Below are 55,460 nucleotides of genomic sequence, written 5' to 3'. Positions count from 1 at the left end.
AAGTCTGTCGACGGGCCTGAGCACGACGAACAGCAATGTGGGAAGTCTGTCGACGGGCCTGAGCACCACCAACAGCAATGTCGGCAGCCTGTCGACGGGCCTGAGCACCACCAACAGCAACGTCGGCAGCCTGTCGACCGGCCTGAGCACTACCAACAGCAACGTCGGCAGCCTGTCGACGGGCTTGAGCACGACCAACAGCAATGTCGGCAGCTTGTCGACCGGCTTGAGCACCACGAACAGCAACGTGGGAAGTCTGTCGACCGGCTTGAGCACGACCAACAGCAATGTCGGCAGCCTGTCGACGGGATTGAGCACCACCAACAGCAATGTCGGCAGCTTGTCGACCGGCTTGAGCACCACGAACAGCAACGTGGGAAGTCTGTCGACCGGCTTGAGCACGACCAACAGCAATGTCGGCAGCCTGTCGACGGGATTGAGCACCACCAACAGCAATGTCGGCAGCTTGTCGACCGGCTTGAGCACCACGAACAGCAACGTGGGAAGTCTGTCGACCGGCTTGAGCACGACCAACAGCAATGTCGGCAGCCTGTCGACGGGATTGAGCACCACCAACAGCAATGTCGGCAGCCTGTCGACGGGCCTGAGCACCACCAACAGCAATGTTGGCAGCCTGTCGACCGGCTTGAGCACGACCAACAGCAATGTCGGCAGCCTCTCCACCGGGCTGAGCACCGCCACGAGCGGCATCTCCAGCTTGTCTACAGGCCTGAGCACGACGAACAGCAACGTGGGCAGCCTGTCGACGGCGGTGAGCACCACCACCAGCGGCATCTCGAGCCTCTCGACGGGGCTGAGCACGGCGACCAGCGGCATCTCCAGCCTGTCCACCGGCGTGAGCACGACCAACAGCAACGTCGGCAGTCTGTCCAGCGGACTCAGCACCACCAACAGCGGCCTCAGCAGCCTCTCCACCAGCGTGATCGGCGCGACGACCGGGTTCAACAGCCTGTCGACCGGATTGAGCACGGCCAACAGCAATGTCGGCAACCTCAGCACCAGCATCACCAACATCAACAACACGGGCACCAAGTACTTCCACGCCAATTCGGCCGCGGGCGACGCGTCGGCCACCGGGCAGGAGGCGGTGGCGATCGGGCCGCAGGCGGTGGCCAGCGGGGCCAATGCCTTCGCCGCGGGCAACGGCGCGAAGGCCACGGCGGACGGTGCCGTGGCGGTGGGCTTCGGCGCGCAGGCGACCGGCGCCAACGCGATCGCCATCGGCTCGGGCGCACTGGCCACGGGCTCGCAGGCCATCGGCGCCAATGCGCGAGCGGGCGGCGGCGGCGTGGCGGTGGGCGACAACGCGGACGCGGGCGGCACGCCGCTGAGCAAGGCGGCGGGCATTGCGCAGGGCACGGCCATCGGGTTCGGCGCGGTGGTGCAACAGACCGGCGGCGTGGCGCTGGGCGCGAACTCGGTGGCATCGACCGCGGCGGGCGTGGCGGCCTATGTGCCGGCCAGCGCCACGCCGCAGCAGGCCGCGGCCATCCGGGCGACCAACAGCACGCAGGCCGCGGTGTCGGTGGGCGACCCGGCAAGCGGGCAGTTCCGCCAGATCACCGGCGTGGCGGGGGGCACGGCCGACAGCGACGCCGCCAACATCTCGCAGCTGAAGGCCACGGCCAACGCGGTGGCCGCGGGCGGCGTGCAGTACGCCACCAACCCCGACGGTTCCATCAACTACAACCAGGTCACGCTGGGCAACGGCCAGGCGCCCAATGGCACGCGCATCGGCAACGTGGCGCCGGGCATCCTGCCGAACGACGCCGCCACCGTCGGCCAGGTGCAGGGCATCCAGAACCGCTTGCAGGGCCAGATCGGCGACGTGGCGCGCATCGCGTACTCGGGCGTGGCAATGGCCACCGCCATGAGCTCGCTGCCGCAATCGATGACGCCCGGCAAGAGCCTGATGTCGGTGGGCGTGGGCTACTACTCGGGCTACAGCGCACTGGCCATCGGGTTCTCGCAGCGCTCGGAAAACGGCAAGTGGGTCTACAAGCTGAACGGTGGTGTCAGCGCGCAGCGCTTCAACCTCGGGCTGGGGGTCGGCTACGAGTTCTGAGCCTGGGGCTACATCACACGGCTGCCACCGGCAGCCGGTGCAGCGTGGCGATGCGCGAGGCGAAGATGATCGCGGCCTGCAGCACGAAGCCGGCCAGCGCCAGCAGCAGGCAGGCCGGCTCGCCCCATGCCGCGCCCACCACGCCGCCCAGCGCCGCGCCGATGGGCCGTGCACCCGCGTTGATCGTGAGGAACACGGCCGACACGCGGCCCAGCATGGTCGCGGCCGTCACGCTCTGGCGCAATGTGGTCGAGGTGATGACCCAGACCATCGGCCCGGCGCCGAACAGGAAGAACGACAGCGCGGCCAGCCACGCGGCCGGCACGGCGAGCGTGGCCGCCATCGCCACCGCGGCAAGCACCGCAACCGCCGGCCCGACCTGGATCGCGCGGCCGAACGGCAGGCGCGCCACCACGCGCGGGGTCAGCAGCGCGCCGACCACCATGCCCGCGCCGTACATCGCCAGCGTCATGCCGACCGCCTGCGCGCCAAGGCCCAGCACACGCACCGCATACGGCACGTACCCGGCCTGCAGCACGAACCACGAGATGTTGAAGACCGCGCCGGTCATCAGCATCGGGCGCAGCAGCTCGCTTTGCCAGACGAAGCGCGCGCCGTCGCGCACCTCCAGCAACGGGTGCCTGCCGGAGGCCGGCGCGCGCGGTGTCTCTGTCAGCCGCAGCAGCAGGCCCACGGCCGCGGCCGACAGCACGGCGGCCAGCACGAACGCCGCCGACGCGCCCGCCCATGCGACCAGCGCGCCCGCCAGTGCGGGGCCGGCGGTGAAGGCCGCGCTGCGTGCGAGTTCGAGCCGGCCGTTGGCTTGGGCCAATGCCTCGCGCGGCACCAGCGACGGCACCAGTGCGGGCGCCGCCACGCTGAAGCCCACGGTGCCGACGGCGCCCAGAAAGCCCAGCACCGCGAGCCACGCGATGCCCAGCTTCGACGCCAGCAGCAGGCCGAGCAGCGCGAGCAGCGACACGGCCCGCAACGCTTCGGACCCCACCATCAGGCGCCGGCGCGACATGCGATCAGCCAGCAGGCCCATGGGCATCGACACGAGCAGGAAGGGCAGCGTTTGCACCGCCGCGAGAAAGCCGATCTCGCCCGGGCCGGCGCCGAGCGCGAGCACTGCGATCAGCGGCACGGCCGCGAGGCTCAGCTGTTCGGCGGACTGGGCGGCGAGGTTGGACCAGGCCAGGTTCAGGAAGGGGCGGGGCAGGGGGGCGGACATACGGAGGGACGGATGAGCAGATGGGCGGATGGGCTTCAGGCGAAAACCTCATCGTGCGGGCGCACGCGCTTCGGCGCTGGCCGTTTCCGGACGCGCAAGCGACCGCAACTGCGCCGTCAGCGCCGTCAGCGCCGTGGCTTCGACTTTGCGGCGGGAGCGGGAGAAGGGGCGGGAACAGGGGCCGGTGCAGGGGCGGGAGCGACGACCTCCCTCACGAAGTCGATGAACGCGCGCACCTTCGCGGCCGGCAGGTGCCGCGATGGATAGAGCGCATACAGCGGAATCCGCTCGCCGGGCCAGTCCGGAAAAAGATCCATCAGCGCGCCGCGGTCGAGCAACGGCTGGATGCCCACCGCCTTGATCTGCGCCACGCAGATGCCCGCCAGCGTGGTCTCGAGAATGGTGCCGGGGTCGCTCAACAGCAGCCGCCCCGCGGTGGGCACCTTGAGCAGCTTGCGCCCGCGCTGGAACTCCCAGCCGAAGGGCTGGCCCGTGACGGGGTTGCGCACCTGCAGGCAGGCATGGCCGGCAAGGTCGGCCGGTTTCGCGGGCCGCCCGTGCCGCGCGACATAGGCAGGCGTGGCCACGGTGACCACGCGCGAGTCCATCAGCTTGCGTGCCACCAGCGACGACGACGGCGGCTCGCCGAAGCGCACGGCAATGTCGAAGCCCTCGGCCACCAGGTCGCCGAGCTGTTCGCGCGCAATCAGCTCGAGCGTGAGCTCGGGGTGCTGCGCAAGAAAGCGCGGCAGGTGCCGTGCCAGCAGCAAGCGTGACGTGAAGGCGTCGGTGTTCACGCGCAACCGGCCGCGCACCGCGCCGGACGAGCCCGAGGCGATGGTCACCGCGTCCTCGATGCCGAGCACCAGCGGGTTGATGTTGGCGTAGAGCAGCCGGCCTTCGTCGGTGAGGTTGAGCGAACGCGTCGTGCGGTCGAACAGCCTCACGCCGATGCGGCCCTCGAGCCGTGCGATGGCGCGGCTCACGCCGGAAGGTGTGAGGCCGAGCGCGGTGGCGGCGCTGGCGAAGCTGCCGCCTTCGACCACGGCGGCCAGCACGCTGACGTTGGAGAGAAGGCGTCCGTCGAGTGTCATTTCCTGTTCTTCACCCATTCGTGATCAGGTGTCATGAATGATATGCCTTGGGGTCGCTTTACTCAAAGATGAGGCGTTCCTACGATTCGCTCCCTTCAAGTGAACAAAGGAAAAAACCTCATGTACGCCATCACCGGAATCACAGGCCAGGTCGGAGGCGCCGTTGCGCGCGTCTTGCTGTCGGCGGGCCAGGCCGTTCGCGCGGTCGTTCGCGACGCGGACAAGGGCCGGGCCTGGGCCGAACGCGGCTGCGAAGTCGCCCTGGCCGAGATGAACGACGCGCAGGCACTGGCGCGTGCCTTCGCTGGCACGAAGGGCGTCTTCGTGCTGCCGCCGCCGAACTTCGATCCGGAGCCCGGCTTCCCAGAGGCGCGGGCCGAGAACGCCGCGGTGCGCCAGGCGCTCGATGCGGCGCGTCCGCCGCGCGTGGTGTGCATGTCGACCGTCGGCGCGCAGGCGGCGCAGCCCAACCTGCTGAGCCAGCGCACGCTGATGGAAGAGGCGTTGCGCACGCTGCCGTTCCCGGTCAGCTTCCTGCGGCCCGCGTGGTTCCTCGAGAACCTGCGCTGGGACATCGCGCAGGCGCGGACGCAGGGCGTGCTGTCGAGCTACCTGCAGCCGCTCGATCGCGCCGTTCCGATGGTTGCGACGGCCGATGTGGGGCGGGTCGCCGCCGAGCTGCTGGTGCAGCCGGGCGAGGTGCCGCGAGTCGTCGAGCTCGAAGGGCCCGAGCGGCTCACGCAACATGCGGTGGCCGATGCGCTCGCGCAGGTGCTGGGCCGGCCGGTGCGCGCCGAGGCGGTGCCGCGCGAGACCTGGGGCGCCATCTTTCGCGCGCAGGGCATGCGCGACCCGGTGCCGCGCATCCAGATGCTCGACGGGTTCAACGAAGGGTGGATCCGCTTCGAGAGCGCCGATGCGAGCGTGCGCAAGGGCAGGGTGGGCGTGGCGGAGGTGATCCGGTCGCTGCTCGATTGAGCGGCGGGTCGCTCTTCAAACGCTCTCTGCACGCATCTGCTCGAACCACTCCGCCACGTACGCGGCCTCCGGGGCGGCGCTAGGCGCCAGGCCGTAGTAGTAGCGATCGAGCGCCATGCGCAGCGTGGGCAGCGGCGACTGCAGGCGGCCCGAAGCCAGGTCGTGCGCCACCAGCGAGGTCGGCGCCAGCGCGATGCCCAGCCCGTCGACCGCTGCCTGCAGCACGAAATGCAGGTGGTCGAACTGCAGACGGCCGGCGGGCCGGGTGCGCGGCGCGCCGAACTGCTTCTTCCACGCGTCCCAGTCGTCCTTGCGCGTCCGGGCCGACAGCAGCACGTGCGAGGCGAGCGCGCGAAGGTCCGCGAGCGGGTGCGTCCTGAAGAGCGCCGGCGCGCCGACCACGAGCACTTCGTCTTTCAGGAATGGCCGCACCTTGATGGAAGGCGGCCAGCCGTCGAGCCCGCGGCGCACCGCGATGTCGAAGCTGTCGAAGCCGCCGATAGCCTGCTCGGGCATCACGGTGCTGGTGACCACCTGCGGCTCGATGTCCGGAAAGCGCTCGACGAAGGAGGGCAGGCGCGGAATGAGCCAGCGCACCGCGAACGAAGGCCGCACGTTGATCCGCACCGCGGGGGCCGGCCCCTGTGCCTGAAGCGCCTGCGCCGCCGCGTTGATCTGCGAAAGCGCCGGCTCCACTTCGGCGAAGAACTGCTGCCCCTCGGCCGTCAGCGAGACCTGCCGCACGCGCCGCTCGAACAGCGCCACGCCCAGGAACTCTTCGAGGCTCTTGATCTGCCGGCTCACCGCGCTGTGCGTCACATGCAACTCGAGCGCGGCGCGCGTGAAGCTCAGGTGGCGGGCCGCGGCGGCAAAGGCACGCACGGCGTTCAGGGGCGGTTCTCTGGACGGCATGCGTGCAATTTTCTCACGCATGACGCACGTTAATGTCGTTTGTCGGCGGGGCAGGGCGCGGCGCACCATCGGCGCTCGATGTCACGCACCTCTTCCCCTCCGGCCGCCTCGGCGGCCAATCTCACCAATCTCGCAGATCGCACCGACCTGAATTCCCGCCACGCGGCGATGGCCCTCGGCCTCTCGCTGCCGGCCGACGTGGTGCTCTACCTGCTGTTGCCGATGTACGCGAGCCAGTTCGGCGTGACGCTGGCCGAGGCCGGCATGCTGCTCGCGGCCAACCGGCTGGTGCGCATTGCGGGCTACGGCCATGTGGCGCGTTTCTACGCACGCCATGGCGACCGGCTGACCTGCACGATCGCCGTGCTGGCGGCGGCCGCCTGCGGTCTCGGCTATGCCACGCTCTCCGGTTTCTGGGCGCTGCTGCCGCTGCGGCTCACATGGGGCCTGTGCTTCGCGGCGCTGAACCTGTCGACGCAGGCACTGGCCACGGCCGACCCCGTGGGCGCCGCGCGGCGCAACGGACGCTCGCGCGCCTTCATCGCGATGGGGCCGGTGCTGGCGCTGCCGCTGGGCGCGCTGCTGGCGCACTGGAGCGGGCCGCGCGCCATCTTCGGCATCCTCGCGGTGTTCTCGCTGCTCGCGTGGTTCGTCACGCGGCGCCTGCCCGCGGCGCCGCACCCGGTGGGCAAGCCCACGCGGCGTTTCAAGTGGCCCAACAGCCTGGACAGCTGGTCGTTCATGGAAGGGCTGGCGCTCGACGGGCTCTTCATCGTCGGCCTGTCGTACCTGGGCAAGGACCTGATGCCCGGCGGCGCGGTGATCGTGGCCGGCGTGCTGATGGCGCTGCGCTACCTCGCGGAGATCCTGCTGAGCCCGGCCGGCGGGCACATGGCGGAGCGCTTCGGCGCGGAGCGGCTGCTGGTGGGCCTGTCGCTGGTCACGGCCGTCGCGCTGGTGGGCTTCGGCCTTGGCTGGCTGTGGAGCTGCGCGGCGCTGATCGTGGTGCTGCGCGCCTTGCAGCTGCCCTTGCTGCCGCCCATCGTGGCGCGCCGCACGCCCGGCCCCGAGCGGGTGCAGGCGCTGGCCGCGCGCTCGGTGTGGCGCGACATCGGCGCGGGCACCGGGCCGTTGATGGCCGGCCTGTTGCTGCCCGTGGCCTCGCCGCCGTGGATCTACGGCGTGGCCGCGCTGCTGCTGGCCGCGAGCGCGCTGGCCTGCGGCTGGAATGCGGCGCCCGCCACGGACGCGCCGCGCACGGCCAACTGACCTTCAGACTGACCCGCCGACTACATTCCCATCGCCATCCAGAAGCCACCGCCACCGCTGCCACCACCATGACCACGCCTTACGCCATCGACACCGTCGCCCAGCTCGAAGCCCTGTTCGGCCAGCCCGGCGACGCTTCGCTGAAGAAGGAAGTGCCGTACCTGCACCCGTCGTACCAGGCGCTGATTGCCGCGTCGCCCTTCGCGGCGCTGGCCACGCTCGGCCCCGGCGGGCTCGACGTGTCTCCGCGCGGCGACCCGCCGGGCTTCGTCGCGGTGCAGGACGAGAAGACGCTGCTGATGCCCGAGCGCCGCGGCAACAACCGCATCGACAGCCTGCGCAACATCATGGCCGACCCGCGCGTGGCGCTGCTGTTCCTGATCCCGGGCGTGGGCGAAACCTTGCGTGTGAACGGCAGGGCGCGGATCACCGCAGAGCCGGAGTTGCTGGCGCGCTTCGCGATGGACGGCAAGCCGCCGCAGTGCGTGATCCGCATCGAGGTGGAGACGGTGTTCTTCCAGTGTGCCCGCGCGATCCAGCGTTCCAAGCTGTGGGCGCCGCTGCCGGTGGACGCGAAGCGCGAGGTGCCGACGCCGGGGGCGATCCTGTCCGCGCTGACCGAATCGGCCTTCGACGGAACCACTTACGACCGCGAACTGGCCGCGCGCCAGCGCGCGACCCTGTATTGAAAAAGCCCGCTGGCGCGGGCTTTGTGGTGGTGGCTGCCGGGGCGATCAACGCACCCAGTGGCACACGCGGTGGTGGTGGCGCGCGTCCCACTTGCACACCTTGTGCGAACGGTGGTTGGGCGCTGCCGAGGCAATGCTGGGGGCCAGCACGGCGAGGCCGGCGAAAGCGAGAACGGTCGAGAGGATGAGCTGCTTGGTCTTCATGTGATTCTTTCTAAGCAATGGCATCGAGGTTGAGGAGTGCGTCTTTCAACGGGCGCCCTCGTAAAACGAGCCTGGGACACATTCAGATGACGACTGCTTACGCTTTTCGCGTGAAATAGTTCACAGGCTTCGAGACGGCAAAGAATTTCCTCCCGGCCGCCCCAAGTTATCTGCCTGGCGCCCGCGGCGGGCCGCCTCGGTCATGGCGGCCTCTTCGCTTCCAGCCCCGGATTCCCATGTTCTCGCTCGCAGGAAAAACCACCCTCGTCACCGCTGGCCGAGCCGTCCCGGGGCGGGCTGGACATCTTCTTGGCCAATGCCGGCACTGCCTTCGGCACGCCGGCGGACAGGGGCAGGTTCACTGCCGGAACGCGCGGCTCGAGATGGCCACCGGGTTCCCGTCCGGATCCTTCGCATTGGCGAACGCATAGCCGTTGGCCTGGTGCGTGGGCCCGAACGCCAGCCCCTGCGCCGCGGCCTTCTGCCTGAAGCCTTCGATGTCCTGGACGTCGAACATCAGCTTCACGCCGACCTGGCCGAGCTTCACGCTCTTGGCGGCCTGGTGGATCAGCAGGTGGGTGCCGCCGCCCGTCGGCTCGAGCTCGATCAGGCCCTCGACCACCTCCAGGCTCGACATGAAACCGAAGTGCGCGCAATAGAACTCGGCGGTGGCGCGCATGTCGCGCGCGTAGAGGATGAGCGTGTGCAGCGCCTGGGGCATCGGGGAGGGCGGATTTTTCTCTTGAGTCAACGCGGGGGTTCTCTAATCGGAAGACGCATCGTCGGGCGCGGCCGGCGGTTGCCGTTGCTGCGCCCGCATGATCTGGTGGCGCTGCCAGTAGTGCCCGGCGGCGGCCTTGAAGTTCTCCTTCTGCTTGCCGAGGCCCGCGAGCTTCACCTTGGTGGTGCGCGCGCCCAGCATGCCCTTGTCGTGGTGGGTCACGACGAGGGTGTCGCCGAAGCTGCTGTCCTTGTAGGCCAGGCCCTTGACCTCGTCCCAGGCAATGGTCGAGCTGCCGTCCGCGCTCGGGTGCAGCCCGGCGTAGCTCACGTCGATGCGGTTGCCGTTCTTCAGTGCGAAGCCGACCGGCGGGAAGTGCCGCAGCACCACCGCGCGCTCTTCCTCGGTGGCCGGCTCGTAGCGGTAGGCCAGGCTCAGCTCGTGGTTCTGCACGAAGCGCTGCTCGTAGTCGCTCCACAGGCGGCCTTCGATGGCGCGGGCGGTCTCGATTTCGTCGGCCCACGAAGCCTGCGGCGCGGTCGCGACGATGGTGCCGTAGCCGCTCTCGGCCACATGGTGGCCGACGTTGCGCATGCGCTCCAGCAGCGGCGGGTGGGTGTCGTAAGGGTGCGGCACGTCGGCGGTCTTCATGGCCTCGATGAACGCCGCGGAGCGCGCATAGGGCGGCAGGCCGTCGGCCACGAAACCGGCGATGCCGAGCGCGCCGTCGTGCTCGCGGTTCTGTGCGAACAGCTGGCGCTCCACGTCGTTGCGGTAGCTGGCATAGGCCGAGATCTTGATGAGCGACTGCACGATGGCATGCGGCGCGGTGAGGCCGGCGGCCACGCGGTCGGCCTTGTATTCGCGCTCGCGGCTGTCGCGCGCCAGCGCGAAGGCGAAGATCATGCGGTACAGCCGCAGCAGGTAATGCGCGACGATGGTGAGGCCGCCGCCGCGCATCTTCCAGGTGTACTGGTCGAACTGCAGCAGCTTGGGGCCGAGCGCCGCGCTGCTGCGCGTGTCGCCGCCGCCCAGGTGGGCCAGCTCGTGCGCGAGCACCGCGTCGGCCTCGGTCTGGTCGAGCACGCGCAGCAGCGGAATGCTCACGAACAGCGTGCGGCCGTGCAGCGCCTGGCCGCGCACCTCGCACGGGGCCTCGGTCACGAAGAAGTTGGTGTCGATGCCGGCCACGATCTGGTCGGGCGGCGCGGTCTTCACGCGGCCGGCCAGCTGGCGGATGCGTTCCCACAGGCGCGGCGCGTCGGCCTGCGCGATGAGCTCGCCCTCGATCTCGTTGCCCGAGGGCAGCTTCTTGAACAGCGTGTAGATGGCGTAGAACACCGCCGCGCCGGCCGCGATGCCGGCCAGCGCGATGAGCTTGATGTAGTAGCTGTGCCAGAAGAACGCGGTGAGCCAGAACGACAGCCACACCAGCATCGCGCTCTGCAAAACGACCTCGACCGCGCTCGATACGGTCATGAGCCGCCAGCCGGCCACGAAGCTGGCGTAGCGCAGGCCGCGGTTGGCAAAGGCCAGCGCGCCCAGCACCAGCGCCGCCGCGAGCAGCGCCGCGCCGAGGCCAATGGTCCAGATCGCGGCGCGGTCGGCCCAGTGGAACTGCCACTGCATCGCGTACGGGCTGCACACCTTGTCGTGGAAGTCCCTGTCTTCCGGCGCGGTGGCGTCGCAGGCCTTGGAGAGCGGGTGGCCGCGGTAGAACTCGAGCGTGCCGGCCTTGTCTTCGGCCGACATGCGGGTGTTGGCGGCAATGCGCTTTTCCACCGATTGCAGGAAGCCCGCGTCCTGAGAACGCAATGCGTATTCGGTGAAGGCGAGCGTGGCCGCCGGAATGGCGAACAGCGAGACGAGCGTGAGAACGAAGACGCGCAAGAGGTCGCGATGGACCGTGGTGCGGGCGATGGCCATGAAGTGCTTCTCCTGGAAAGCGGCTGCTGTGTGTTGTTGTCGGGCGGTCCGGGAAGGCGATAGCGTAGCGCGGGTGGCGCGCGGCGAGTGGAGCGGATTGGAGTGAAGCGCGCCGCGGCGTCAAGCGGCGCCGGGCACCGACCTGCGCCGAATAAGGTTATCGCTTTCGCGCAGTTCCGCCGCGCGGGGCGCAGGTATAGCCTTCGTATTCAACTCAAGGAGCTGTCTTGACCGTGAGCGCATTGCAGGGAATCTCGAGGGGGCGCGCCGCATGAGCGCCGGATCGAATGGCCACATGCTGGCCGCGACGCTGCCGTCCGTGGAGGCGGAGCTCAACTACCTGAAGCCGGGGCAGGGCAGGCCGGTGAGCTACACCTTCGAGCCGCCGCCGGGCACGCCCTGGGTCACGGGCGAACTCGAGGCGCGCCGCGTGACCATCCGCGACGGGCGCCCGCTGGTGGCGCTGAACGAGCTGACGCTCGACCGCAGCGGCTTCACGCAGATTTCGCACCGCAGCGTGGTGGCCGACTTCTCGCACGACGGCACGATCCGCGACATCTACTACCGCGAGGCCGAGGCGCTGCTGCGCGACGTGACCGGCGCCGAGAAGATCGTGGTGTTCGACCACACGCTGCGCGACAGCGCGCAGGGCTCGCGCCGCACGGCCGAGCTGCGCGAGCCGGTGCGCCGCGTGCACAACGACCAGACCACCGTCTCCGCGCCGCGCCGCGTGCACGCCCACCTGCCGCCCGAGGAGGCCGAGGAGCGGCTGAAGCACCGCTGGGCGATCGTCAACCTGTGGCGCCCGCTGGCCACGGTCGAGCGGCTGCCGCTGGCGCTGTGCGACGCGCGCTCCATCGCACCCGCAGACCTGGCGCCCAGCGACCTGGTCTACCCCGACCGGGTGGGCGAGACCTGTTCGTTCACCTGGAACCCGGAGCACCGCTGGTACTGGTTCCCGCGGCTGCGGCCCGACGAGGCGCTGCTGCTGAAGGTCTTCGATTCGCGCGAGGACGTTGCCCACTGGTCGGCCCACACCGCGTTCGAAGACCCCACCGGCGCGCGCGAGGCACCGGCACGCCGCAGCATCGAGCTGCGCGCGCTGGTGTTCTGGCCGGCCGGAAAGTAGGTCGAAGCTACACATCGCGACGGCGCCGTCCTGGCTCGCGCCAGCGCTCTACCGCCTCGCGCGGCGCAATTCTTCGAACAGAATTAGCGCGCGGCTCATCGTGTGAGCGGCGAGGGCGGTGCAGACCCCACGCCTGCACCGATCGCCGCCCTTGGCGACAATCGGGCCAATGCGTTCTTCCCCCTTCTTCAAGATGGCCCTGCTGCTGGGCCTGCTCTCGGCCATCGGGCCTTTCGCCATCGACATGTACCTGCCGGCGCTGCCGGCCATCGGACAGAACCTGCACGCCGACATCGGCGCGGTGCAGCTGAGCCTCACGGCGTTCTTCCTGTCGCTGGGCGCGGGCCAGCTGCTCTACGGCCCGGTGTCCGACATGGTCGGGCGCAAGCCGCCGCTGTATGCGGGCCTGGTGCTGTTCGCGCTGGCCAGCGTGGGCTGCGCGATGGCCACCGACATCCAGACGCTGATCGTGCTGCGCTTCGTGCAGGGCCTGGGCGCCGCGGCCGGCATGGCCATTCCGCGTGCCGTGGTGCGCGACCTGCACACCGGCACCGACGCGGCGCGGCTGATGTCGCTGCTGATGCTGGTGTTCAGCGTGTCGCCCATTCTGGCGCCGCTCGCGGGCAGCGCGGTGATCGCCTTCGCGGGCTGGCGCGGCGTGTTCTGGGCCGTGACCATCGCGGCCGTGGCGGGCCTGGCCATGATGGTCAAGCTGCTCGAGGAGACGCGACCGGCCTCCGAGCGCGTGGAGAGCAGCCTGGGCAGTGCGCTCGCGGCCTACTGGCTGCTGCTGCGCGACTCGCACTACCTCGGGCTGGTGTTCATCGGCAGCTTCGCGATGGCGGGCTTCTTCACCTACCTGGCGAATTCGTCGTTCGTGATGATCGACCACTACGGCCTGTCGCCCGCCACGTACAGCGTGGCCTTCGGCGTGAACGCGGCCGCCTTCATCGCGGCCTCGCAGTTCACCGGCGCGCTGGGCGAGCGCTACGGGCTGGTCAACCTGGTCAAGTTCGGCGTGGTGTGCTGCGGCGTGGCCATGGTCGCGATGTTCGTGTACTTCGCGATGGGCGGCGACAGCATCTGGGTGCTGATCGTCCTGTACTTCATCGCCTCCGGCTTCATGGGCCTGGTGATCCCGACCACCGGCGTGCTGGCGCTGGAGATGCACGGCGCCATTGCCGGCACGGCCTCGGCGCTGCTGGGCACGCTGCAGATGCTCACCGGCGCGCTGGCCATGGCGGTGGTGGGCTTCTTCACCGACGGCCGTCCGCTGCCGATGGTGGCCGGCATGGCCGCCGGCGCGCTGATCGCGCTCGTGCTGACCTGGCTCACGCTGGGCCGCGTGCGCTCCGAACCCACACGCAAGGCAGGAAGGAAACAGCAAGCCTGATGAACACGCTACGCGCAGGCGCCACGCTCCCGGCGGCCGAAGACAACGACAGCGACAAGAACAACCCGCCCAAGCCGATCGACGGGCTCGCGCAGCCGGAGCGCGGATGGGCCATGCTGGTCATCATCCTCGGGCTGATCGTGGCGGTGCTGGACGGCACCATCGTCAACCTGGCGCTGCCGGGCATCGCGCGCGAGCTGCAGGCCAGCGCGTCGCAGTCGATCTGGGTGGTCAACGCCTACCAGATCGCCACGCTGGTGATGCTGCTGCCGCTGGCCTCGCTGGGCGACCTGGTGGGCTACCGGCGCGTGTACCTGGTGGGCATGGCGGTGTTCACGCTGTCCTCGCTGGCGGCCACCTTCGCCAATTCGCTGGGCACGCTGATCGCGGCGCGCGCGTTCCAGGGCCTGGGCGCGGCCGGCATCATGAGCGTGAACGCGGCGCTGGTGCGGCTCACGTACCCGTCGTCGCAGCTGGGCAAGGGCATGGCCATCAACTCGCTGGTGGTGGCCACTTCCTCGGTGGCCGGGCCGTCGGTGGCGGCGGCCATCCTGTCGGTGGCCTCGTGGCCGTGGCTCTTCGCCATCAACGTGCCGCTGGGCATCATCACCTTCGCGCTGGGCATGCGGGCGCTGCCGTTCAACCGCGTGGCGCCGGCGGCGGGGCTGCGGTTCTCGCCGGTCGACGTGACGCTCAACATCCTGATGTTCTCGCTGGTGTTCCTGGGCGTCGACCGCCTGGGCGTGCGTGAAGGGCCGGTGCAGGGCGCCGGCGGCTCGCAGGCCTCGGCCTGGGGCATCCTGCTGGCGGGCGTGGCCGTCGGCGTCGTCTACCTGCTGCGCCAGCGCAAGCAGGCGGTGCCGCTGTTCCCGATCGACCTGCTGCGCATTCCGGTGTTCGCGCTGTCGATGAGCACCTCGGTGGCCGCGTTCTGCGCGCAGATGCTGGCCTACATCGCCTTGCCGTTCCTGTTGCTGGAGGTGTACGGCCGCAGCCACATCGAGGCCGGCCTGCTCATCACGGCCTGGCCGCTGGCCATCGTGGTGATGGCGCCCATTGCCGGGCGGCTCATCGGCCGCTACCCCGACGGGCTGCTGGGCGGCATCGGCCTGGGCCTGCTGGCCGCCGGCCTGGCGCTGCTGGCGGCGCTGCCGGCGCACCCGGGCAATGCCGACATTGCCTGGCGCATGGCGCTGTGCGGGCTGGGCTTCGGGCTGTTCCAGTCGCCGAACAACCACACCATCGTGACCTCGCCGCCGGCGCACCGCAGCGGTGCGGCCAGCGGCATGCTGGGCACCGCCCGGCTCACCGGCCAGACGCTGGGCGCGGTGGTGCTGGCGGGCGTCTTCAGCTTCTGGAGCCCGCACGGCGGCCACGGCCCGGTGGTGGCGCTGGTGCTGGCCGCCAGCTGCGCCGCGGTGGCAGCCGTTTTCAGTACTCTGCGTCTAAAGACGACAAGCCGCGGCGCCTGAATGAGTTAGGGTACTCACCTATGAAGGAAGTACCTGACACCGTGGTCTGCCCGGGGTGCGATGCGGTCTACGGCCGCACGCCGCTGCGCCCGCGCGACGTGGCGCGCTGCCCGCGCTGCGGCACGGAGCTCGACCGGCACCCGGGCGAGCAGGAGCGCCGCATCCTTCCGCTGACGGTGGCCAGCCTGATCATGTTCGCCATCGCGAACCTGTTTCCCATCGTCGAGATCGAGCTGCGCGGCCTCACCAGCCAGACCACGCTGGCCGGCGCGGTGATGGCGCTGAGCGCCGAGGGCATGTCGCTGGTGGCGCTGCTGGTGCTGGCCACGACCATCCTGTTTCCGCTGCTGCAGCTGTGCATCCTGGCCTACCTGCTGGTACCGCTGAGCCGCGAACGCCGCCCGGTGGGCTTCGCGCTGCTGGTGCGGGCCATGCAGTCGCTGCGGCCCTGGGGAATGATCGAGGTGTTCCTGCTCGGGGTGCTGGTGGCCATCGTCAAGCTCAGCAGCATGGCGACGGTGGTGCCGGGCCCGGCGCTCTGGGCCTTCGTGGCGCTCACGGTGCTGCTCACGGCGGTGCTGTCGTTCAACCCGGGCGCGTTCTGGGAGATGAAGTTCCGCGAGCAGCATGATGGAGACCACGGAGACGACGCGGACCGCGACGACAAGGCCGCGGCATGAAGCTGTTCGACGCCCTGCGCCTGCGCGGCCACCACGACCATGAGGACGACGAGGAGGCCCCCGTTGCCACCTCGGCCTCGCTCGGCCTCATGGCCTGCCGGCATTGCGCCGCGGTGTGGAAGGACGCGCGCGAGGGCGACGCCTGCGGGCGCTGCGGCACGCACCTGCACGTGCGCAAGCCGCAGAGCCTGGCGCGCACCTGGGCCTTCCTGATCGCGGCCTGCATGATGTACATCCCGGCCAACATGCTGCCGGTGATGATCACGCGCACGCTGTTCGGCGCGCAGTACGACACCATCCTGAGCGGGGTGATCTATTTCTGGGTGTCGGGCGCCTGGGGCCTGGCGGCCATCGTCTTCATCGCGAGCTTCCTGGTGCCGCTGTTCAAGCTGGCGGTGCTCTTCCTGCTGTTGGTGCTGGCGCAGCGCGGCAGCACCTGGCGCCAGCGGGAGCGCGCGAAGCTGTATCACATCATCGAGATCATCGGCCGCTGGTCGATGCTCGACGTGTTCGTGGTGTCGCTGCTGACCGGGCTGGTGCAGATCCAGGGCTTCGCGGTGATCACCGCGGGCGTGGGCATCGCGGCCTTCGGCTCGGTGGTGGTGCTGACCATGCTGGCCTCGCTGAGCTTCGACCCGAAGCTCACCTGGGACAGCAAGGAGGCGCAAGCCCTCGCGCACGACATGGCGCAGGGGCAGGGCCAGGAAAATTCGCGGCAGCGACATGAAAACAGGGACGAGAAACCAGCATGAGTGACGACGAGCATCCCCAGGACCCGGCGGCGCAGCCCGCACCCCAGGCGCCGCCCGCGCTGCCCAGGCCGCGCGTGGTGCGCCGGCGCGAGTGGCTGCCCTCGCTGATCTGGCTGATTCCCATCGTGGCGGCGCTGGTCGGCATCACGCTGGTGGCCCGCATCATCCTGGAGCGCGGCCCCGAGGTGGTGCTGACCTTCAAGACCGCCGAGGGCCTGGAGGCCGGCAAGACCGCGGTGAAGTACAAGGACGTGCAGATCGGCTTGGTCACCCACCTGCGGCTGGCGCGCGACCGTTCGCACGTGCGCGTGCTGGTGCAGTTCAACAAGGAAGCCGAGAGCTTCACCGCGTCCGACTCGCGCTTCTGGGTGGTGCGCCCGCGCCTGGACACCTCGGGCATCTCGGGGCTGAACACCTTGCTGTCGGGCGCCTACATCGGCGCCGACCCGGGCGTGTCAAAGGACACGGCCGGCGAGTTCACCGGGCTGGAGACGCCGCCCACCGTCACGCGCGACGACTCGGGCAAGCAGTTTCTGCTGCGTGCCACCGACGTCGGCTCGCTCGACGTGGGCTCGCCCGTGTACTTCCGCCGCGTCAAGGTCGGCCAGGTGGCCGCCTACGAACTCGACGGCGACGGGCGCGGCGTGACCATGCGCGTGTTCGTCAACGCGCCGTACGACAAGTTCGTGGGCATGAACACGCGCTTCTGGCAGGCCAGCGGCATCGACGCGCAGCTCAGCGCCAGCGGCTTCACGCTGCGCACGCAGTCGCTGGCCACCATCCTGCTGGGCGGCATCGCCTTCCGGGCGCCCGACGACGTGATGGGGCCGGTCGCCAAGGAGAACGCCGCCTTCGCGCTGGCGCAGGACGAGGCCGGCGCCATGAAGGAGCCCGACGGCCCTTCGCAAACCCTGCTGATGTACTTCAACCAGTCGCTGCGCGGCCTGACACCAGGCGCGCCGGTCGACTTCCGCGGCGTGGTGATCGGCGAGGTCAAGTCGATCGGCGTGGAGTTCGACCGCGCCGAGCGCGAGTTCCGCATGCCCGTGCTGGTGCAGGTCTACCCCGACCGGCTGCGCCGCCGCGAAGGCAGCGGCAACACAGCCACCCCCGAGTCGCGCTTCACCCAGCAGGAGCGCCTGCGCTTCCTGACCGAGAAGGGCCTGCGCGCCCAGCTGCGCAACGGCAACCTGCTGACCGGGCAGGTCTACGTGGCGCTCGACTTCTTCCCGAAGGCGGCGGTCGCGAAGATCGACCTGACGAAGAACCCGATCGAGCTGCCGACCGTGCCCAACAGCCTCGACGAGATCCAGTCGCAGGTGCAGGAAATCGCGACCAAGCTCAACAAGATTCCCTACGAGCAGATCGCGGGCGACCTGCGCACCACGCTGGCCTCGCTCAACAAGACGCTCGCGGCCGCCGAGCAGACGGTGAACCGCATCAACAGCGACGTCACGCCCGAGCTGGCCGCGGCCATGAAGGACGTGCGCAAGACCGTGAACACGGCCGAGCGCACGCTGGCCGACGACTCGCCGCTGCAGCAGGACATGCGCCAGACCCTGCAGGAACTGACGCGCGCCGCGGGCTCGGTGCGCGTGCTGACCGACTACCTGGAGCGGCATCCCGAGTCGCTGCTGCGCGGCAAACCGGACGACAAGAAATGAAGACGACTCCTGCATTCCTCGCGCCCATCGGACTGGCGGCCGTGCTGGCCGTGCTCGCCGTGCTCGCGGGCTGCGCCAGCAAGCCCGACAGCTACTACACGCTCGCCAGCCCGGTGGCCGCGGCCGACGCCGCGCCGTCCACGCTCGGCGGCAGCGCGCCGCCGCTGTACATCGAGCTCGCGCCGGTGGCCGTGCCCGAGCGCTTCGCGCGCCCGCAGATGGTGGTGCGCCAGCCCAACGGCAGCGTGCAGGTCGAGGTGCTGGAGCAGCACCGCTGGGCCTCGTCGTTCGAGAACGAGCTGCGCGACGCGCTCTCCGCCGGCATCGCCGGGCGCCTGGGCGCGCTCGACGTGACCAAGGGCGGGCGGCAGACCTCGCAGCCGGTGTGGCGCATCGCGGTGCAGCTGCGGCAGTTCGACGCGGTCGACGGCGCACGCGTCGACGCCAGCTTCAGCTGGACGCTGCGCCGCTCGGACGACGCGCGCACCGTGGTGTGCCAGCTGAACCTGGGCGAGGCCGTGGGCAGCGGCATGGACGCGGTGGCGCAGGGCGCGCAGCGCGTGACCTCCGCGGCCGCCGCCGCGATGGCGCGCAGCGTGAGCGCGGCGCGCGCGAATCCGTCGGCGACCGCCTGCACGCTTTGACTTTCTCCCTTCCCCGCTGGGGGAGGGCAGGGATGGGGGCACGACGGCGCTGGCACAGGCAAGGCGTATCGTGCGGGGCAGCCCCCGTGCCAACCTTCCCCCAGAAGGGGAAGGAGCAGCACCGGAATCCGTAGCGGGGAGACCAAGGAGACCTTTCATGGCACAGATCGGCAAGGCGCCCTGCGATGACACGCTGATCCTGCACGGTGCCAGGCCCGAAGAGGGCATTTGCCCCGAGGCCTCCAAGCCCTGGGTGCTGGCCGCGGCCATCGTGGGCTCGAGCATGGCCTTCATCGACGGCACGGTGGTCAACGTGGCGCTGCCCGCCATCCAGGCCGACCTGAAGGCCACCGCCTTCCAGGCCCAGTGGGTGGTCGAGTCGTACGCCTTGCTGCTGGCCGCGCTGCTGCTCGTGGGCGGCGCGCTGGGCGACCATTTCGGGCGGCGGCGCATCTTCGCGATCGGCGTGGGCGTCTTCGCGCTGTCTTCCGTGGGCTGCGCGCTCGCGGGCACGGTGCACCAGCTGATTGCGGCGCGGGCGGTGCAGGGCGTCGGCGGCGCGCTGCTGGTGCCGGGCAGCCTGGCGCTCATCAGCGCCTCCTTCCCCGAGAAGGAACGCGGCAAGGCCATCGGCACGTGGTCGGGCTTCAGCGGCATCACCGCGGCGGTCGGGCCGGTGCTTGGCGGCTTCTTGGTCGATCACTTCTCCTGGACCTGGGCCTTCCTCATCAACATCCCGATGGCGCTGCTGGTGCTGTGGATCGTCTGGCGCCATGTGCCCGAAAGCCGCGGCGCCTCGGCCCGCGGCGGGCTCGACCTGTGGGGCGCGCTGCTGGCGACGGCCGGGCTGGGCGGCATCGTCTATGCCTTCATCGAGGCGCCGACGCAGGGCTGGGCTTCGCCCGCGGTGATCGTGGCGCTGGTCATCGGCGTGGCCGGCAGCCTGGGCTTCGTGGCGGCCGAGCGCCGGGTGCGCGCGCCGATGCTGCCGCTCGCGCTGCTGCGCATCGGCAACTTCAGCGGCGCCAACCTGCTGACGCTGCTGCTGTACGCGGCGCTGGGCGGCGGGCTGTACTTTTTTCCGCTCAACCTGATCCAGGTGCAGGGCTACTCGGCCACGGTCGCGGGCGCGGCGCTGCTGCCGTTCGTGCTGATCCTGTTCGCGCTCTCGCGCTGGGCCGGGCAGCTGGTCGACCGCTTCGGGCCGCGCCTGCCGCTGGTGGTGGGGCCGTCGATCGCGGCCGCGGGCTTCGCGCTGTTCGCGGTGCCGGGCGTGGGGGCCAGCTACTGGAGCGGCTTCCTGCCCGCGGTGGTGGTGCTGGGCCTGGGCATGGCGGTGACCATCGCGCCGCTCACCACCACGGTCATGAACGCGGTGGGGCCCGAGCAGGCCGGCGTGGCCTCGGGCGTGAACAACGCGGTGTCGCGCGCGGCGGCGGTCTTGGCGATCGCGGTGTTCGGCGCGATCATGGCCTGGGCCTTCGACACGGCGCTGGCGGAGCACCTGCGCGGCATGGGCGCGTCGGCGCAGGTGACGGCGTTCCTGGAGGGCGAGCGCAGCAAGCTGGCCGGCGCGGCGGTGCCGCCGGGGGTGGACGCCGCCACCGCCACGGCGCTCAAGCGCGCGGTGGCGGAGTCGTTCGTGGCGGGCTTCCGGTGGGTGATGCTGCTGGGCGCCGCTCTGGCGGCATTGAGCGCGGCCAGCGCATGGTGGATGATTCGCGGCGCTCCCGCCGCCAGGGAGCCGACGAAGGCGGGAGGCCCGGGCAAGACATAAGGAGACGACATGTCGATGCAGGAAGAACAACACGTCGATGTGCTGATCGTCGGCGCCGGTCTCTCCGGCATCGGCGCCGCCTGCCACCTGCAGGCCAGCTGTCCGGGCTGCAGCTACCTCATTTTCGAGGGGCGCGAGCGCAGCGGCGGCACCTGGGACCTGTTCCGCTACCCGGGCGTGCGCTCCGATTCCGACATGTACACGCTGGGCTACGCGTTTCGCCCGTGGACGCAGCCGAAGTCGATCGCCGACGGGCACACCATCCTCGGCTATCTGCGCGAGACGGCCGCGCAGCACGGCGTCGACGCGAAGATCCGCTTCAACCACCGCGTGCTGCGCGCCTCGTGGTCGACGCCCGAGGCCTGCTGGACCGTGGACGCCGAGCACGGCCGCGACCGGCAGCCGGTGCGGCTGCGCTGCAACTTCCTCTTCCTGTGCAGCGGCTACTACCGCTACGACGCGGGCTACACGCCGGAGTTCGCGGGCACCGCCGCCTACACTGGTCGCATCGTGCATCCGCAGCACTGGCCCGAAGGGCTCGACGTGAGCGGCCAGCGCGTGGTGGTCATCGGCAGCGGCGCCACCGCCGTGACGCTGGTGCCGGCGCTGGCGAAGACGGCCGCGCACGTCACGCTGCTGCAGCGCTCGCCCACGTACGTGGTGGCGCGTCCGGCCGAAGACCCGATCGCCAACCGGCTGCGCCGCCTGCTGCCCGCGAAGCTCGCCTACGGCCTCACGCGCTGGAAGAACGTGCTGCTGAGCATGTTCTTCTTCAAGCTCGCGCGCAGCCGGCCCGAGCGCGTGAAGCGGCTCATCCTGGGCGGGGTGCGCCAGGCGCTGGGGCCGGGCTACGACGTGGCCACGCATTTCACGCCGCGCTACAAACCCTGGGACCAGCGCGTCTGCGTGGTGCCCGACGGCGACCTGTCGCCGCGCTCAAGGCAGGCACCGCGTCGATGGTGACGGACCACGTCGACACCTTCACGCCGCGCGGCATCCGGCTGAAGTCGGGCCGCGAGCTGGAGGCCGACCTGGTGGTGACGGCCACCGGGCTCGAACTGCAGGTGCTGGGCGGCGTGCAGCTCGACGTGGACGGCATCCGCGTGGACCCGGCGGGCATCTTCAACTACAAGGGAATGATGTTCAGCGACGTGCCCAACCTGGCCTCGTCGTTCGGCTACACGAACGCCTCATGGACGCTGAAGAGCGACCTGACCGCGGCTTACGTCTGCCGGCTGCTGAACCACATGGAAAAGCACGGTTGGACCCAATGCACGCCGCGCAACACCGACCCCGCGCTGAAGCCGCAGCCGTGGCTCGACTTCACTTCGGGCTACGTGCTGCGCGCGATGGCCCGGTTTCCGAAGCAGGGCGCGCGCTCGCCGTGGCGGGCGCACCAGAACTACGCGCGCGACCTGTTGAGCCTGCGCTTCGGGCCGGTGGACGACGGGGTGATGAAGTTCTCGCGCAACCCGTTGAACACGCACACCGCCTGACCCGGCGCGCGCGGCCTATGCCGGCGCGTGCGAGGCAGAGAGCAGGGTGTCGAGTTCCGCCCACAGCGGATCGCATTGCCCCGGGCGGTACGCGGCGGCGCGAAAGGTCGGGTGCTCGCCGCGGTACGTCTCCCACAGCGTGCGGTGGCCGTCGGCCACGCAGGCGCGCACGTTGGCGAGACGGTCGGCCGCCTTCACCACCAGCGCCAGTTCCTCGTCGCCCGTGACCTGGGCCAGCGCCGCATAGGTCTTGGCCTTGCGCTCCTTGCGGTTGGCGCCGGGCGCGTCGGTCAGCAGCGCCACGCAGCGTGCGACGAGGTCGCCGAAGCGCTCCTGCACCTGCGAGACCGTGGCGTCGGTGTCTTCCACCACGTCGTGCAGGTAGCCGATGACCTGCGCCGTCCGGCCGTAGGGCTGGAGGAGGGCGACGACCGCGTCGAGGTGGTGCACGTAGGGGTGCGCGCCGTACTTCTGCTCGCCGTGCATCGCGATGGCGTAGCTGCGCGCGTCTTCGGGTGTGGGATGGGTCATGCGTCGTCCTGTGGTTTTTCCATTCTGCCTTTGCACGCCACGGGCTTTACCTCGTTTACGAAGGAAAACACCTATCGGAAGCGCATTGCCGGTGTTCTTGTGTATCGATACAGTAAATCGTTCCACCAAGTCAGCTCAGCCAGCATCTCAGCCATGACGGGCGCTCGACCCGACCATCCTCAGGAGACAAGAAATGACCTCGCCATCGACTTCACTTTCCGCTTCGCCTTCGACCCCGTTCTCACGCCGCCGCTTCGTCCAGGCATCGTCCGCCCTGTCGCTCGCCGCGGCCACGGCGGGCTTTTCGCCGTACGGTTTCGCGCAGGAGAAAACCGTGGCGCTGCGGCTGTCGTCGTCCCACGTGGCCGACCTCAACTCCTCGCACTTCGCGTGGGCGCAGCTGATGCAGGCCAACCTGAAGAAGGCGGTGGGCGAGCAGATCCGCATCGACTACTTTCCGAACAACCAGCTCGGCAAGGAAAGCGACGTGGTGCAGCAGGTGAAGGTGGGCTCGATCGACATGATGCTCACGGGCTCGTCGATCTGGGCCACGGTGACGCCGCAACTCGGCATGCTCGACCTGGGCTACCTGTTCGACAGCTACGAGCACGTGTCGCGCGCGGTGGAGGCGGGCGTGGGCCCCAGGCTCAACGACATGCTGGTGAAGAGCACCGGCTGCCAGATCATCACCTGGGGCGCGCACTACGGCGCGCGCAACGTCTACACCAAGCAGCCGGTGAAGGGCCTGGCCGACGTGAAGAACGTGAAGCTGCGCGTGCTGCCCACGCCGGCCTTCATCGAGACCTTCAAGATCATGGGCGCGATCCCCACGCCCATCTCGTTCGGCGAGCTCTACATGGCGGCGCAGACCGGCGTGGTCGACGGCTTCGAGCACGACGCGGGCACGGTGCTGGCCAACAAGCTCAACGAGGTGGTCAAGCACTGCTGGATGACCGAGCACCTGTTCAGCCCCATGGTCTGCGTGGCCGGCAAGCGCGCCATGGACCGCGTGCCCGCCGCGCTGCGCCCGGCCTTCCTGAAGGCCGCGGCCGACGCCACGCTGCAGCAGCGCCAGATCGGCAACGAGCGCACGCAGCAGGTGGTGGAAGAGCTCAAGAAGCTCGGCATCAGCTTCACGCCCATGGCCAGGAACGAGCGCGACCAGGTGCGCAAGGAAATGGAAACCAAGCTCTGGGCCGGCTTTGCCAGGCAGTACCCCGAGACCGGGCCGCTGTTCGGCGCCATCAACGCCGCGCGGGCCTGAGCGGCCATGTCGAGCATTTCATTGCCGATGCAAGCCACGCAAGCCACGCAACCGGCGAACACAGAGCCCACAGGACCCACAGGGCACGGTGCCCTGCAGACCGTGGGCTTCGACGCCAGCCACGCCGCGGGCCGCTGGCTCGCCTGGCTCATGCGCATGACCGAGTACGCGGCCGGCGCGGTGCTGGCCATCGACGTGGTGGTGGTGTTCATCTCGGTGGTGTTCCGCTACTTCCTGCACGACCCCTTCGACTGGGCCGAGGAGGTGGCGCGCGCGTTGATGGTGATCCAGGTGTTCTTCGGCGCGGCCACGGTGCTCGCGCGCAGCCAGCACGTGGGCGTGGACCTGTTCCGCGGCATGCTGCCGGCGAGCTGGCAGCCGGCGCTGATCCAGCTCGGCAGCTGGATCGTCGTGGGCGTGTCGGCCAGCCTCTTCGCCTCGTCGTGCGAGCTGCTGGCCGACTCGTACAACATGACCACCTCCATCGGCCTGCCGCAGTGGATCTACGTATACCCGGTGGCCATCGGCAGCCTGTTCATGACGCTGTTCGGCCTGGCCAACGCGGTGAACGGGCCGCGGCGCAGGGTGTGGGCCACGCTGGGCGCGGTGCTGGCGCTGGCGGCCGCGGTGGCGGGCTGGAACATGCTCGTGAGCGAGCACGCCATCCCGCCGTGGGCGCTGCTCACCGCGGGCTTTCTGGGCGGCATGGCGCTGGGCATGCCCATTGCCTTCGTGCTCGCGCTGTCGTCGCTGGTGTTCTTCATGGCCGACCCGTCGCTGCCCATGCTGGTGTATTCGCAGCAGGTGATGGCCGGCACCGACCACTACGTGCTGCTGGCCATTCCGTTCTTCGTGCTGGCCGGGTTGCTGATGGAGGCCAACGGCATGTCGTCGCGCCTCATCGAGCTGCTGCTGCGCATGTTCGGGCGGCTGCGCGGCGGGCTGGGGCTCATCACCATCACGGCCACGGCGTTCTTCTCGGGCGTGTCGGGCTCCAAGCTGGCGGACATCGCGGCGGTGGGCGGCATCATCATGCCGGCGGTGCGCAAGACCCGGCAGGACCCGAACGAAACGGCCGGCCTGCTGGCCTGCACCGCGGTCATGGCCGAGACCATTCCGCCGTGCATCAACATGATCATCATGGGCTTCGTGGCCAACATCTCGATTGCCGGGCTGTTCATGGCGGGGCTGGTTCCGGCGGTGGTGCTCGCGGTGTCGCTGGCGGCGGTGACGATCTACGTGGGCACGCGCATCGACCCCGACGAGGCCTTCGACGTGCGCACGCCCATGTTCCGCCTGCTGGGCGGCGCGCTGGTGGCGCTGGTGATGGTGGCCATGATCGGCAAGGGCGTGACCTCGGGCGTGGCCACTTCGACCGAGGTGTCGTCCTTCGCGGTGGTCTATGCGCTGGTGGTGGGCTGGCTGGCGTTTCGCGAGCTCACGGTGAAGTCGGTGGCGCGGCTGTTCGTGCGCTCGGCGTCGATGGCGGGCGGCATTCTCTTCATCGTGGCGGCGGCGTCGAGCCTGTCGTTCGCGCTCACGATCCAGCAGATCCCGCAGTACCTGTCGGAGTTCATGGTCGGCTTTGCGCACTCGTACGGCAGCACCATGTTCGTGATGCTGTCGGTGCTCATCATGATCGTGTTCGGCGCCATCCTGGAAGGCGCGCCGGCGCTCATCATCTTCGGGCCGCTGCTCACGCCCATCGCCTCGCAGCTGGGCGTGAACCCGCTGCACTTCGGCACGGTGATGGTCATCGCCATGGGCTTCGGGCTGTTCGCGCCGCCGGTCGGGCTGGGCCTGTTCGCCACCTGCGCCATCACCGGCACGCAGGTGAAGGACGTGGCCAGGCCGATGATGAAATACCTGGCCGTTTTGTTCGTTACCCTCGTGGTGCTGGTATTGGTGCCGGCGTTTTCCACGTGGCTGCCGACGCGCATGGGGATGTAGCGGCTGCATGAGGCCGGGACAAGAGACAACAGGAAGGAAGCCGTGAGCAGAATCAGCGATGTCGCCCAGCGGGCGGGGGTGTCGACCAGCACCGTGTCGAACGTGTTGAACGGTCGCAGCGACCGCATGGCCAAGGAGACGCTGGCGCGCGTGGAAACCGCCATCCGCGAGCTGAAGTACCGGCCCAACACCTCGGCGCGGCAGCTCAAGACGGGCCATACGCCGCTCATCGGGCTGCTGGTGCCGTCGATGGCCAACCCGATGTACGGCTTCATCGCCCGCGAGGTCGAGACGCTGGCGCAGGAGCGCTACGGCTTTCGCATCATGATCGGCAACACCTACCGCGACGCCGCCAAGGAGGCGCATTTCTTCGAGGACCTGATGGCCCACGGCGTGCGCGGCGTGATCATCATCTCGTCGCTGGTCGACGAGCAGCACGTGGAGGCCGCGGCCGAGCGCGGGCTGGTGGTGGTGAGCTACGACCGGCGCGCCACGCCGGGCATGGCCTCGGTGATCGACCACGTGACGGTCGACAGCTTCGAGTCGTCGCGCATCGCCACGCAGCACCTCATCGCGCAGGGTCACCGCCGGCTGGCCTTCGTCACGCCGTCGGGCCGCACCATGAGCCGCGGCGAGAAGATCAACGGCTTTCTGGCGGCCGCGAAGACGGCGGGCCTCGAAGACAGCGCGCAGGTCATCGAGGGCTTGCCGGTCGACGAGTACGGCGACTCGATGATGAGCGAGCTCGGCCGCATGCAGGCCGGCGAGCTGGCGCGCGCCAGGAAGCGCCCGACCGGCGTGGTCGGCGTGAACGACCTGCTGGCCTTCGGCCTGATGGCGGGCTTTCGCGATGCGGGGCTGTCGGTGCCGCAGGACGTGTCGGTGATCGGCATCGACAACGTGTTTCTCTCCACGCTCATGCACCCGGCCATGACTTCGGTGCGCGTGCCCGTGCCCGAGATGGCGCAGGTGATGGTCGAGCGGGTGATGAGCCGCCTGGCCGACCCGTCGATGGCCACGCAGGAATTCGTCTTCGCGCCCACGCTGGTGGCGCGCGATTCGGTCGCGCCGCCGCGCGGCTAGCCTTCATTCGAGCAAGAGCCTCTTTTTCTCTTCTTCTTTCTCTTCATGACCACGGTTTTCGTCAGCCACCCGCAGAGCAAGCTCGTCCACTATTTCGGCGACCGCGCCACCGCCGCGTTGCGGGACATTGCCCAGGTGACGCAGGTGCGTTTCAACCCCACGGACACGGATCTTTCATCGGCGGAGATCGCCGAGTTGGCGAAAGACTGCGACGCACTCATTTCCTACCGCCAGACGGTGGGCGACGAGGCCCTGTTCGCCGCGCTGCCGAAGCTGAAGGCCTTCGTGCGCTGCGCCATCGACATCCGCAACATCGACGTGGCCTCGGCCAGCCGCCACGGCGTGCTGGTGACGCAGGCCAGCGCCGGGTTCATCGCCTCGGTGTCGGAGTGGATCGTGGGCGTGATGATCGACCTGGGCCGGCACGTGAGCGCTTCGGCCGAGGGCTACCACGCGGGCCGGCCGGTGGCGCCGGCCATGGGGCGCGAGCTGCGCGGCAGCACGCTGGGCGTGATCGGCTACGGACAGATCAGCCGCTACCTGTGCGACGTCGCGCTGGCGCTGGGCATGCGCACCGTGGTGCACGACCCGTTCGCGCGCATCGAGCGCGCCGGGCTGGAACAGGTGGGCTTCGACGCGCTGCTGGCGCGCTCGGACTTCGTCGTGTGCCTGGCCGCCGCCACCGAAGCCACCGAGAACCTCATGGACGCCAGGGCCTTCGCCGCCATGCAGCGGCACGCCTTCTTCGTCAATGCCGCGCGCGGCAACCTGGTGGACGAAGACGCGCTGCTCGCCGCGCTTGACGCCGGCACCATCGCCGGCTGCGCGCTCGACGTGGGCCGCGCGCCCGACCAGATGCCGTCGCCGCGCGTGGCGGCGCACCCGCGCGTGATCGCCACGCCGCACATCGGCGGCCTCACGCCGCCGGCCGTGGAGCACCAGGCAATGGAAACCGTGTCGCAGCTGGCCGAGATCTTCCAGGGCAGGGCGCCGAAGGGCGCGGTGAACGCGGCCGAGGCCTACCGCTGGCAGCAGGCCTTCGGCGTGCGCACCTGACCTTTCGATCCACTCCCTTCGATCCACTCCCTTCGAGACGCCCCATGGAACCCACCCGGAACACGCGCTACCCCGGCGCCTGCGACTGCCACGTGCACATCTACGAAGACCGCTTCGCGCTGCTCCCGAACGTCGCGTGGGTGCCGCCGCATTCGCCGGTGTCGCTCTACCGCGAGCAGGTGCAGGTGCCACTGGGCATCGACCGCGCGGTGGTAGTGCAGCCGACCGGCTACGGCTTCGACAACGGCTGCACGCTCGACGCGCTGGCGCAGTTCGGCGATGCGGCGCGCGGCATTGCGCTGGTGGCGCCCGACGTGGCCGACGAGGAGATCGCGCGTCTGCACGCGGGCGGCATGCGCGGCGTGCGCTACATGATGATCGGCGGCGTGCTGGGCTGGGAGTCGCTCGAGCCGATGGCCGCGCGCATGGCCAACGCCGACTGGATGGTCAACCTGCAACTCGACGGCCGCACCATGCCCGCGCACGAGGAGGTGCTCAAGCGCCTGCCGTGCCGGCTGGTGCTGGACCACAACGGCAAGTTTCTTGAGCCGGTGGCACCGAGCCACCCGTCGTTCCAGTCGCTGTTGCGCGTGATCGATTCGGGGCGCGTGTGGATCAAGCTTTCGGCGCCCTACGAAACCTCGAAGACCGGCGCGCCCGGCTACGACGACGTGAGCCTGCTGGCGCGCACGCTGGCCGAGACCTTTCCCGAGCGCTGCCTGTGGGCCAGCAACTGGCCGCACCCGGGGCGCAGCCCGCGGCCCGAGAGCGCGCCGCTGTACGACCTGCTGTTTTCGTGGGCCAGCAGCGACGACACGCGCCGGCGCATCCTGGTGGACAACCCGGCGGCGCTCTACAACTTCTAGGCGGCGGGCTTCGCGCCCCTGACCAGCAGCCGCTGCGGCCCCGGGCCTTCGGCGGCGAGCCGGTCCGCCGGATTGCGCAGCTTGCACCGGTCGATCGACAGGCAGCCGCAGCCGATGCAGTCGTCGAGCGTGTCGCGCAGCTTCTGCAACTGCGCCATGCGCTCGTCCAGCTCGGCCCGCCACGCGGCCGACAGCCGGGCCCAGTCTTCGCGGCTCGGCGCGGCACCCGAGGGCAGGGTGGCCAGGGCCTGGCCGATGTCGGCCAGCGAGATGCCCACGCGCTGCGCCACCCGCACGAAGGCCACGCGGCGCAGCATCGTGCGTGCATAGCGGCGCTGGTTGCCGGCCGTGCGCGTGCTGCTGACCAGTCCCTGGGTTTCGTAGAAGTGCAGCGTGGACACGGTGACGCCGCTGCGGCGCGCGACCTCGCCGACGGTGAGCGTGGGGGAGATGCCGGCTTTTTGCGGTGCGTCGTTCATTGGAAGAAAAATCCAGAAAGCTCTTGACCTCAACTTTACTTGAGGTTTGAGAATTCACGCCAGCGCACAGGCCCTGTGTGCACATTCCAAGGAACCCCGCCATGCCGAACCATTCCGTTGCCCGTCCGCTTGGGCCCGCGCCTGTTTTCCGCATCGACAAGTTCGTCGTGCCCGCCGAGGTGCGCCCGGCATTCATCGCGCAGATGCAGCGCGTCCAGCACACGCTGCGCAGCTTGCCGGGCTGCCTGCGCGCGCATGTGCTGAACCAGACCGGCGGCACCGGGGAGTTCAACGTGGTGACCGTGGTCGAGTGGGCCAGCGAGCAGGCCGTGGCCTCGGCCGCCGTGCTGGTGAAGGCCAGGTTCGCGCAGGAAGGCTTCGATCCCGTGGCGTTCACGAAGAACGCGGGGGTGCGCTCGGACCTGGGTTTTTACGGCCTCGCCTGAGGCTGTCGGCAACTTCAGGCAACGTCAGGCGGCTTCGCGACCGCCAGCGGTCGCGAAGCCGCTGATAATCGCCGCTTCCCGTTTTCTGAATCGCCTCAGGTCAGCCACGTCGTGTCGAAGCCAACCTGCCCCTGGACTTCGACTTCTCCATTCCGGCTGTGGTGCGCCTGTGTTCGAACGCTATTACCGCGAGCTGCTGAGCTTTCTCTCCCGAAAGGTGTCCGACCGCGCCACCGCGGCCGACCTGGCGCAGGAGAGCTATGCCCGGGTCTACGAGGCGCAGCGCACCGGCAGCGTGGTGCGCGACCCGCGCGCGCTGCTGTACCGCACCGCGCGCAACCTGGTCACCGACCATCACCGCCGCACCAGCGTGCGCGCGGGGAACGACGGGGCCGCGACGCGCGAGGAGCCGCGCGAGCTCGACGACGTCATGGGCCCGGAGACCTTCGAGCCCGACACCATCCTGTCTTCCGGGCAGGGCCTGGCGGCCATGGTCGAGACCATCGACAGGCTGCCCCCGCGCTGCCGCGAGGCCTTCGTGCTGTTCAAGTTCGACGGCCTGTCGTATGCCGAGGTGGCCGCGCGCATGGGCATTTCGGTGCGTACGGTGGAGATGCAGCTGCGCATTGCCATGGACGCCTGCTGGGCCTGCCTGGAGCGCACGAACGGTGACGAAGAGCGCCCACGATGAACAAGAAGCGAGGACGCGCGTTACCGGGTTGGAAGCCGCTCGTGCGTCTACATCCATAGGAGAGCTCGCCGAGCCATGACGCCCCCCATGCCACCGCCGTCGCAGCCACACGACCAGGACGCATCGCGCCTTCGACAGGACGTGCTCGAGTGGTTCGTGCGCCGCCACCGCGAGGACTGGCGCGCGCCGGACGAACGCGAGTTCCAGGCCTGGCTCGGCGCCGATGCGCGGCACGGCCCGGCCTACGCGCAGTGGGAGTCGCGCTGGGAATCGCTCGACGCGATCTCGCCCGAGACGGTCGCCGGCTGGCGCCGCGGCTTCACGGGGCAGCAGGCTGCAGCCCCCCTCACGCGCCGGGGCTTCCTGAAACCGGCGCTCGCATTCGGCATCACCGGCATGGCCGTGGGCGCCGGCTACCTCGGCTGGCGCGAAATTCAGGCGCAGCCGGTGTTCGAGCAGGCCTTCGCCACGCGCCGCGGGCAGCAGCTCGAAGTGCCGCTGCCCGACGGCACGCGGCTGCGCCTGGACACCGCCACCCACATGGAGGTGCGGCTGTTCCGCGACCGTCGCGAGGTGACGCTGATCGACGGACAGGCCGTCTTCCTGGTGCAGTCCGACGCGAGCCGGCCGTTCGACGTGCTGGCCGGGCCGCTGCAGGTGCGCGTGGTCGGCACGCGCTTTGCCGTGCGGCACACGCCGGGCATCGCGGGCGCCGACGGGGCGCGGGTGTCGGTGGAAGAGGGCAAGGTGCGCGTGCTGCGCCGGGACGGCGACGCGAAGAACGCCGTCTTCCTCACGGCCGGCCAGCAGGTGGAAAGCGACGCGCGCGGCGTGCTGGCGGCGGTGTCGGCCGTGCCGGGCGAAGGCATCGCGCCCTGGCAGGCGCACCGGCTGAGCTTTGTAGACACGCCGCTGTCGCGCGCGCTGGCCGAACTGGAGCGCTACGGCAGCACGGGGCTGGTGGTGAACGACCCGGCGGTGGCCGCGCTGCGCCTGAGCGGCACCTTCGACCCGCGCGACGCGCGCACGCTGCGGCGCGCGCTGCCGAGTGCCTTGCCGGTGCGGCTGAAGGAAGCCGGCTCGGCCGCCGAGGTCGTGCTGGCGCAGTAGGCGCATCGGTCCTGTCCGCGGCACGGGGCGCGGCACGAGGCGCGACACGGGCCGGCGCCTACCGTGCCGGCTTTTTCCTCGGCCGGTGCTCGCATTTCGGGTAGCTGGAACACGAGCGGAACGGGCCATAAGGCCCGTTGCGCGGCACGATCACGCCGTGCTTGCACACCGGGCACCGCTCCTCTTCGACAGGCTCGCCGTTCCTGTGCATGACCGTCATCGCCCATCTTTTTTTCGCCGCGCCTACGGGATTTGCAGCGGGTCGTGCGTCAACCCAGATAAGAACTATTTGTATTCACCAACTGGAGGACGCTTTTTCATGAACCGCTTGAAGACGACGCCGGCGCCGCTTGCCCTGGCCATCGCGCTTGCCCTGGCGAGCACGCCGCTGTGGGCGCAGGCTCAGACGCAGACCCCGGCGCAGGGCGCGCCGCAGCAGATCAGCATCGCCGCGCAACCGCTGGCCGAGGCGCTGAACGACTGGGCCCGCCAGACCCGGCTCCAGCTGGTCGTGCAGCAGAGCCTGGTCGCCGGCAAGAGCGCGGCCGCCATCTCGGGCAACCTCACGCCGCGCCAGGCGCTCGACCGGCTGCTGGCCGGCAGCGGCCTGGCGGCCAGCATGGAAGGCAACGCGGCCGTCATCAAGACCGCGCCGGCCTCGGGTTCCTCCACGCTGCCGGCCGTGACTGTTGTGGCCGACGGCGACGAAAACGCGACCGGCCGCGTGCAGGGCTACGTGGCCAGGCGCAGCGCCACCGGCACCAAGACCGACACGCCGATCGTGGAGACGCCGCAGTCGATCTCGGTCATCACGGCCGACCGCATCGAAGCCATCGGCGCCGCCAACCTGAAAGACGCGCTGGGCTACACGCCGGGCGTGTCGACCACCACCTACGGCGCCGATTCGCGCTACGACTGGATCTCGCTGCGCGGCTTCGACGCCTATTCGCCGGGCTTCTACCTGGACGGCCTGCCGCTGCGCAACAACAGCACCTGGGGCGTGTGGCGCACCGAGAACTACGGCGCCGAGCGCATCGAGCTGCTGCGCGGGCCGTCGTCGGTGCTGTACGGCATGAGCGGGCCGGGCGGGGTGGTGAACGTGGTCAGCAAGCGCCCCACAGCCGAGCCGGTGCGCGAGCTGCAGCTGCAACTGGGCGACCACAACCGCAAGCAGGTGGCGGGCGACTTCTCGGGCGCGCTGGACGCCGACGGCAAGGTGCTCTACCGCATCACCGGCGTGCTGCGCGACGCACAACTGCCCGCGCTGAAGGAGGCCGACGACCACACCTACATTGCGCCGTCGCTCACCTGGAAGCCGTCCGGCGACACCACGCTCACGCTGCTGTCGCAGTTCACCCGCACCCGCAGCGGCGTGTACACCCGCGCGCGGCCCAAGATCGGTTCGCTGGAGCCGACCGCCATCGGCACCTACATCCCGTCGCGGCTGTCGGTGGGCGAGCCCGGCTTCGACCGCTTCAACCAGGACCAGGAGATGGTCGGCTACCAGTTCGAGCACCGCATCGACGACACCTGGACGGTGCGCCAGAACGCGCGCTATGCGCACCAGAAGCTCGACTACCGGGGCACGCAGCTGTCGGGCTTCGCCACGGTGAACCCTGGCCTCTCGGCCGATCCGGCCAACTTCCAGCTGCTCGCGCGCAGCGTGTTCGGCAGCCGCGAGAACATCGGCGCGGTGGCGCTCGACAACCAGGCGCAGGCCGACTTCCGCGTGGGCGGCACGCAGCACAAGGTGCTGGTGGGGCTGGACTACCAGCGCACGCGCATCGACCAGTTCACCTTCAGCGGCGGCAGCGCGTCGCTGCTGAACGCCTACGCGCCGGTGTACGGCGGCCCCATCGAGGTGCCGCAGCCGTACTTCAACGGCATCACGCGCCTGACGCAGACCGGCGTGTACCTGCAGGACCAGATCAAGTGGGACGACCGCTGGACGCTCACGCTGGGCGGGCGCTACGACAGCGCCGAGAGCACCATCGACAGCCGCCTGGACGGCTCGCGCCAGCGCATTCGCGACCACAAGTTCACCAGCCGCGCGGGGCTGGTCTACCTGCACCCTAGCGGCTGGGCGCCGTACCTGAGCTACTCGGAATCGTTCGCGCCGACGGGCGTCATCGATCCGGTCTCGGGCGACCCGTTCAAGCCCGAAAGCGGCAAGCAGTACGAGGCCGGCATCCGCTACCAGCCGCCGGGCCGCAAGGAGATGTACAGCGCCGCGGTGTTCGACCTGCGCCGCAAGAACTACATCAGCTACGACGGCAACTTCCTGCCCAAGCAGACCGGCGAGATCTCGGTGCGCGGGCTCGAGCTGGAGGCCACCACCGAGCTGATGGCGCGCCTGAACCTCACGGCCTCCTACAGCTACACGCCGCGTGCCGTCGTCACGGCCAGCGCCAACCCGGGCGAAATCGGCAAGCAGGCCACGGCCGTGCCGCGCCACCGGCTGTCGGTGTGGGCGGACTACCGCTTCGCCAACGGCGTGAAGGTGGGCCTGGGCGCGCGCTACACGGGCTCGAACTACGGCGACGGCGAATCGGTGGCACCGAACCGCGTGCCGGCATCGACCGTGTTCGACGCGATGGTGGGCTACGACATCGACCGCTGGAGCCTGGCGCTGAACCTGCGCAACCTCACCAACAAGACCTACATCGCCAATTGCGGCTACGGCTACGGCAACTGCTACTACGGCTACCCGCGCACGGCGGTGGCCACGGCCACCTACCGCTGGTAGTGCACGGCAGCGGCACGCTCCGTTGCCGCCGCGGCGGGCGTCACTGCTGCCGCGGCATCAGCTCGTAGAAGTCGAAGCCGTTGCTGCGCCCGCCCAGGCAGGTGGCCAGCGCGTCTTCGATCTTGCGCGACTGGGCGAGCCGGTTGCGCCACTTGCGCACGCTGTGGCCTTCGTCGGGAAAGGTCATGAACTCGACCGGCCGGCCCAGCTTGCGCAGCTCGGCGACCACGTCGTCGGAGTCCTGCCGCAGCACGCGCACGTCGTTGCCGCCATGGATCACCAGCAGCGGCGCGGTGATGCGGTCGATCTGCGAGATGGGCGAGTTCTTCAGCATCCGCGCGCGCTCTTCGGGCTTGTTCACGTCGCCGTAGAACGCCGCGAAGTAGTGGCGGTTGCGCCAGAACGGCGGCCAGTTCTCGATCACGCGCGGCCAGTTGGCCACGCCGACCAGGTCGACGCCGCAGCGGTAGTCGTGCGGCTTCTGGATCAGCTGCGTGAGCACCGAATAGCCGCCGAAGCTCGCGCCCAGCACCGCCATGCGCTGCGGGTCGGCCACGCCCCGGTCGATGGCCCATTGCACCGCCTCGGCGATGTCGCGCTGCAGCCGGCCGTTGGTTTCGTTGGCGCCGGCCATCATGAAGGCGCGGCCGTAGCCCGTCGAGCCGCGGTAGTTCACGTTGAGCACGGCATAGCCGCGGTTGGCCAGCATCTGCGTGCCGTTGTAGCTGGCTGCCCGCCAGCGGTCGCGCACCCAGGGGCCGCCGTGGATGTCGACCACCAGCGGCGCCGGGCCCTGCACACCGCGCGGGCGCACGAGGTAGCCGTGCACCACGAGGCCGTCGGACGCCTTGAACGAGAAGGGCTCCATCGGCGAGAAGAGGGCGTTGGTGGGCGGGCGCGGCGGCGTGAGGCGCTGCACCTGCTGCGTGCCGCGGTCCCACAGCAGCTCCGTGCCCTCGTTTTCGGTCACGGCACTCACCACGAGGCGTTGGCGGTCTTCCGACATGCTCCACGGCCGGGCGATGACGGGCTCGGCGTCGAGCCATCCGCGCTCGCGTGCCTGCTTCACCGCCGTGCGCACGTCGCGTTCGAGCGCGGCGTCGAGGTAGGCGATGCGCGGCCTGTCGGGTTCGTAGACGTAGGCGAGGGGGCCGCCCTGCTGCGGCGGAAACACGCCGTAGTCGAGGTCGACCTCGGCGTTCTCGGCCAGCACCTTCTCGTTGCCGGTCGCCAGGTCGGTCTCGACCAGCACGAGCTTGTCGCGGCCCACGTTCGTGAATGCCCAGAGCTTGCCCGCGGCGCGGTCGATGCGCTGGGGCCAGTAGCTGTCGAAGGCCTGCACGGTCCTGAAGGCGCGCCAGCTGCCGTCGGGCTGCCGCAGTTCCAGCACCAGGTCGGAGCCGTCGTCGTCGCCGAGCTGCCGCATGCGCCCGGCGAGCTCGCGTTGCGTGTCGATGAACCAGCCGACCACGCGGCTGCCGGGCTCGCTGCGCGCCACCTCGCGCACGGCGCGGGTGAGCGCATCGGCCTCGAACAGGTCCATGCTGGAGCGGTCGCGCCGGTTGTTCGAGAAGAAGAAGCTCGCGCTGCCCGGCGCACCCGCGCCCACGTAGGCCGAGCGGATGCCGGCCCCGGGCGTGACGGCCCACGGCTTGGCGTCGGGCGACTGCGTGTCGAGCACGAAGATCTGCGTGTTCTCGTCGCCGGTGAAGTCCTTCAGGTAGGCGATGTGGCGGCTGTTGCGCAGCCAGGTGTAGGTCGGGCCCGAGACGAAAGGCCGCGCCAGCGTGCCGGTGGCGAAGGTGCGCGTGCCGGCGCCGCCCGGCTCGGCGGCATCGGCGGTCTTGCGCACGCCCAGGCCCACGTCGGTGCCCACGGTCTGCACCGACACCAGCTGCTGCCCGTCGGGCGAGAGCACGTGGCCGTTGACGACATCGACGTTCGCGACGAAGCGGCGCATGGGCACGAGCGGCGGCAGCGTGTGGTTCTGCTCGGCCGACACCAGCGCCGGGTGCGTGGGGGCGGTGCCGCAGGCGCCGAGCAGCGCAAGCGAACCGCCGGCGAGGGCCAGGGCGGCGATGCGGCGGTGAAGTGGTCGTTGCGTGGTTCCCATGTCTTCGTGTCCCTTTCTTGTGTCCCCGGATTCTGTGCGGCCGAACCTTTGGCAAAGCCAAAGGTCGGCTCCCGCACAATCGCCCCCGTGCACATCCTGCTGATCGAAGACGACCTCGACCTTGGCCGCGCCTTGCAGGCCGCGCTGAAGGTCGACGGCCTGAGCAGCGAGTGGCGCCGCCGCGCCGCCGACGCGCCGCGCGTGCCCGACGCCGCGTTGTTCGACTGCGTGCTGCTCGACCTGTCGCTGCCCGACGGCAGCGGCTTCGACCTGCTGGCACGCTGGCGCCGCGAGGGCAGCGCGCTGCCGGTGATCGTCATCACGGCGCGTTCGGCCGTGGAAGACCGGCTGGCCGGGCTCGACGGCGGCGCCGACGACTTCGTCATCAAGCCCTTTGCCACGGCGGAACTCATCTCGCGCATCCGCGCCGTGCTGCGCCGCTCGGCCCGCCAGGCCAGCGAGGCCTGGGCGCTGGGCCCGCTCACCATCGAGCCGCGCCGGCACACGGCCTCGCTGCACGGCAAGCCGCTGGACCTGTCGCCGCGCGAATTCAAGCTGCTGCTGGAGCTGGCGCGCGAGCCCGGCGCGGTGGTGGCCAAGGGCGTGCTGGCGCAGAAGCTGGAGCCGCTGGGCGAGCCCGTGGACTTCGCGGCCGTGGAGGTGCACGTGTCGAACCTGCGGCGCAAGATCGGCAGCACGCTGGTGCACACGGTGCGCGGCGTGGGCTACATGCTGGCCGCATGAGCGCCGGATGACTGCTGCAATCGCAATGCTCCGCCGCTGGCTGCGGCCCACGATCGGGCAGCGCGTGCTGCTCGCGCTGCTGGCGGCGTTCTTCCTGGTGTGGGCGATGCTGCTGCTGTACTTCTACATCCAGTTCCGCCAGGCGCTGGCGGTCGACCAGGGCCTGAAGAAGTTCGGCCGCGCGCTCACCGCGTCGCTGCTCGAGGTGAAGGACGAGGGCGAGGCCGTGACCGTCATGAAGGCGGCAGCCACGCAGTTCGACACCTTGCGCATCAGCGGCAATCCGGGTGGCAGCACGCTGATGCAAGTGCGCGACCGGCACGATGGCCGCTTGGTCTACGCATCGCCTAACCTGGGGAGCCGGCAGCTCGACGGACCGCTCGCGCAGGTGATCGAAGCCGACCTGGGCGGCTCCCCGTACTGGGTCTACGGCAGCGACGCCGGCCGGTGGACCTTGCACCTCGCGGAGCCGCCGATCACCGGCTCGTGGGTGGTGGAGCGCAACGCGGGGCGCGTGCTGCCGCACCTGCTGCTGGCGTTTCCGCTGGTGCTGCTGCCGGTGTGGCTGGCGGTGCGCCACGGGCTGCGGCCGCTGCAGAAGCTGGCCGACCGCATCGCGCGCCGCGGCAGGACCGACCTGTCGCCCATCGGCTTCGATCCGCCCTATGCGGAACTCAAGCCGCTCACCGCCGCGCTCGAACGCATGCTGCAGCAGCTGCGCGACAAGGTGGCGCAGGAGCGCGCGTTCGTGCACGACGCGGCGCACGAACTGCGCACGCCGATGGCCGTGATCGCCGCGCAGGCGCATGCGCTCGCGGGTGCCGGCAACGCGCAGGAGCGCGAAAGCGCGCAGCACCACCTGGAGCAGGCGATTGCGCGCGCGTCGCACCTGACGCAGCAACTGCTCGACCTGGCCTTGCTCGACGACGCCCAGCCTGCGGTGCCTCAGCGCATCGACGCGGCGCAGTTCGCGCGGCAGCTCATCGCGCAGGCGGTGCCGCGGGCGATGGCACGCGGCATCGAGCTGACCTTCGAGGCGCCCGACAGCCTGGAGGCGGACATCGACATGCCGGCGTTCCAGTCGATTCTGGAGAACCTGCTGCACAACGCCATCCGCTATGTGCACGACGGCGCGCAGGTGGTCGTCACGCTGCGCGCCGGCGACGAAGGCCTGATGCTCTCGGTGGCGGACGACGGCCCCGGTATTCCCGCCGCGGAACAACCGCGCGTGTTCGAGCGCTTCTATCGCGGGCTCGGGCAGGAGGCGAGCGGCTCGGGGCTGGGCCTGGCGATCGTGATGCAGGCCGCGCACCGCATGGGCGGGCAGGTGGCGATCGTCGAAGGCCTGTCGCCCGGCAGGGGCGTGGGGTTTCGCGTGCAGCTTGCGCATCCAGGCTGACCGCTGCGCGGCATGGGAACTTCTTGCTGACAGGCCCCGCACGGGTTGACAGGGCGCGGCCATCGCTTTGATACTGAACTCTCAGGTTCATCTTCAACCAAGGAGACCCCATGCAAAAGATCGTTCCCTGCCTCTGGTTCGACGGCAACGGCGAAGACGCGCTGAAGTTCTACTCCGCCATCTTTGCGAACTCCCGCGTCACCGACACGCTGCTGTGGGGCGACGTGAACCCCGCCAAGAAAGGCAAGCTGCTCACCGCGACCTTCGAGCTCGAAGGGCAGGAGTTCATGGTGCTCAACGGCGGGCCGGAGTACAAGTTCACGCCGGCCATCTCGATGTACGTGAAGTGCGAGACGCAGGCCGAGGTCGACAACTACTGGGAGAAGCTGCTCGAAGGCGGCGGCCAGCCGGTGCAGTGCGGCTGGCTCACCGACCGCTTCGGCGTGTCGTGGCAGGTCGCGCCCACCGCCGTGATCAGGATGTTCCAGGACAAGGACCCGGCCAAGGCGGCCCGCGCGATGCAGGCGATGATGAAGATGGTCAAGCTCGACATCGCCGAGGTGAAGAAGGCCTACGACGGGATGTGATCCGCCGCGGGCCCCGGGTCCCCGCCGAGGAGGGTGCTACACCAGCCGGTGGATCGCCTTCTTGCGCCACACCAGCTGGTAGTAGCCGGTCTGCAGCAGCAGCATCGCGCCGAAGGTGGCGGGGTAGGCGATCCAGATACCGTCCAGCCCCATGCGGTGGCCCATCACGTAGGCCACCGGCACCTCCACCCCCAGGATGCAGACGATGGAGATCAGCGTGGGCACCAGCACCGAGCCGCTGGCGCGCATGATCCCCGACAACGCCGAGGCCATGCCGAACATCACCAGGCTCCACAGCATGATGTGCAGCAGTGTCTGGGCGATCTCGATGACCGGCGCGCTGGTGATGAAGAAGCCCATCAGGTGGCGCGAGAACAGGTAGCCCAGCAGCACCAGGCCGCCGGTCAGCACCAGGTTCATCAGCAGCGCCGTCCTGGCGATGGCGCCCAGCCGGTTGGCGCGGCCCGCGCCGATGGCCTGCGCGCCCAGGATCGAGGTGGTGATGGCGATCGAGATGGCCGGGAACTGCACGTAGGCCACCACCTGGTTCACCGCGCCGTAGGCCGCGGTGGCGTTGGAGCCGTAGGCATTGACCATCGACAGCAGCACCACTTCGGCCAGCGCCACCACGATCATCTGCACGCCCGTGGGCACGCCGATCTTCAGCACGGCCTTCAGCAGTTGCGGCTGGATGCGCAGGTGGCGGAAGAACTCGGCGTCGGGCGCGAGCGGGCTCTTGCGCTGGCGCAGCCTGAAGCCCAGCCAGATGGTCGCCACCACGAAGGCCAGCACGGTGGCCCAGGCGCCGCTGGCCACGCCCAGCTGAGGCAGGCCGCCCCAGCCGCGAATGAGCGCGGGCGTGACCATCAGGCCGACCAGCGTCGAGATGACCAGCGTGAACAGCGGCGTGATGGTGTCGCCCACGCCGCGCAGCATGGCGGTGGACATCAGGAACACGAACAGCCCCGGCATGGCGATCAGCATGATGCGGGCGTAGCGCGTGGAGTCGGCCAGCACGTCGGGAGGCGTGCCCAGCGAGGCCAGCATTGGCGTGGTGAAGATCCCGCCGAACACGGCGACCAGCAGGCCCATGAGGATGCCCACCGACAGCGTGGTGCCGGCCACGGCCTTGACCTTGGCGACGTCGCGCGCGCCCCAGGCCTGGCCGATGAGCACCGAGGCGCCCGCGCCCAAGCCGATGACGAAGGCGATGAAGAAGAACATCACCGGGAAGAAGCTCGACACGGCCGCCAGCGCGCGCACGCCGAGCATCTGCCCGACGTAGATGTTGTTCAGCGTGCCCGACAGCGACTGCAGGATGTTGCTGAGCAACATCGGCGCGAGGAAGAAAAGGAACACCTTCCACAGCGGGCGCGGGGCGTTGACGGGCGCCACGGGCACGCCCTGCAGGCCGCTCTGGCCAGTGGCGCTGCCGGTGCCAGTGCCGGTGCCGCCGGCGCTGCCGCCCGCGGATGTCTCTGTTGTTGTTCTCATCGGGGAGTCCAGCTCGCGGCGGACAGTTTTTTCAGATGGGCGCGCAGGTCCGCGTGCCAGGGTTCGATCAGGTGGCCGAAACGTTGCTCTTCACCCGCGAACAGCGCGCGGGTGGCTTCCTCGAAGCCGGGCAGGTCGCCGGCGATGGCGGTCATGAAGCGGTAGGTGGCTTCACGCGCGGCGCGCACGGTGTCGCGGTCGGCGTGCACGTGGCGCGCGTCGTCGACCAGCTTGCGCAGCGCGACCGATGCGCCGCCAGGCTGGCGGCCGAGCCAGTCCCAGTGGCGCGGCAGCAGCGTGACCTCGCGCGCGACCACGCCCAGCTTGGGCCGGCCGACGCCGCGCGGCGCGTCGTCGCGATGTTCGCGGTTTTCGCGGTGTTCACGCAGGGCACCCGCTTCGCCGGCGTTGAGGCCCGAGGCAGGCGAGGCCGGTGAAGGGGGCAGGGCGTGCAGGTCGCGCGGGTCCAGGTCGAACTGCGCGCCGGTCTGGTCGTCGAACACCAGGTAGGGACCGGGATCGTCGCGGCGGCGCAGCTGGTCCAGCACTTCGGCCTTGGTGCCCTGTGCGACGCGCTGGAAACCGAAGAACACTGTCAGGGTGGTTGGTGGGTTGTCTGGTGACATTCGGGTGTGTGTCTTGTCTCCCGGAGATCGTGCAGTGCGTGCAGATCAGGGGAGGCGGAGAGAACGAGGTGCGTAATCTACCCGCTGATGCGCTCAGGCGTGCGGCACGTTGTCACCGCTCATTGCGAGCAGCGCGGCATGCGTGGCGCACAGGGCTTGCGGGTCGATCGGATGCACGGCTTCCTTGCAATGGGCTTCGACGGTGGCAACGGCGCCCTGCGCCAGTTGCCTTCCGCCGGCACGCAGCGCCGCATGGCGCCGCGGATCGGTTGCGGGGCCGGCCACGCGCTCGGCGAGGCCGGTTTTTTCGAGCTGGACCATCTTGCGCATCAGCGCCGACATCGGCAAGCCCAAGGTGCGCGCGAGGCTCGCCATCGGCAGGCGGCCGTGGTCCGCGCGCATCAGCAGGTAGAGGAGGGTGAAGTCGCCGAAGTTCAACCCGTGGAAGGCGCCGAGGTCCGCGTCGAGCCGCAGCGTGAGGCTCGCCTGGGCGCGGCCCAGGGCCAGGCAGAAGCCCAGCGCGTCGGGGCCGGTGGGGTTCATCGGGTTCATGGCGTGTTGTAGCCGCGCTCGCCGAAGCACTGCAGTTCTTCCTGCCACAGCGCCAGCAGTTTTTCGAGCTCGCCCGCGCGGTCGAAGGCCGGGTCGTCTTCGCGTTCCTTGACGCGGTCGACCACCTCGAAGCTGAATTGCGCGGCGCCGTCCGCGAGCCACTCCTGCTGCAACGCCTTGTTGCGGTGCGAGCGCAGGTTGAGCTCGAAGCGCGCGCGGTTCATGGCGCCTTCGACGTCGAGGCTGCCGGACACGTAGACGCGGCCGCTCAGTTGGTTTCGGACCGCGAAGACGCCGGCGGGGCGCACGCTTTCCTTGTATTGCCGGGTGAGGGCGCGTTTGGTTTCAGGCGGCAGGTTCATGCCGCAAATATTACCCGGGTGAAATTGAATTGGCAATATGACCCGGGTAAAAATAACCCAATCAGCTTTCCCTGAACCGGCGCCAGCTGCGCGAAACGAGCCGGTTGATCGCCCGCGCCAGCCGCCACGGCCGGGTCTGCCGGACGATGGCGAACACACGGTCTTTCCAGGCCTTCCAGCGCGGGTACCAGCGGGCGAACCACGGAATGCGCATCAGCGGGCCTTCGACCAGCTGGAAGATCCGCGCCACGATGGCCGTGCCGGCCAGCTTGGCCAGCAGCAGCACGGTGAGCGCGGTGGCGGCATGGCCGCGGCTGAACAGGAAGAGCGCCAGCACCTTCACCGGCAGCAACAGCACCACGGGAATGAAAAAGGCCAGCAGCGCGCCCCAGGGCGGCAGCCGGCGCAGGCGGTCTTCGAGCGCGGCCCAGAACGGAAGGCGGGCCAGCCGTGCCATGAGCGCGGCCAGCGGCTCCCAGCCCCATTCCTCGAACAGCAGCAGCGGAACGACGAGTGCGATGCCGAAGGCGCGGAGGAGGGCACGCAGGAAGCGCGCAAGCGATGTCATGCGCGAAGGGTACGGCACAACGCGCGCCGGGTGGCGCGCGTTGTGCGTTGTGCGTTGTGCGTTGTGCCGTTTTGCGTTGTGCGCGGCAGGCACGAGGCCTTGTCCGAGCCTTATCTCCGCGCCGGGGCGAAGTACAGGTACTCGCCGCGGCCGAGTTCCGGCGTGAGCTCGTAGCCGCTGCACAGGTCGGTGCTGCACGGCACGATCACCACGCGCGGCCAGATCGTCGCGGCCGTCGGGAAGCCCGGCATGTACTGCGGCACGTGCCAGACGCCCAGGTCGCCGACCGGCTCGGCGACGTCCGTGCCGCTGGCGTTCTGCACGCCGCTGCCCATGTTCACGCGCTCGATGCGCAGCAGGTTGTTCGGCGGTGGCGCGGCGGCCGCCGAAACCGCCGCCGTTGCCAGGCAACAGGCCGCGGTCCAGAAGAGCAGGGTCCTGGTCATCTCGGACTCCCGGTGCTCATTGCGGGAAGTCGGTCGACCGGCGCGCCACCGCGACGTCGGCGGTCGGCTCGCTCATCAGGCGGGCGGCCCGGATGGCGGCGACATCGGCCGGATCGATGACCGTGACCGTGGCGCTGGCGACCGGCGTCATTTCAACGGCGGCGGGCTTCGTTGCCGCGACCGGGGCCGTCGGGGCCGCAGCCTCCACGGTCACTGCCGCGATCGGTTGCGTCGTCGTCACCGGCGGCACCACGGCGACGGCTTGCGGGGCCGGTGCGACGGGGGCGGCTTGCACCATCGGCGCGGGTGGCGGCGGCAGCGGTGCCGTGGGCGGCAAGGGCGTGGCGGCGGCGGGTGCCTGGGCCGGGACCGGCGCGGGAACCGCGGGTGCGATGACCGCCACGGGCTGGACCGGTGCGGCAGGGGCCGGCGCGATGGGGGCAACGGGCGCCACGGGTGCCGCGGCTGCCACCGGGCGCGGCGGTGCCGCACCGCTGGCGGAGGCCTGCGGGCCGTACGCCGTCACGCGTTCGTCGCCGGTCATCGACTGCGGGCACTTGGTGCCGGTCATTTCCAGCGCGGCCTGGGCCGCGGCGTCCATGCAGTCCATGGCGAGCGAAGCCGCCTTCATGCCCTTGTTCCAGAGTTCGCGGCTCATCTTGAGCCGCTTGCAGTGCTCGTCCGTCCAGGTGGTGCCGAAGCTGAGCCCGACGCCAGGACCGTTCGCGCTGGCGCTCGTGCTGCCCATGCAGGTGTCGTTGCTGGTGGTGAGGTTCGGCCCGTTGACGGACGGCACGTTCTTGATCGTGTAGCTTCCTTGGTAGTCCACCGTGTTCGTGGTGGCTCCGGAATTGTTGACGTTCTGGTTGCTGGTCATCGTGCTGGTCACGTTGGCCGGGCTGGAGAAGGTCACGGCCTGGTTGTTGCCCTGGGCCGACGTGGTCGCCGAACTGCTCGATGCATTGGCGCTACCGCCGTTGTTGGTCGTTTGGGCCATTGCCGCCACGGATGCGGTCAGCAACACACTGAAAAGCAGCTTCTTCATTTTTCGTCTCCTTTGATGACCGGGGAGGGGCTGGGCCCCTCCCCATGAGTGCAACAACCGGTGCGTGCAGGCGTTCAGGGAGCCGATGCGGTCGAGGTCGCGGTGCCGGCGCCGGCGGTGCCGCCACCGTTGGTGAAGCCCGCTGCATTGCCGAAGGCGAAGTTGCTGACACCGAAGGAGCCGCCGGTCGAGCCTGCGTTTGCCGTGGTGCTGGTGCCGTTGATCGGGCCGTTGATGGCGCCCGACGTGGCGTTGTAGCCCGCGGTCGTGGTCGAGGTGCGCGTCACCACGGCGAGACCGCCGCCAGGGCCGGCGGCCGTTGCGGCCGTGTTGTTGGTGGTCGAGGCAGAAGCACCGCCAACGCTGCCGGCCACATGGGTCGAGCCGCCGGCGGAATAGTTGGCGGCCCCGGCCGAGGTCGCATTGGCCGACGCGTTCGCGCCGCCGATGGCCAGGCCGTTGCCCGTCGTGACAGCGATGCTGGTCACGCCGCCCGTGGTGGTGGCGGCGCCGTGGGTCGAGGCGCCACCGATGGCGAAGCCCGGAACGGCGAATGCGCTGCCTGCTGCGCTGGCGTTGGCCGACGAGCTGGAGTTCGCGGCGTTGTAGCTCAGTGCACTGCCCGTTCCGGAGCTGGCGGCCGTGGAGCCGGCCGAGCTGGACGAGCCCGTCGTGGTGGACGTGGCTGCGATGGCCGAGCTGCCGGTTGCCGAAGCAACGCCGCCAACCAGAACCACTGCGATCGCGATGAGAGTCTTCTTCATGATGCTGCCTCTAAGGATTTGTGGAACACATCCGAGGACCGGCCCCTCCGGCCCTCAGTTCGCGGTCTTTGACGCCGAATCGAATGTTTCTGCGACGACCGAGGTGCAGTTTCTGCGTCGAGTCGCGAATGAAAAATGCCCTGCTCTGGGTAGTGCGAGGCTATGGCGAAAGGCATGGAAGACGAGGTTGCGTGTGGTCACAAGAAACCGATTCACCATCCGAAGAAAGATGTAAAAACTACAACTTTCGTTGGACATACCCGGCCATCAGAAACAAAATGCAACCGAAGTAATCAAAAAAACCGAAGTCCGAAATCTGAGTAGAAATGAATTAACTTTTGGACACGAACACGGAGCTTTAATTGTCACAAAGGGGTTGGAATGGAAAGCGATCTCGACATTTCGTTGACAGACGTTGGTACCGGGGCTAGGAAATACTCCAATCCCGGGCAGTTCGGTGGGTTGCTCTCACCGTCCGCCGACACTCTTCCCTGGCCGGATTTCCTGACCGGCCAGGAAACCAAACCGGTACGCGTTCTCTTGGTGGACGACGACCCCTTCGTGCGCCGCGTCATTGCCCAGGAACTGCTGGGCGACCTGCGCATCCAGCTCGAAGGGCAGGCCGGTACCTTGCGCGAAGGCCGGCGCCTGCTGATGCAGCATGAATTCGACGTGCTCATGGTGGACATCCGCCTGGGCGACGGCAGCGGATTCGAGCTGATCGAGGAGGCCAAGCGCCACCGCAGCGCGGCCGAGATCATCGTCATCTCCGCGCTCGAGGACGAACCCCAGGTGCTGCACGCCTTCGAACTCGGCGCCTCCGGCTACCTGGTCAAGAACGCGTGGTTCCAGAGCTATGCGCAGGCCGTGCTGCAGGTCGTCAACGGCGGCGCGGCCATCACGCCGCGGCTGGCGCGCCGGCTGCTGGTGCACCTCGATCACAAGCGCACCAATGTGAACCCGGTGCGCCCGCCGGAAAGCAAGGCGACGTTATCCGCGCGTGAGCGAGAAGTGTTGCGACTTGTAGCGACGGGGTACGTTACAGAGGAGATCGCGCTGCAGCTCACCATCAGCGCCCAGACCGTCAACGCCCACGTCAAGAATATTTACAGGAAACTGCACGCCCACACACGTGCGCAGGCGGTGAGCTTTGCGTCTCACCGGGGTCTTTTATAGGCCGTCACATGCTGTCGCCGCAGGTCCTTCACCTACCGCACCTCCTGGAAGACCAGTTCGTGTGGCTGTCGGTCGGAACCTGGGGACTGCTGCTGATGTGGCTGCGCACGCGGATCTCGCGCCGGCGCGTGCTCATGTGGGCCGGGCTGGCCGGGGCACTCCACCTGACGCCGGTGGCGGCGCAGGTGATCCGGGCCACCTCGGCCTTCAGCGTCATGGCGGATGACATGCCATTCACTTTCTGGGCCCTGCAGGTGATCAACGTGCTGGTGCTGGGCATGATCCTCAGCATCTGGTACCTCGCCCAGCGCCGCGGCGCGCGGCTGCGGCAGGTGCGCGCCGTGATGGACGAGCGCCGGCGCATCGCCAACGACCTGCACGACGGCGTCGGCTCCCGCCTGGTGGCCTTGCTGGCAAGCCAGGACCCCAAGTCCAGCGGTCCCGACAGCCTGGCCATGGCGCTGCAGGCCTGCCTGCTCGAACTCCAGATGACGGTCGACGACCTGGACGACCAGAGCAACGCCACCGTGCTCGAACGGCTGGGCCACCTGCGCTACCGCCTGCGCCCGGCCTTCGAGCGCATGGGCATCGTCCTGGAATGGAACATCGCGCCCGAGGCCCAGGCGCTGGACCTGCCGCCCGAGACCGCCACGCAGGTCTGCCGCGTGGCGCAGGAGGCCTTGTCCAACGCGCTGCGCCATTCCCGCGCCAAGCGCGTGGAGCTGCGCATTGCCGCGCTGGACCGGGGGCGGGCGCTGGCCGTCGAAGTGCGCGACGACGGCCGCGGCATGCAGGCACAGGCCGGCGGATCGCCCGACCTGGCGGTGCCGGGCCACTTGGGCAAGGGCCTGCGCAGCATGCATTCGCGCGCCGAGGCCATCGGCGGCGAGCTCGACATCATGCGCTTGGCGCCGTACGGGCTGTGCGTGCGGCTGGTGGTGCCGTGCAAGGCCGTCGCGCCCGAGCCGCCGAGCACCCGGCCCGAAGCCGAAAGCATGCTGTAACACCCCCGGCGGGGCGCGCGGGCGGAGGCCGTCCGCGCCTATGGCAAACTCCCGCGCTTTGCCAGGGACGCGCTCAAGCATGCAGAAAATCATTCGCCAGCTCGCCGCCGAAATCAAGGTCGGCGAGAACCAGGTGAAGGCCGCCGTCGAACTGCTCGACGGAGGCGCCACGGTTCCATTCATCGCCCGCTACCGCAAGGAGGTCACCGACGGCCTCGACGACGTGCAGCTGCGCGAGCTGGAAGCCCGCCTTTCCTACCTGCGCGAACTCGAAGACCGCCGCGGCGCCGTGCTCAAGGCCATCGACGAGCAGGGCAAGCTCACCCCCGAACTGCGCGCCGCGATCGAATTCGCGCCCACCAAGCAGGAACTCGAGGACTTGTACCTGCCGTTCAAGCAGAAACGCCGCACCAAGGGCCAGATCGCCCGCGAATTCGGCATCGAGCCGCTGGCCGACAAGCTGCTGGCCGACCCCACGCTCGACCCCGCCGTGGAAGCCAAGGCCTTCCTGCAGCCCGCCACCACGCTGGACGACGGCAAGCCGGGCCCCGATTTCTCGACCGTGCCGCTCGTGCTCGACGGCGTGCGCGACATTCTTTCCGAACGCTGGGCCGAGGACGCCGCCCTGGTGCAGGGTCTGCGCGAATGGCTCTGGAGCGAAGGCCTGCTCAAGTCCAGCCTGATGGCCGGCAAGGACGAGAACAACGCCGACGTGGCCAAGTTCCGCGACTACTTCGAATACGACGAGCCCATCGGCCGCGTGCCCTCGCACCGTGCGCTGGCCGTTTTCCGCGGCCGCGCGCTCGACGTCCTGGACGCCAAGCTGGTGCTGCCGGTGGAGCCCGAGCCGGGCAAGCCCAGCATCGCCGAAGGCCGCATCGCGCTGCACCTGGGCTGGAGCCACGCGGCCCGCCCCTCGGACGACCTGCTGCGCAAGTGCGTGGCCTGGACCTGGCGCGTGAAACTGGCGCTGTCGACCGAGCGCGACCTGTTCACCCGCCTGCGCGAAGACGCCGAGAAGGTCGCCATCAAGGTGTTCGCCGACAACCTGCGCGACCTGCTGCTGGCGGCACCCGCCGGCCCGCGCGTCGTGATGGGCCTGGACCCGGGCATCCGCACCGGCGTGAAGGTCGCCGTGGTCGACTCCACCGGCAAGCTGGTCGAGACCGCCACCGTGTTCCCGCACGAGCCGCGCAAGGACTGGGAAGGCTCGCTGCACACCCTGGGCAAGCTGTGCGCCAAGCACGGTGTGAACCTGATCGCCATCGGCAACGGCACCGCCAGCCGCGAGACCGACAAGCTGGCCGCCGACCTCATCAAGCTGCTCGAGAAAATGGCCGCGCAGGCCGGCGCGCCCGAGATGAAGGTCGACAAGGTCGTCGTGAGCGAGGCGGGTGCTTCCGTGTATTCCGCCAGCGAATTCGCCTCGCAGGAAATGCCCGACGTGGACGTGAGCCTGCGCGGCGCCGCCTCCATCGCGCGCCGCCTGCAGGACCCGCTGGCCGAGCTCGTGAAGATCGACCCCAAGAGCATCGGCGTGGGCCAGTACCAGCACGACGTGAACCAGAGCGAGCTCGCGCGCACCCTGCAAGCCGTGGTCGAAGACTGCGTGAACTCCGTGGGCGTGGACCTGAACACCGCCAGCGTGCCGCTGCTGTCGCGGGTTTCGGGCCTGTCCGGCAGCGTGGCCAAGGCCGTGGTGCGCTGGCGCGAAGCCAACGGCGCGTTCTCCACCCGCAAGCAGCTGCTCGACGTGACCGGCTTCGGCCCCAAGGCCTTCGAGCAGAGCGCGGGTTTCCTGCGCATCCGCGACGGCGCCGACCCGCTGGACATCACCGGCGTGCACCCGGAGACCTATCCGCTGGTCGAGCAGATCATCGTGAAGACCGGCAAGCCCATCGCCGAGCTCATGGGCCGCGCCGACATGCTCAAGACGCTCAAGCCCGAGCTGTTCGCCAACGAGAAGTTCGGCGTCATCACGGTCAAGGACATCCTGGGCGAACTCGAGAAGCCGGGCCGCGACCCGCGCCCCGACTTCAAGGTGGCGCGCTTCAACGACGGCGTGGACGACATCAAGGACCTGGTCGAGGGCATGATCCTCGAGGGCACCGTGAGCAACGTGGCCCAGTTCGGCGCGTTCATCGACCTCGGCGTGCACCAGGACGGCCTGGTCCACGTGAGCCAGCTGAGCCACAAGTTCGTGAACGACGCGCGCGAAGTGGTGAAGACCGGCGACATCGTCAAGGTCAAGGTGATGGAAGTGGACGTGGCGCGCAAGCGCATCGGCCTGTCGATGAAGCTCGACGCGGCGCCCGCGCGCCGCGACGGCCCGCGCGACAACCGCTTCGAAGGCGCCGGGCGCGGCCAGCAGCAGCAGGGCCGCCGCGACAACGCGCCGCAGCCCGCGGGGCAGATGGCGAGTGCGTTTGCCAAGCTGCAGGGGCTGCGCAAGTAACCTGCTTCGCGCAGCGCGGCGGTCATCGCATTAAACTAGTCAGTCAACTAGTCTGATGGGGTGATCGCCATGAAAAGCTGGCCTGTCCAAGACGCGAAAGCGCGTTTCAGCGAATTTCTCGAGGCCTGTCTCAGCGACGGGCCGCAAATGGTGACCAAGCGTGGCGCCGAAGCGGCTGTGCTGGTGCCCGCCGCCGAGTGGCGGCGACTGCACAGCGCGGCGCAACCATCCTTCAAGGAATTGCTGCTGTCCGACGACGCGCGCACCGAGTTCCTCGTGCCCCAGCGCGGCGGCGCGCGCAGGCGCCGCATCGAGCCGATGGGCTGAGGCGCGCATCCGCATGTATCTGCTCGACACCAACGTCATTTCGGAACTGCGCCGGCCGCGCCCCCATGGCGCGGTTCTCGCATGGTTCGCTCCCATCGCCGACAACGAGCTGAATCTGTCGGCGGTGACGCTCGGCGAGATCCAGATCGGCATCGAAATCACCCGCGACCAGGACCCGGCGAAAGCCGACGAGATCGAACGCTGGCTGGCGCTGGTCGCCGCTTCCTACAACGTGCTGCCGATGGACGCGGCCACTTTCAGGCTCTGGGCCAGGCTCATGCACCGCAGTTCGGACACTCTTTATGAAGACGCCATGATCGCGGCGACCGCAAAGCAGCACCAACTCACCGTGGTGACGCGCAACGTGGCCGACTTTGCCGGTTTCGGGGTGCCAGTCATCAATCCCTTCGAGACCGCCAAGGCATGAAAGCCCTGCGCATCTACGCCGGCCCCGCGGCCCGCAAGCACATCGAGCAGAACGGCCTGCGCCCGCAGGACGTGCGCACCATCCCCGGTGCGGCCGGCGGGCCCAAGGGACTGATCCTCGGGCCGCTCGACCGTTTCATCTTCGGGCGCTGGCTCACGCAGTCGAGCCAGCAGGTGCACCTGGTGGGCGCGTCGATCGGCGCGTGGCGGCTGGCCACGGCCTGCCTGTCGGACCCCGACGCCGCCTTCGGGCGCTTCGAGCACGACTACGTGCACCAGCAGTTCGAAGTGCCGCCAGGCCAGAAGCGGCTCAGCCCGCACCAGCTCAGCGAGCGCTTCGCCGAAAGCCTCGACGCGTTCTACGGCGGTCGCATTGCCGAGGTGCTGGACCACGCGCGCTACCGGCTGCACGTGGTGACTTCGCGCGGGCGCCACATCCTCGGGCGCGAGGGCAGGGCGCGCACGCCGGTCGGCTACCTGGGGGCGTTTGCCACCAACAGCCTGCACCGCAAGAGCCTGGGCGCGTGGCTGGAGCGCTGCGTGTTCTCCACGCCCGGCGCGGCCTTGCCCTTCGGCACGCGCGACCTCCGCACCCGCCAGCATGCGCTGAGCGAGGCCAACTTCAACATGGTGCTGCAGGCGTCGTGTTCAATTCCGTTCCTGCTGGCGGCGGTGCACGACATTCCGGGCGCGCCGCGCGGCGCCTACTGGGACGGCGGCATCACCGACTACCACCTGCACCTGGACTACCAGCCGGCCGACGACGGCATCGTGCTGTACCCGCACTTCCAGCAGGCGGTGGTGCCGGGCTGGCTCGACAAGGGGCTGCGCTGGCGCCACAAGTCGACCGGCTTCCTCGACCGCATGGTGGTGCTGGCGCCCGACCGCGACTGGGTGCGCTCGCTGCCCAACGGCAAGCTGCCCGACCGCAAGGACTTCATCCGCTTCGCCAACGATGCGCAGGCCCGCATCGCGGCCTGGGGCCAGGCGACGCGCGAGGCGCAGCGGCTGTCCGACGAGTTCGAGGAATGGCTGGGCAAGGGCCAGCCCGTGGAGCTGCTGCCGCTCTAGCAGCAGCGGGCTGGCGAGGCTGGCGAGGCTGGTGGGGCACAGGCGCCCGCGCCGCCTTCAGCGCGGTGTGCGGCTCACCTCGGCGGGCAGCGCCAGCGTCACCTTGCATTCGGGCAGGTTCACGTACACCGCGTCGCCAACGCTGAGCGGCACGCCCGGCGGCAACCGCGAGGTACCCAGCGAGCGCGAGTGCACCCCGCCGTTGCGGTAGCGCACGACCACGTAGGCCTCCGCGCCCGAGCCGCCGCAGTCCCGGTCGGCCGAGCGCCCCAGCGCGTCGGCACGCCCCACGGCCACCACCTGCGCCGCGTGCCAGCCGGCCGCGCGGTCCAGGGAATGCGCATCGAAGGACGCACAGCCGCCGAGCGCCAGCGCCCACAGCAGGCCGGCGCGCCGCAGCGATGTCATGCCGCGGCGCCCACGGCCGCGATGGCCTGGATCTCGACGCGGTATTCCGAGTCGATCAGCTTCGCGCCGACCGTGGCGCGCGCGGGCGTGTGGCCCGGCGGCACCCATTCGTCCCACACCGAGTTCATGGCCGCGTAGTCGCCCACGGTGCGCAGGTAGATGGTCACGCTCACCAGGTCGTTCTTGCTCGCGCCCTGGGTGGCGAGCATCCTGTCGATGTGATGCAGGATCTCGCGCGTCTGCCCGGTGATGTCGAGCGACGGGTTCTCCGCCACCTGGCCCGACAGGTAGAGCAGGCGGGCGGTGCCCAGGTCGACGGTCACCATCTCGCTGAAGCGGGGGCCCATCTCGTGGCGAAGGATGTTCATGGCTTTGCGGTCGGTGCGGTGGAAGATGAAGAAAGGGAGGCTGGGACTGAAACGGAAGCGTCCGCAAGCTGCGCCGGCGGGGCGTTCCACCACCCGCCGCCCAGCGCCTGGAAGAGGGCGGCCGCGTCCGTCAGCCGCAGCGCGCGCGCCTGCACCAGGTTGAGCTGGGCCTGCTGCTGGGCCTGCTGCGCCACGCGCAGCGCAAGCGCGCTGGCATCGCCCAGGCGCACCTGCGTGCGCGTGCGCGCCAGGCTCTGCGAGGCGGTGCGCTCCGACTTCAGGGCCGCCTGCAGCGTGCGGGTGTCGGCGTCGATGGCCTCGAGCGTGTTGGCCACGTCCTGGAACGCGCCGAGCACCGTGGCGCGGTACTGCGCGCCGGCCTGGTCGAACGCGGCGCGGGCCGCGGCTTCCTTGTGCCTGAGCGCGCCGCCGTCGAACACCGGCTGCGTCACGCTGCCCGCCAGAGTCCAGAACAGCGACGACGACTTGAACAGCTGCGACAGCGTGTACGCGGAAGACCCGTAGTTGGCGCCCAGCGTCACATTGGGCAGGCGCGCGGCCACCGCCACGCCGATGGCCGCGCTCGCGGCCTGCAACTGCGCCTCGGCCGCGCGCACGTCCGGCCGGTGCTCGACCAGCGTGGACGGCAGCGCGAGCGGCAGCTCGGCGGGCAGTTGCAAGGCTTCCAGGTCGAACTGCGCCGCCACGCCTTGGCTCGGGTAGCGGCCCGCCAGCGTGGCGAGCAGGTTGCGCTGCTGGGCCAGTTGCTTGTCCAGCGGCGGCAGCGTGGCCTCGGTGGCGGCGAGCGAGGCCTCCTGCGCGTCGACATCGGCCAGCGACACCTGGCCCAGCGCCTGCTGCCGGCGGTAGGCCCGCAGCACTTCCTTCTGGTCCGCGACGATCGCCAGCGTGGCGCGCTGCTGCGCGCGCAGCGAGGCCTCGGTGATCGCGGCGGCCACCACGTTGCTGCTCAGCGAGAGCCTCGCGGCCAGCGCCTGGAAGCGTTGCTGCTCGGTCTGCGCCTGCGCGCCTTCGGCCGTGCGGCGCGTGGCACCGAACACGTCGGGCGTGTACGACACGGTCACCTGCGCCGTGTGCAGCGTGTACAGGTTCGCGTTCGACGCCACCGGGCTCGCCACCGCCCCGGCCACGCGTTGCCGCGTGGGCGTGTAGCCCACCGCCACGCTGGGCCAGAAAGCCGCGCGGTCGGCGGCCTCGTTCTCCTGCGCCACGCGCAGCGCGGCGTCGGCGGCCTCGATGTTCGGGTTGCCCGCCAGGCTCTGCACGACCAGCGCGTTCAGCGGCTCCGAGCGAAAGGCCTGCCACCACTGCGCCGGCACGTCGAGTTCGCTCGACATGCGCGGCAAGGGCACGCCCTCGGCCTCTGTGGACACAGGTGGCGCGGCCGTGTACCCGGCCGGCAGGTTCAGCGCCGGCCGCGCATAGTCGGGTCCGACCGCGCAGCCGCCCAGCAGCAGCGCAATGCCGGCGGCCACGGGCGTTGCAAGGCTTGTCTTCTTCATGTGTCTTGTCTCCTGCCTGCTCAACGGTCGCGGCGGGAGCGCGTGCCCCAACCCTTGCGCTCGAAGAAGCGTTCCATCGCGAAAAACAGCGTCGGCAGAATGAACAGCGTCAGCAGCGTCGACACCACCAGCCCGCCGACCACCACCGTCGCCAGCCCGCGCTGCACGTCGGTGCCCACGCCGGTGGCCAGCGCGGCCGGCAGCATGCCCACGGAGGCCACCGTGGCCGTCATCAGCACCGGGCGCAAGCGCTCGGCCGCGCCTTCGAGCACCGATTCCTGCAGCGCCAGCCCTTCGCCGCGCACGCGGCGGAAGTTCGCGACCATGATGATCCCGTTCTGTATCGACACGCCGAACAGCGCGATGAAGCCCACCGCCGTCGCCACGTTCAGCGTTTCGCCCGCCACGTGCACCGCGATCAGCCCGCCCAATGTGGCCATCGGCACCACGCCCAGGATCAGCGCGACCTGGCGGATCTTGCCGAACTGGAAGAACAGCAGCACCGCCATGATGCTCACCACGATCGCCAGCGAGATGCCCAGGCGCGACTGCGCGCGCTGCTGGTTCTCGAACTGGCCGGCCCACTGCAGGCGGAACTTCGCGGGGTCGAACTTCACTTCCTTCGCGATGCGCTCGCGCGCCTCGTCGAGGTAGGAGGCCAGGTCGCGGTCGCGGTTGTCCACGCGCACCGTGATCTGCCGCTCGTTCATCTCGTGCGAGATGGTGCTTTCGCCGGTCTGCAGCCGGATGTCGGCCACCTGCGCGAGCGGCACCTTGGCGCCGCTGGAGCTGTTGAGCAGCAGCGCGCCGATGGCCTCGGTGTTGCCCTTGGCGCTCGGGGGCATCTTCACCGACACGTTGTAGGTGCGGTTGCCCGCGTACACGGTGATCACCGGTGCGCCGCCGATGCCGGTCTGCACCAGGCTGGCCACGTCGTTCGCGTTCACGCCGAAGCGCGCCGCGGCTTCGCGGTTCAGCTCGATCACCACCTGCGGAATGGGCGGCTCCTGGAACAGCGAGGCCGAGGCCGTGCCGCGCACCGTGCCCAGCAGCTCGACGATCTGGTTGCCGATGCGCCGGCTTTCCTTCAGGTCGTCGCCGTAGATGCGCAGCACCAGTGGGCTGTGCGCGCCGCCCACGGCGTCGTTCACACCGTCGATGATCGGCTGGCTGATGCCCACGTCGAAGCCCGGCATGCGCGCGAAGCGCTCGGTCAGCGTGCGCACGAAGGCCGCCTTGTTCACCCCGGCTGGCCACTCGCCGTAGGGCTTGAGGCCCACGGGCACTTCCATGTGCGAAGGCGTCCACGGGTCGGTGCCATCGTCGTTGCGGCCCAGCTGCGTCACCACGTACGACACCTCCGGGTACTCCAGCAGCACGTGGCGCATCTCGGTGGCCATCTCGCTGGCCTTGTCCAGCGACAGGCCCGAGGGCAGCTGCACCTGCAGCCACAGCGCGCCCTCGTCGATGTCGGGCAAAAATTCTCGCCCGGCCGTGGCGCCCAGCACCACCACCGCGGCCAGCGCCAGCGCGCTCAGGCCGTAGGCAATGGCGGGCACGTCGAGCAGCCTGGCCAGCACGCGCCGGTACGCGGCCGTGAGCCACACCAGCGGCTTGTTGACGAAGGGCTTGCTTGGCTTGCGCAGCGCCACGTAGGCCA

52 protein-coding genes and 1 pseudogene (2 of these 53 only partly in view) are annotated in these 55,460 nt (G+C 69.6%); 31 read left to right on the top strand and 22 right to left on the bottom strand.

Going from position 1 to position 55,460, the window contains the following annotated elements; all coding sequences use genetic code 11:
- On the top strand, nt 1-2,086 hold the 3' portion of the coding sequence (locus tag BM004_RS13075; protein WP_093213821.1) for an ESPR-type extended signal peptide-containing protein. The gene continues 3,161 nt to the left of window position 1, outside the view; 2,086 of the gene's 5,247 nt are visible here — the last part of the coding sequence; the start codon falls outside the window, past its left edge; it ends in the stop codon at nt 2,084-2,086.
- 13 nt (nt 2,087-2,099) lie between these two features.
- On the opposite strand, the gene BM004_RS13070 is transcribed toward BM004_RS13075, so the two are convergent.
- Together BM004_RS13070 and BM004_RS13065 are read right to left on the bottom strand one after the other, a co-directional pair.
- Nucleotides 2,100-3,320 (bottom strand): MFS transporter, encoded by a 1,221-nt coding sequence (locus tag BM004_RS13070; protein WP_093213818.1) that lies wholly within the window; start codon nt 3,318-3,320, stop codon nt 2,100-2,102.
- A 125-nt stretch (nt 3,321-3,445) separates the two neighbouring features.
- Nucleotides 3,446-4,414: a LysR family transcriptional regulator gene (locus BM004_RS13065; protein ID WP_093214117.1), complete on the bottom strand. Its 969-nt coding sequence runs from the start codon at nt 4,412-4,414 to the stop codon at nt 3,446-3,448.
- A gap of 120 nt (nt 4,415-4,534) precedes the next feature.
- Between BM004_RS13065 and BM004_RS13060 the strand changes: the two genes are divergently transcribed.
- Nucleotides 4,535-5,392: an NmrA family NAD(P)-binding protein gene (locus tag BM004_RS13060; RefSeq protein ID WP_093213816.1), complete on the top strand. Its 858-nt coding sequence runs from the start codon at nt 4,535-4,537 to the stop codon at nt 5,390-5,392.
- A 15-nt stretch (nt 5,393-5,407) separates the two neighbouring features.
- On the opposite strand, the gene BM004_RS13055 is transcribed toward BM004_RS13060, so the two are convergent.
- A complete protein-coding gene (locus BM004_RS13055) occupies nt 5,408-6,304 on the bottom strand; it encodes a LysR substrate-binding domain-containing protein (RefSeq protein WP_093213813.1) in 897 nt (298 codons plus the stop codon).
- Between the two features lie 78 nt (nt 6,305-6,382).
- On the opposite strand from BM004_RS13055, the gene BM004_RS13050 reads away from it, so the two are divergent.
- A complete protein-coding gene (locus BM004_RS13050) occupies nt 6,383-7,573 on the top strand; it encodes an MFS transporter (protein ID WP_256219879.1) in 1,191 nt (396 codons plus the stop codon).
- Between the two features lie 68 nt (nt 7,574-7,641).
- Nucleotides 7,642-8,262: a pyridoxamine 5'-phosphate oxidase family protein gene (locus BM004_RS13045; protein ID WP_093213810.1), complete on the top strand. Its 621-nt coding sequence runs from the start codon at nt 7,642-7,644 to the stop codon at nt 8,260-8,262.
- A 45-nt stretch (nt 8,263-8,307) separates the two neighbouring features.
- On the opposite strand, the gene BM004_RS41410 is transcribed toward BM004_RS13045, so the two are convergent.
- The 3 genes from BM004_RS41410 to BM004_RS13035 form a co-directional block, all read right to left on the bottom strand.
- Nucleotides 8,308-8,466, bottom strand: coding sequence for an HHHH-motif protein (locus BM004_RS41410; protein ID WP_177206496.1), 159 nt, complete (start codon nt 8,464-8,466; stop codon nt 8,308-8,310).
- 358 nt (nt 8,467-8,824) lie between these two features.
- Nucleotides 8,825-9,187 carry a VOC family protein gene (locus BM004_RS13040; RefSeq protein WP_093213808.1) on the bottom strand — a complete coding sequence of 121 codons (363 nt, stop codon included), beginning with the start codon at nt 9,185-9,187 and terminating at the stop codon, nt 8,825-8,827.
- Between the two features lie 42 nt (nt 9,188-9,229).
- The gene (locus BM004_RS13035) at nt 9,230-11,113 is read right to left on the bottom strand and encodes a M48 family metallopeptidase (RefSeq protein WP_093213805.1); all 1,884 of its coding nucleotides are present in this window, start codon (nt 11,111-11,113) and stop codon (nt 9,230-9,232) included.
- A gap of 271 nt (nt 11,114-11,384) precedes the next feature.
- On the opposite strand from BM004_RS13035, the gene BM004_RS13030 reads away from it, so the two are divergent.
- The 9 genes and pseudogenes from BM004_RS13030 (at nt 11,385) to BM004_RS12990 (ending at nt 22,120) form a co-directional block, all read left to right on the top strand.
- A complete protein-coding gene (locus BM004_RS13030; RefSeq protein ID WP_093213802.1) occupies nt 11,385-12,242 on the top strand; it encodes a CmcJ/NvfI family oxidoreductase in 858 nt (285 codons plus the stop codon).
- A gap of 169 nt (nt 12,243-12,411) precedes the next feature.
- Nucleotides 12,412-13,635, top strand: coding sequence for a multidrug effflux MFS transporter (locus tag BM004_RS13025; protein WP_177206495.1), 1,224 nt, complete (start codon nt 12,412-12,414; stop codon nt 13,633-13,635).
- Nucleotides 13,635-15,107 (top strand): MFS transporter, encoded by a 1,473-nt coding sequence (locus BM004_RS13020; RefSeq protein ID WP_177206494.1) that lies wholly within the window; start codon nt 13,635-13,637, stop codon nt 15,105-15,107. Before BM004_RS13025 ends, BM004_RS13020 begins: the two co-directional genes overlap by 1 nt.
- A 20-nt stretch (nt 15,108-15,127) precedes the next feature.
- On the top strand, nt 15,128-15,787 hold the full coding sequence (locus BM004_RS13015; RefSeq protein WP_093213796.1) for a paraquat-inducible protein A: 660 nt from the start codon (nt 15,128-15,130) through the stop codon (nt 15,785-15,787).
- The gene (locus BM004_RS13010) at nt 15,784-16,539 is read left to right on the top strand and encodes a paraquat-inducible protein A (RefSeq protein WP_256219878.1); all 756 of its coding nucleotides are present in this window, start codon (nt 15,784-15,786) and stop codon (nt 16,537-16,539) included. Before BM004_RS13015 ends, BM004_RS13010 begins: the two co-directional genes overlap by 4 nt.
- Complete coding sequence (locus tag BM004_RS13005; protein ID WP_093213794.1) at nt 16,536-18,203, top strand: PqiB family protein; 1,668 nt, start codon at nt 16,536-16,538, stop codon at nt 18,201-18,203. Before BM004_RS13010 ends, BM004_RS13005 begins: the two co-directional genes overlap by 4 nt.
- On the top strand, nt 18,200-18,847 hold the full coding sequence (locus BM004_RS13000) for a PqiC family protein (protein WP_093121741.1): 648 nt from the start codon (nt 18,200-18,202) through the stop codon (nt 18,845-18,847). Before BM004_RS13005 ends, BM004_RS13000 begins: the two co-directional genes overlap by 4 nt.
- Nucleotides 18,848-19,004: 157 nt before the next feature.
- A complete protein-coding gene (locus BM004_RS12995; protein WP_093213791.1) occupies nt 19,005-20,624 on the top strand; it encodes an MFS transporter in 1,620 nt (539 codons plus the stop codon).
- 9 nt (nt 20,625-20,633) lie between these two features.
- Nucleotides 20,634-22,120 (top strand): annotated as a pseudogene (locus BM004_RS12990) (flavin-containing monooxygenase).
- 15 nt (nt 22,121-22,135) lie between these two features.
- Here BM004_RS12990 and BM004_RS12985 read toward each other — a convergent pair.
- Nucleotides 22,136-22,651, bottom strand: a complete 516-nt coding sequence (locus tag BM004_RS12985; RefSeq protein ID WP_093213789.1) for an HD domain-containing protein — start codon at nt 22,649-22,651, stop codon at nt 22,136-22,138.
- Nucleotides 22,652-22,844: 193 nt separating this feature from the next.
- Between BM004_RS12985 and BM004_RS12980 the strand changes: the two genes are divergently transcribed.
- The 5 genes from BM004_RS12980 (at nt 22,845) to BM004_RS12960 (ending at nt 28,870) form a co-directional block, all read left to right on the top strand.
- Nucleotides 22,845-23,915, top strand: a complete 1,071-nt coding sequence (locus BM004_RS12980) for a TRAP transporter substrate-binding protein (RefSeq protein WP_093213786.1) — start codon at nt 22,845-22,847, stop codon at nt 23,913-23,915.
- A 150-nt stretch (nt 23,916-24,065) separates the two neighbouring features.
- Nucleotides 24,066-25,865: a TRAP transporter large permease gene (locus BM004_RS12975; protein ID WP_093123278.1), complete on the top strand. Its 1,800-nt coding sequence runs from the start codon at nt 24,066-24,068 to the stop codon at nt 25,863-25,865.
- Between the two features lie 42 nt (nt 25,866-25,907).
- Nucleotides 25,908-26,948: a LacI family DNA-binding transcriptional regulator gene (locus tag BM004_RS12970; protein WP_093213784.1), complete on the top strand. Its 1,041-nt coding sequence runs from the start codon at nt 25,908-25,910 to the stop codon at nt 26,946-26,948.
- Nucleotides 26,949-26,993: 45 nt separating this feature from the next.
- Nucleotides 26,994-28,004: an NAD(P)-dependent oxidoreductase gene (locus BM004_RS12965; protein ID WP_093213781.1), complete on the top strand. Its 1,011-nt coding sequence runs from the start codon at nt 26,994-26,996 to the stop codon at nt 28,002-28,004.
- Nucleotides 28,005-28,048: 44 nt separating this feature from the next.
- Complete coding sequence (locus BM004_RS12960) at nt 28,049-28,870, top strand: amidohydrolase family protein (RefSeq protein WP_093213779.1); 822 nt, start codon at nt 28,049-28,051, stop codon at nt 28,868-28,870.
- On the opposite strand, the gene soxR is transcribed toward BM004_RS12960, so the two are convergent.
- Nucleotides 28,867-29,349 (bottom strand): redox-sensitive transcriptional activator SoxR, encoded by a 483-nt coding sequence (soxR, locus tag BM004_RS12955; protein WP_093213776.1) that lies wholly within the window; start codon nt 29,347-29,349, stop codon nt 28,867-28,869. The two genes, BM004_RS12960 and soxR, sit on opposite strands and share 4 nt — an antisense overlap.
- Before the next feature lie 101 nt (nt 29,350-29,450).
- Here soxR and BM004_RS12950 point away from each other — a divergent pair, with 101 nt between their 5' ends.
- The 3 genes from BM004_RS12950 (at nt 29,451) to BM004_RS12940 (ending at nt 31,596) form a co-directional block, all read left to right on the top strand.
- A complete protein-coding gene (locus BM004_RS12950; protein ID WP_093213774.1) occupies nt 29,451-29,795 on the top strand; it encodes an antibiotic biosynthesis monooxygenase in 345 nt (114 codons plus the stop codon).
- A gap of 169 nt (nt 29,796-29,964) precedes the next feature.
- The gene (locus BM004_RS12945) at nt 29,965-30,486 is read left to right on the top strand and encodes a sigma-70 family RNA polymerase sigma factor (protein WP_093213771.1); all 522 of its coding nucleotides are present in this window, start codon (nt 29,965-29,967) and stop codon (nt 30,484-30,486) included.
- A gap of 87 nt (nt 30,487-30,573) precedes the next feature.
- Nucleotides 30,574-31,596 (top strand): FecR family protein, encoded by a 1,023-nt coding sequence (locus BM004_RS12940; protein WP_093213769.1) that lies wholly within the window; start codon nt 30,574-30,576, stop codon nt 31,594-31,596.
- 58 nt (nt 31,597-31,654) lie between these two features.
- Here the strand turns inward: BM004_RS12940 and BM004_RS42470 are convergent, their stop codons facing one another.
- Nucleotides 31,655-31,807, bottom strand: coding sequence for a topoisomerase DNA-binding C4 zinc finger domain-containing protein (locus tag BM004_RS42470; RefSeq protein WP_371269465.1), 153 nt, complete (start codon nt 31,805-31,807; stop codon nt 31,655-31,657).
- A 108-nt stretch (nt 31,808-31,915) separates the two neighbouring features.
- Between BM004_RS42470 and BM004_RS12930 the strand changes: the two genes are divergently transcribed.
- The gene (locus BM004_RS12930; protein WP_093213764.1) at nt 31,916-34,342 is read left to right on the top strand and encodes a TonB-dependent siderophore receptor; all 2,427 of its coding nucleotides are present in this window, start codon (nt 31,916-31,918) and stop codon (nt 34,340-34,342) included.
- Nucleotides 34,343-34,382: 40 nt separating this feature from the next.
- On the opposite strand, the gene BM004_RS12925 is transcribed toward BM004_RS12930, so the two are convergent.
- Nucleotides 34,383-36,455 (bottom strand): alpha/beta hydrolase family protein, encoded by a 2,073-nt coding sequence (locus BM004_RS12925; protein WP_093213761.1) that lies wholly within the window; start codon nt 36,453-36,455, stop codon nt 34,383-34,385.
- An 87-nt stretch (nt 36,456-36,542) separates the two neighbouring features.
- Here BM004_RS12925 and BM004_RS12920 point away from each other — a divergent pair, with 87 nt between their 5' ends.
- From BM004_RS12920 to BM004_RS12910, 3 genes are all read left to right on the top strand, one after another.
- Nucleotides 36,543-37,199: a response regulator gene (locus tag BM004_RS12920; RefSeq protein WP_093213759.1), complete on the top strand. Its 657-nt coding sequence runs from the start codon at nt 36,543-36,545 to the stop codon at nt 37,197-37,199.
- Between the two features lie 25 nt (nt 37,200-37,224).
- Nucleotides 37,225-38,598, top strand: coding sequence for a sensor histidine kinase (locus BM004_RS12915; RefSeq protein WP_256219877.1), 1,374 nt, complete (start codon nt 37,225-37,227; stop codon nt 38,596-38,598).
- Nucleotides 38,599-38,708: 110 nt separating this feature from the next.
- Complete coding sequence (locus BM004_RS12910; protein WP_093213753.1) at nt 38,709-39,185, top strand: VOC family protein; 477 nt, start codon at nt 38,709-38,711, stop codon at nt 39,183-39,185.
- Nucleotides 39,186-39,221: 36 nt separating this feature from the next.
- Here the strand turns inward: BM004_RS12910 and BM004_RS12905 are convergent, their stop codons facing one another.
- The 8 genes from BM004_RS12905 to BM004_RS12870 all read right to left on the bottom strand — a co-directional run bounded on the left by BM004_RS12905 (nt 39,222) and on the right by BM004_RS12870 (nt 45,042).
- Complete coding sequence (locus BM004_RS12905) at nt 39,222-40,520, bottom strand: MATE family efflux transporter (RefSeq protein ID WP_256219895.1); 1,299 nt, start codon at nt 40,518-40,520, stop codon at nt 39,222-39,224.
- A gap of 155 nt (nt 40,521-40,675) precedes the next feature.
- Nucleotides 40,676-41,305 (bottom strand): DUF2239 family protein, encoded by a 630-nt coding sequence (locus tag BM004_RS12900; protein WP_093213748.1) that lies wholly within the window; start codon nt 41,303-41,305, stop codon nt 40,676-40,678.
- Nucleotides 41,306-41,398: 93 nt separating this feature from the next.
- Nucleotides 41,399-41,848: a MarR family winged helix-turn-helix transcriptional regulator gene (locus BM004_RS12895; protein ID WP_093214110.1), complete on the bottom strand. Its 450-nt coding sequence runs from the start codon at nt 41,846-41,848 to the stop codon at nt 41,399-41,401.
- Nucleotides 41,849-41,853: 5 nt separating this feature from the next.
- Complete coding sequence (locus tag BM004_RS12890; protein WP_093213746.1) at nt 41,854-42,219, bottom strand: GIY-YIG nuclease family protein; 366 nt, start codon at nt 42,217-42,219, stop codon at nt 41,854-41,856.
- Nucleotides 42,220-42,280: 61 nt separating this feature from the next.
- A complete protein-coding gene (locus BM004_RS12885) occupies nt 42,281-42,787 on the bottom strand; it encodes a hypothetical protein (protein ID WP_093123284.1) in 507 nt (168 codons plus the stop codon).
- Nucleotides 42,788-42,897: 110 nt separating this feature from the next.
- The gene (locus tag BM004_RS12880) at nt 42,898-43,233 is read right to left on the bottom strand and encodes a hypothetical protein (protein ID WP_093121793.1); all 336 of its coding nucleotides are present in this window, start codon (nt 43,231-43,233) and stop codon (nt 42,898-42,900) included.
- A gap of 16 nt (nt 43,234-43,249) precedes the next feature.
- Entirely contained in the window at nt 43,250-44,278 is a 1,029-nt protein-coding gene (locus BM004_RS41960) for a hypothetical protein (RefSeq protein WP_256219876.1), read from the bottom strand.
- Nucleotides 44,279-44,352: 74 nt separating this feature from the next.
- Nucleotides 44,353-45,042: a hypothetical protein gene (locus BM004_RS12870; RefSeq protein ID WP_093121796.1), complete on the bottom strand. Its 690-nt coding sequence runs from the start codon at nt 45,040-45,042 to the stop codon at nt 44,353-44,355.
- Between the two features lie 381 nt (nt 45,043-45,423).
- Between BM004_RS12870 and BM004_RS12865 the strand changes: the two genes are divergently transcribed.
- The 6 genes from BM004_RS12865 to BM004_RS12840 all read left to right on the top strand — a co-directional run bounded on the left by BM004_RS12865 (nt 45,424) and on the right by BM004_RS12840 (nt 51,501).
- Nucleotides 45,424-46,218, top strand: coding sequence for a LuxR C-terminal-related transcriptional regulator (locus tag BM004_RS12865; RefSeq protein WP_093121798.1), 795 nt, complete (start codon nt 45,424-45,426; stop codon nt 46,216-46,218).
- Between the two features lie 8 nt (nt 46,219-46,226).
- On the top strand, nt 46,227-47,222 hold the full coding sequence (locus BM004_RS12860) for a sensor histidine kinase (RefSeq protein WP_093213743.1): 996 nt from the start codon (nt 46,227-46,229) through the stop codon (nt 47,220-47,222).
- A 79-nt stretch (nt 47,223-47,301) separates the two neighbouring features.
- The gene (locus tag BM004_RS12855) at nt 47,302-49,677 is read left to right on the top strand and encodes a Tex family protein (RefSeq protein WP_093213739.1); all 2,376 of its coding nucleotides are present in this window, start codon (nt 47,302-47,304) and stop codon (nt 49,675-49,677) included.
- Between the two features lie 69 nt (nt 49,678-49,746).
- Nucleotides 49,747-50,004, top strand: coding sequence for a type II toxin-antitoxin system Phd/YefM family antitoxin (locus BM004_RS12850; RefSeq protein ID WP_093214106.1), 258 nt, complete (start codon nt 49,747-49,749; stop codon nt 50,002-50,004).
- 13 nt (nt 50,005-50,017) lie between these two features.
- Complete coding sequence (locus BM004_RS12845; protein ID WP_093121806.1) at nt 50,018-50,431, top strand: type II toxin-antitoxin system VapC family toxin; 414 nt, start codon at nt 50,018-50,020, stop codon at nt 50,429-50,431.
- On the top strand, nt 50,428-51,501 hold the full coding sequence (locus tag BM004_RS12840) for a patatin-like phospholipase domain-containing protein (protein ID WP_093213735.1): 1,074 nt from the start codon (nt 50,428-50,430) through the stop codon (nt 51,499-51,501). The genes BM004_RS12845 and BM004_RS12840 overlap by 4 nt, the downstream gene beginning before the upstream one ends.
- A gap of 57 nt (nt 51,502-51,558) precedes the next feature.
- Here the strand turns inward: BM004_RS12840 and BM004_RS12835 are convergent, their stop codons facing one another.
- The 4 genes in view from BM004_RS12835 to BM004_RS12820 are tightly spaced (at most 20 nt apart) and all read right to left on the bottom strand, a layout consistent with a single transcriptional unit that may run on beyond the window.
- Entirely contained in the window at nt 51,559-51,909 is a 351-nt protein-coding gene (locus BM004_RS12835) for a hypothetical protein (protein ID WP_093121811.1), read from the bottom strand.
- The gene (locus BM004_RS12830; protein WP_093121813.1) at nt 51,906-52,277 is read right to left on the bottom strand and encodes a RidA family protein; all 372 of its coding nucleotides are present in this window, start codon (nt 52,275-52,277) and stop codon (nt 51,906-51,908) included. The genes BM004_RS12835 and BM004_RS12830 overlap by 4 nt, the downstream gene beginning before the upstream one ends.
- Complete coding sequence (locus BM004_RS12825; protein ID WP_093213732.1) at nt 52,274-53,800, bottom strand: efflux transporter outer membrane subunit; 1,527 nt, start codon at nt 53,798-53,800, stop codon at nt 52,274-52,276. The genes BM004_RS12830 and BM004_RS12825 overlap by 4 nt, the downstream gene beginning before the upstream one ends.
- Nucleotides 53,801-53,820: 20 nt before the next feature.
- Nucleotides 53,821-55,460: the 3' portion of an efflux RND transporter permease subunit gene (locus tag BM004_RS12820; RefSeq protein ID WP_093213729.1), read on the bottom strand. It continues 1,456 nt past the right edge of the window; only the last 1,640 of its 3,096 coding nucleotides appear in the window; its start codon lies off the right edge, out of view — the gene reads right to left on this strand; it ends in the stop codon at nt 53,821-53,823.

Source organism: Variovorax sp. OK212, from assembly GCF_900112425.1.
Lineage (GTDB): Bacteria > Pseudomonadota > Gammaproteobacteria > Burkholderiales > Burkholderiaceae_C > Variovorax.
The sequence above is the reverse complement of the archived record's forward strand: the minus strand, read 5'-3'. Positions and strand labels throughout refer to the sequence as shown.

What these genes read in the sequence shown, in the direction of transcription:
- BM004_RS13010 (WP_256219878.1), top strand. Translation starts at nt 15,784, where the DNA reads ATGAAGCTGTTCGACGCCCTGCGCCTGCGCGGCCACCACGACCATGAG.
- BM004_RS12845 (WP_093121806.1), top strand. Translation starts at nt 50,018, where the DNA reads ATGTATCTGCTCGACACCAACGTCATTTCGGAACTGCGCCGGCCGCGC.
- BM004_RS13030 (WP_093213802.1), top strand. Translation starts at nt 11,385, where the DNA reads ATGAGCGCCGGATCGAATGGCCACATGCTGGCCGCGACGCTGCCGTCC.
- BM004_RS12940 (WP_093213769.1), top strand. Translation starts at nt 30,574, where the DNA reads ATGCCACCGCCGTCGCAGCCACACGACCAGGACGCATCGCGCCTTCGA.
- BM004_RS12965 (WP_093213781.1), top strand. Translation starts at nt 26,994, where the DNA reads ATGACCACGGTTTTCGTCAGCCACCCGCAGAGCAAGCTCGTCCACTAT.
- BM004_RS12950 (WP_093213774.1), top strand. Translation starts at nt 29,451, where the DNA reads ATGCCGAACCATTCCGTTGCCCGTCCGCTTGGGCCCGCGCCTGTTTTC.
- BM004_RS12995 (WP_093213791.1), top strand. Translation starts at nt 19,005, where the DNA reads ATGGCACAGATCGGCAAGGCGCCCTGCGATGACACGCTGATCCTGCAC.
- BM004_RS13055 (WP_093213813.1), bottom strand. Translation starts at nt 6,304, where the DNA reads ATGCCGTCCAGAGAACCGCCCCTGAACGCCGTGCGTGCCTTTGCCGCC.
- BM004_RS12870 (WP_093121796.1), bottom strand. Translation starts at nt 45,042, where the DNA reads ATGAAGAAGACTCTCATCGCGATCGCAGTGGTTCTGGTTGGCGGCGTT.
- BM004_RS12985 (WP_093213789.1), bottom strand. Translation starts at nt 22,651, where the DNA reads ATGACCCATCCCACACCCGAAGACGCGCGCAGCTACGCCATCGCGATG.
- BM004_RS12925 (WP_093213761.1), bottom strand. Translation starts at nt 36,455, where the DNA reads ATGGGAACCACGCAACGACCACTTCACCGCCGCATCGCCGCCCTGGCC.
- BM004_RS12915 (WP_256219877.1), top strand. Translation starts at nt 37,225, where the DNA reads ATGCTCCGCCGCTGGCTGCGGCCCACGATCGGGCAGCGCGTGCTGCTC.
- BM004_RS12980 (WP_093213786.1), top strand. Translation starts at nt 22,845, where the DNA reads ATGACCTCGCCATCGACTTCACTTTCCGCTTCGCCTTCGACCCCGTTC.
- BM004_RS13020 (WP_177206494.1), top strand. Translation starts at nt 13,635, where the DNA reads ATGAACACGCTACGCGCAGGCGCCACGCTCCCGGCGGCCGAAGACAAC.
- BM004_RS41410 (WP_177206496.1), bottom strand. Translation starts at nt 8,466, where the DNA reads ATGAAGACCAAGCAGCTCATCCTCTCGACCGTTCTCGCTTTCGCCGGC.
- BM004_RS12855 (WP_093213739.1), top strand. Translation starts at nt 47,302, where the DNA reads ATGCAGAAAATCATTCGCCAGCTCGCCGCCGAAATCAAGGTCGGCGAG.
- BM004_RS12930 (WP_093213764.1), top strand. Translation starts at nt 31,916, where the DNA reads ATGAACCGCTTGAAGACGACGCCGGCGCCGCTTGCCCTGGCCATCGCG.
- BM004_RS13060 (WP_093213816.1), top strand. Translation starts at nt 4,535, where the DNA reads ATGTACGCCATCACCGGAATCACAGGCCAGGTCGGAGGCGCCGTTGCG.
- BM004_RS42470 (WP_371269465.1), bottom strand. Translation starts at nt 31,807, where the DNA reads ATGCACAGGAACGGCGAGCCTGTCGAAGAGGAGCGGTGCCCGGTGTGC.
- BM004_RS12900 (WP_093213748.1), bottom strand. Translation starts at nt 41,305, where the DNA reads ATGTCACCAGACAACCCACCAACCACCCTGACAGTGTTCTTCGGTTTC.
- BM004_RS12895 (WP_093214110.1), bottom strand. Translation starts at nt 41,848, where the DNA reads ATGAACCCCACCGGCCCCGACGCGCTGGGCTTCTGCCTGGCCCTGGGC.
- BM004_RS12865 (WP_093121798.1), top strand. Translation starts at nt 45,424, where the DNA reads ATGGAAAGCGATCTCGACATTTCGTTGACAGACGTTGGTACCGGGGCT.
- BM004_RS12830 (WP_093121813.1), bottom strand. Translation starts at nt 52,277, where the DNA reads ATGAACATCCTTCGCCACGAGATGGGCCCCCGCTTCAGCGAGATGGTG.
- BM004_RS41960 (WP_256219876.1), bottom strand. Translation starts at nt 44,278, where the DNA reads ATGAAGAAGCTGCTTTTCAGTGTGTTGCTGACCGCATCCGTGGCGGCA.
- BM004_RS12975 (WP_093123278.1), top strand. Translation starts at nt 24,066, where the DNA reads ATGCGCATGACCGAGTACGCGGCCGGCGCGGTGCTGGCCATCGACGTG.
- BM004_RS13045 (WP_093213810.1), top strand. Translation starts at nt 7,642, where the DNA reads ATGACCACGCCTTACGCCATCGACACCGTCGCCCAGCTCGAAGCCCTG.
- soxR (WP_093213776.1), bottom strand. Translation starts at nt 29,349, where the DNA reads ATGAACGACGCACCGCAAAAAGCCGGCATCTCCCCCACGCTCACCGTC.
- BM004_RS13040 (WP_093213808.1), bottom strand. Translation starts at nt 9,187, where the DNA reads ATGCCCCAGGCGCTGCACACGCTCATCCTCTACGCGCGCGACATGCGC.
- BM004_RS13015 (WP_093213796.1), top strand. Translation starts at nt 15,128, where the DNA reads ATGAAGGAAGTACCTGACACCGTGGTCTGCCCGGGGTGCGATGCGGTC.
- BM004_RS12885 (WP_093123284.1), bottom strand. Translation starts at nt 42,787, where the DNA reads ATGACATCGCTTGCGCGCTTCCTGCGTGCCCTCCTCCGCGCCTTCGGC.
- BM004_RS12840 (WP_093213735.1), top strand. Translation starts at nt 50,428, where the DNA reads ATGAAAGCCCTGCGCATCTACGCCGGCCCCGCGGCCCGCAAGCACATC.
- BM004_RS13050 (WP_256219879.1), top strand. Translation starts at nt 6,383, where the DNA reads ATGTCACGCACCTCTTCCCCTCCGGCCGCCTCGGCGGCCAATCTCACC.
- BM004_RS12890 (WP_093213746.1), bottom strand. Translation starts at nt 42,219, where the DNA reads ATGAACCTGCCGCCTGAAACCAAACGCGCCCTCACCCGGCAATACAAG.
- BM004_RS13000 (WP_093121741.1), top strand. Translation starts at nt 18,200, where the DNA reads ATGAAGACGACTCCTGCATTCCTCGCGCCCATCGGACTGGCGGCCGTG.
- BM004_RS12860 (WP_093213743.1), top strand. Translation starts at nt 46,227, where the DNA reads ATGCTGTCGCCGCAGGTCCTTCACCTACCGCACCTCCTGGAAGACCAG.
- BM004_RS13035 (WP_093213805.1), bottom strand. Translation starts at nt 11,113, where the DNA reads ATGGCCATCGCCCGCACCACGGTCCATCGCGACCTCTTGCGCGTCTTC.
- BM004_RS12910 (WP_093213753.1), top strand. Translation starts at nt 38,709, where the DNA reads ATGCAAAAGATCGTTCCCTGCCTCTGGTTCGACGGCAACGGCGAAGAC.
- BM004_RS13005 (WP_093213794.1), top strand. Translation starts at nt 16,536, where the DNA reads ATGAGTGACGACGAGCATCCCCAGGACCCGGCGGCGCAGCCCGCACCC.
- BM004_RS12850 (WP_093214106.1), top strand. Translation starts at nt 49,747, where the DNA reads ATGAAAAGCTGGCCTGTCCAAGACGCGAAAGCGCGTTTCAGCGAATTT.
- BM004_RS12825 (WP_093213732.1), bottom strand. Translation starts at nt 53,800, where the DNA reads ATGAAGAAGACAAGCCTTGCAACGCCCGTGGCCGCCGGCATTGCGCTG.
- BM004_RS12880 (WP_093121793.1), bottom strand. Translation starts at nt 43,233, where the DNA reads ATGACCAGGACCCTGCTCTTCTGGACCGCGGCCTGTTGCCTGGCAACG.
- BM004_RS13070 (WP_093213818.1), bottom strand. Translation starts at nt 3,320, where the DNA reads ATGTCCGCCCCCCTGCCCCGCCCCTTCCTGAACCTGGCCTGGTCCAAC.
- BM004_RS12835 (WP_093121811.1), bottom strand. Translation starts at nt 51,909, where the DNA reads ATGACATCGCTGCGGCGCGCCGGCCTGCTGTGGGCGCTGGCGCTCGGC.
- BM004_RS12960 (WP_093213779.1), top strand. Translation starts at nt 28,049, where the DNA reads ATGGAACCCACCCGGAACACGCGCTACCCCGGCGCCTGCGACTGCCAC.
- BM004_RS13065 (WP_093214117.1), bottom strand. Translation starts at nt 4,414, where the DNA reads ATGACACTCGACGGACGCCTTCTCTCCAACGTCAGCGTGCTGGCCGCC.
- BM004_RS13025 (WP_177206495.1), top strand. Translation starts at nt 12,412, where the DNA reads ATGCGTTCTTCCCCCTTCTTCAAGATGGCCCTGCTGCTGGGCCTGCTC.
- BM004_RS12905 (WP_256219895.1), bottom strand. Translation starts at nt 40,520, where the DNA reads ATGTTGCTCAGCAACATCCTGCAGTCGCTGTCGGGCACGCTGAACAAC.